Here is a 57671-nt window from a genome sequence, read left to right as displayed (position 1 = left end):
ATGTGAGATGTACTTTTTTTGACGCTTAGATGATGCTTTTACTGCATTTTTTTGGCAAACCTATGACAGTTTTGTGTCATAGGTTTATTTTTAAAGCGGATAAGTTATGATTATTTTTCTATAAAAAAAGTGCCCCAGCCATCAAAGTCCACCTTATGTTTAGTGGCAATCGCAAAAAGTTTATCAGTATCTTGATTGATCAAACTGGTATCCAACATACGCTCAACCACGGCATCAAAACAAAACACTTCTTCGCCATCTTCCAACTCTAATTCTTCGGCATCACCGACTTCGAAACCTGCTTTAAAGGCATCAACAGCGGCTTTTTCTAATATGTCAAAGTCAGCACTAGCAAAGTGATATTCAATGGTATGTGCTTTACTGGCATCGCTGCCATCTTCGATCAATGCTTCGATTGTTTCTTGATTAAACTCATACCATTCGGCTAGTTCAGATGTGTTTTGTGAATTCATAAAATGTTCCTTTGGCTTAATGGAGTTAACCGACTTTGTTGTCTAATTCTGCGTCTAAGTCTTTTATTTGTAGTTGCATTTTTTGATGAAAATATGCTGCGTTTTGTTTAATAGATTTGTTTTCATCCATAAACTCAGCCTCCGACAGTGCAATCAATAAAGTGCCGTTATCCCATCTGTTTAGTTTGATTTTTTGGTGTAATCTGCTGGCAGTCACCATCACTATAGGTTCGTTGGTTGCTTTGGCAATTCGAAATGCGCCTGTTTTAAAAGGTAACAATCCGCGGCCATTGCTACGAGTCCCTTCTGGGAAAAACCATACAGAGAGTCGCTTCTTTTGAATTTTTTGCACTGTATCTTGTAAAGTATCAAGAGCGCGACCTGAATTTTTACGGTCAATCATAATGTTACCTGTTAACCAATAAACTTGTCCAACCACAGGGAGCCATATAAGACTTTTTTTACCAACAGTTACCGTACCCTTTAACGCAGCAGCACATATAGTCAGTAAGTCATAACTATTCTGATGATTTGCAATAAATACGTAAGGACCGCCTTGTTTGACACTATCAGGTACACGGACTTCAAGTTTAAGCCCTAACAAAACCGAAATTGAACTATACAAGATACCCGCAGCATGCACATTATCCCGATGAAAAGGGCGCAGCAAACAAATCAAGATCAACACTATGTTTATCAGCAAAAAATAAAAGAATATCGTTACTATGCGAAAAAGCGCTAACAAGGCATACCCTCATCAAAGAAATGGGCGCTGAGTATACTCATTTTAGCAGTTAGCTAAAACACTTATACCCATGCCAACTCAAAATGTCGGATTATAAGGTGGTATGGGTATATGCTATTTGATTTAAAAGTCGAAAAATTTAATTGATTTTTTAATATCGTACAAATAAATGAATAAAATTCTTAATTAGCCGATACTTAATAAAGTAATAAAAATTTCAATGATTAAGGATATTCATTCTATGCAAATGTTTAAACATGAAGAACTCGATGAAGATATTCTCATCGACTTACTGGAAGAAATTAACGAACTTTATGAAGCCAGTGAACAAACCTTAATTGAATTGGAGTTAAAACCTGAAGATAACGAATTACAACGTTCATTATTTCGCTCAATCCACACCATCAAAGGCGACTTAGGCCTAGTTAACTTTTCGCCTCTTATCCCTCTTTTGCAGCATAGTGAAGACTTGCTTGATTACTTACGCAAAGGGCAAATTAAGTACACCTCTAATATGAGTGACTTAGTGCTGCTGATCATGGATAAAATTAAAGTATTCGTGCAAAACTGCATTCAAACTGGGCAAGCCGAATACGATGATGAACTGTTTAAACAGCTTGTTGCGGCCATTGTTCGTATAACACCAGAAAACGGCGTGCATCATGAACAGTTGTTAGCCAAAGCAATATTGTTACTTGATCCCAGTATTGAATTAAGCCAAGAGTTCCAACAAGAAATTGAAAATTCTCCATCTGAAGCCCCCATTAGTATGGCGACAACAGGTATACCTAAGTCAATTAGTAACATAGAACGTGAAGACCTAGTATTTTTCAGAGAATTGATGAAACCCATAGAAAAACGCTCTATGTATTGGGATGGAAGAGGCGACAGAATCGCAAAACTAGCCGGTTATATCAATAAAATTGCCGGTTCGCCAATCAATGAAGTGCAGCTTTCCGTAGCCTGCTATATGCATGATTTTGGCATGGCATTTATGCCAATTGCAGTGTTACACAAGAAGGAAAAACTCGAAGAGGTCGAATTTAACTTACTACGTTCCCATGTATATAAAAGTGCGCGTTTGTTAGAGCACCTTAGTCAATGGGACGAAGCCCGTAAAATTGTTATGCAACATCATGAACGCATTGATGGCAGCGGCTACCCGCTAGGGATCAAGGAAAACGATATTTGTGAAGGAGCAAAATTGTTGGCCATACTTGACACGTTTGACGCTATCACCCACGCACGGGCATATAACACACACCTGAAACGACCTAAGAAAAAAGCAGTCATCGAAATCAACCATATTTCTAAAGGGCAGTTTTCAACTAGATGGATGCAAGCTTTCAACACAGGCATGGCTGCATTATTGACCAACGAACGTGTCAAATAATCAGCTTTTAAAAACTATTAAATACGCTGTGCTAATCAAACGCGAACAAATACAGTTGCAGATAATACCAATCAGTATAACAAGCCAATTGCAAAACATCTGGCTTGTTATACTTTAGAAACCTCACCCTACATATCTAACTCTTTTAGTTTACGCGTCAGTGTGTTTCTCCCCCAACCTAGACGCTTAGCGGCATCTTGTTTATGACCGTGAGTGTAGTGTAATGCTCGTTCTAACAAAATACGCTCAAAGCTCATAATGGCATCATCGAGTATATTGTTATGGCCCGATTGCAACTGCGTATCAGCCCAACTAGCCAGTAGAGTTTGCCAATCTCCCGCCTGTACAGTCTTTTCCGTTGATACCGGTTGTTGGGTGATTTCTGGCGGTAGATCATGAGGCAGCACTTCTTGACCACTAGCCATAACTGTTAACCAACGGCACATATTTTCAAGCTGGCGAACATTACCTGGCCAAGGTAAATTGGCGAGAATTTTTTTAGTCTCTTTACTAAGAGATTTAACCTCAACAGCGAGTTCTAATGCGGCTTTTTGCAAAAAGTGGGCGGCCAAAATCGGGATATCTTCACGTCTCTCACTGAGCGTTGGAATATGAATACGTATCACATTTAATCTGTGATACAAATCCTCCCTAAATTTACCTTCGGCTACACGTTGTTCTAAATTTTGGTGGGTAGCAGCAATAATACGCACATCGACTGTCACGGGGTTATGGCCGCCGACACGGTAAAATTGCCCATCTGCTAACACTCGCAATAATCTGGTTTGAACGTCTAGGGGCATATCGCCTATTTCATCCAAAAATAAGGTGCCACCATTGGCTTGTTCGAAGCGCCCCTGCCTTGCTGCTTGGGCACCAGTGAATGCGCCTTTTTCATGGCCAAACAACTCTGATTCGATCAAGTCTTTAGGTATTGCTGCCATGTTTAGTGCAATAAAAGTATTCTTTGAGCGGGGGCTATGACGATGTAATGCATGGGCCACTAACTCTTTACCTGTGCCTGATTGACCATTAATCAACACACTGATACTCGAACGAGACAAACGCCCTACCGCTCTAAACACCTCTTGCATAGCTGGCGCTTCACCAATAATTTCGGTGGCTTTTATTAGTTCAGGTGCTTGGTTTTTACTAGACTGTTCGCGGGCATGGGTTAATGCTCGTTGTACTAAATTAACCGCTTCATCTATGTCAAAAGGTTTGGGAAGGTATTCAAATGCACCACTTTGATAAGCATTCACCGCACTGTCTAAATCAGAATGGGCGGTCATGATGATCACAGGGATATTTGCAAAACGTTTATGCACTTCGCCTAATAAAACCATGCCATCCATTTGCGGCATACGAATATCCGACACTATCACTTCAGGCGGTTGTCCAGTTTCTAACTGCAATAATAAATCTTCAGGGTTTTCAAAGCTGAAACAGGGGATATTCGCCGCTTGTAACGCTTTTTGTAATACCCAGCGAATCGAACTATCGTCATCGACTATCCATACGGGTTCTGCACTCATGTCTGGGGATCCTTTTTCTCAATGGGTAAATATAAAGTAAATTCTGTTCTGCCCGGCCAACTATCCACTTCAATTTTTCCACGGTGATGACCGATCAAAGTTTGAGAAATAGATAAGCCTAAACCGCTGCCCTCTTTTTTGCTGGTAACCATGGGGTAAAAAAGGGTATTTTTAAGTTCGGTAGGTATGCCCGGACCGTTGTCGATAATTTGGATTTTCACGCATAGTGGGAAACACGCACCATGAATAATGACTTGGCGTTCGATTCGGGTGACCACATGTATTTCGCCAACTGTTTCTGGGTTTTCTGATAATACTTGCACACTATTACGCACAATATTCAAAGTGGCTTGTTGCATCATATCTTGATCCAGATAGATGTCTGGAATACTCGGGTCGTAATCCCTCGTTATAGCAATATTATGACTGGGGTCAAGTCGCACCAAATTATAGACTTTGTCGAGCACTTTGTGCACATTGTGCCAATCAAAACTTGGCCGCAAGTTTGGGCCTAATAAACGGTCAACTAAATTAGTGAGCCTATCAGATTGTTCGATAATGACTTGGGTAAATTCTTGTAACTCTTCACTTGGTAGCTGTTTAGCTAACAGTTGCGCTGCCCCTCTTATGCCACCCAATGGATTTTTAATCTCGTGGGCTAAGCCACGCACCAACTCTCGAGCTGCCCGCTGTTGTGCCCATTGGTGATTTTCTTGGCTGATTTTTTTTTGTTGTTCTACTAATCTAATTTCGACTAATAGCCGTTTATCTTGGTTTTCCAATATGCTGGTAACAGAGACATCAGCTTGGGTATGGCGACCATCAATAAATTTAAAGGTGACTTCACTGTCAGAATAGACTTCTCCAAATTCCATAGAGTTCTGAAAGCGCTCAAAATCGAGGCTCGAAGTGGCGATAAACTGATTGAATGAACAACCAATTAATAAATTCAAACTGCGTTCAAATACAGATTGTGCTGCATGATTGGCATATTGGACAATCAATTCACCATCTAACACTATGACAGCAGTCGAAAGGTTATCTAGTAAATTTTCAGTAATGACAGATTCAGACATAAACTCAACATTTCATGCACACATATAGTGCAAAGTATTATTTAGCTGCTTTGATATAGATACTAGTTTTTATAAAATAAGCTTTTTACATTAGTTAGCATGGATCAAAGCAGAAGCTTTTTGCAGATAAAAGGTCTGCGGCTTTGATGATGCAAGGATCTTGCCTGAGTTGTCGAGAAAATTAACTTGAATGATGTGGGCGCCGCGATTGACAGATTCTAGTTGAAACTGACTCTTAGATTGAGTCTTAACTATTTGATTATCAAAGACTAATTGAAACTTACCGGATTTTTTTGGTAAAACCTCAGCATTAATGGTGACCGCTCCAGAATTATCACGCAATGTTTGTTCAGCCATAGGTGAGCGAATGGACACCACATATTCAACCTGTGGTTTAGATTTTTGAACAGGGTTATTGCGACTAGTTGTTTGGCTTGAAGCACTATTTAGAGCTGGCATCACAACAGTATTCATTGCAGATAAGTTAACAGGCACAGCGCCATCGCTAACAACATCACTGTAAACTACACTGCCGTCAGCCTTCACCGTTTTATATACCACCTGAGCTGGCACACTAATACAAAATAAAACCAAACAAAAAATATAAAATACTTGTGATTTGCTCATAACGCCCCCTTTATCAAAACATAGCTCGTAACTCAAAAAACCATAAACCACAGAGAACACAGAGCGCTTCGCTACACAGAGGTATAGATCGTTATGATTAAAATCTAGTTGTCTTTTCCTCTGTGATCTCTGTGTCCTCTGTGTCCTCTGTGGTTCAAAAAATCTTTTAGCTCGTAGCTCAGTGTAGCGTTATTTTAGCTAAAAAAAAGCCCGCAAAAGCGGGCTTGTTATTTATTTTAATAACTATCGAAAATAGTAATCTTAAACGCTGTAATACATATCAAACTCAACTGGGTGAGTTGACATGTTTAATAATTGTACTTCTTCGCTCTTAAGTGCGATATAAGCATCAATCGAATCGTCAGTCATAACGCCACCTGCTGTTAAGAACTCACGGTCATTGTTAAGTGCTTCCAATGCTTGCTCTAGTGAAGTACATACTTGTGGGATCGCCGCCGCTTCTTCAGGAGGCAAGTCATACAAGTCTTTGTCCATTGAATCACCAGGGTGGATCTTATTTTTGATCCCATCAAGACCAGCCATTAACAAGGCAGTGAATGCTAGATAAGGGTTACCTGTTGGGTCAGGGAAACGTACTTCAATACGACGAGCTCTCTCACTAGTCACAAAAGGAATACGGATAGAAGCAGAACGGTTACGTGCAGAATATGCCAACATAACAGGCGCTTCGAAACCAGGTACTAAACGTTTGTAGGAGTTAGTAGAAGCGTTAGTAAAAGCATTAATTGCACGAGCATGTTTAATGATACCGCCAATGTAGAACAAGGCTTCTTCAGACATACCAGCGTATTTATCACCAGCAAAGACATTTTTGCCGTCTTTAGCAATAGATATGTGAACATGCATACCTGAACCATTATCGCCAACAATAGGCTTAGGCATAAAGGTAGCCGTTTGTCCGTAAGCATGAGCTACGTTATGTACAACATACTTGTAGATTTGCACTTCATCAGCTTTCTTAACTAAGGTATTGAATAAGCACGCAATTTCGTTTTGACCAGCAGTCGCTACTTCATGGTGATGTGCTTCAACTGTTAAGCCCATTTCTTCCATAACCATACACATTGCAGCACGAGTATCATGAGCTGAATCGACTGGAGGAACTGGGAAATAACCGCCTTTAACGCCAGGACGGTGAGCCATATTGCCTTCTTCAAACTCAGAACCAGAATTCCATTTAGCTTCGCTAGAATCAATTTTGAAGAAAGAACCGGCCATATCGGTATGAAAACGAACATCGTCAAACAAGAAAAATTCTGGCTCAGGACCAACCAATACAGTGTCGCCAATACCAGTTGACTTCAAATATTCTTCTGCACGACGTGCAATAGAACGAGGATCTCGGTCATAACCTTGCATAGTCATAGGCTCTAAAATATCGCAACGGATATTAATTTGAGTCTCTTCAGCAAAAGGGTCAAGTACCGCTGTTTCGCCATCAGGCATCAAAATCATATCTGATTCGTTAATGCCCTTCCAACCAAGGATAGAAGAACCATCAAACATTTTGCCATCTTCGAAGAAGTCTTCAGTCACTTGATGAGTAGGGATAGAAACGTGTTGTTCCTTACCTTTAGTATCGGTAAAGCGTAAATCAACAAATTTAGCTTCAGTTTCTTTAATAAGGTCAAAGGCCTTTTGTGCTGACATGGTGTCCTCCAGATTAAAAGTATAAATGTGTTAGTAACCGCAATAATAAGCTAGAAACTAAAACGTTGCAGACATAAAGCGATAATCATGCCACATAGCTAAGTGATTGGAATGCCTTTTGTTTAGGTTTTTTTAGCATAGTGTAAACTAAAAAAATAGCATGCCATGCACCATACAAGTGCAATAACGCACCATCTTGATACTTGTGCACTTAAATAATTCATAAAATGGTCGAAATGTTAATACAAGGTTATTTAATTGAGGATCTTTTACCTATTAACAGCAATATGCATTTGAAGTTCGCTAAATGCTCGATAAAACTGTACAATCCGCGCCCATAAAATTTCAGTAAATTTAGCCGTGTATTACTTTAATAAGTAAATAGTCATATTCGACACAATATGTGGCCCTAAACAGAGAAAAGACAATGAGTTCATCTACCACCTCAATTGAAAATTTGAGGAATATAGCTATTATAGCCCACGTTGACCACGGCAAAACCACCCTAGTTGATAAGTTATTACAACAGTCGGGTACATTAGAAGAAAGTCGCGGCGAAGCCGAAGAACGTGTGATGGACTCAAACGATATTGAAAAAGAACGTGGTATTACCATTCTTGCGAAAAACACTGCAATCAAATGGAACGATTACCGCATCAATATAGTAGACACTCCTGGTCACGCCGATTTCGGTGGCGAAGTAGAGCGTGTTATGTCTATGGCCGATTCAGTATTGTTATTGGTTGATGCACAAGAAGGCCCTATGCCGCAAACTCGTTTTGTGACACAAAAAGCCTTCGCTCAAGGTTTAAAACCTATAGTTGTTATTAATAAAATCGATAAGCCTGGCGCTCGTCCTGATTGGGTTATGGATCAAGTATTTGATTTGTTCGACAACTTAGGTGCAACTGACGATCAATTAGATTTTCAAGTGGTTTATGCTTCAGCTATAAATGGTTGGGCTACCAACGACCTAGATGTAGAAAGCGATAGCATGACGCCTTTGTTTGAAACTATTATCAAACACGTTAAGCCACCAGCTGCCGATATTAACGGCCCATTACAAATGCAAATTTCTCAACTTGATTACAACTCTTATGTAGGTGTAATTGGGATTGGTCGTATTACTAGTGGTTCGGTTAAGCCTAACCAAGCAGTCACCATTATTGGTGCTGATGGTAAAACGCGTAACGGTAAAGTCGGACAAGTACAAGGTTACTTAGGTCTTCATCGCCATGAAGTGGAATCTGCTGACGCGGGTGACATTATTGCTATAACAGGTGTGGGCGAACTTAAAATCTCCGATACTGTTTGTGATCCAAGTGCAGTTGTCGCTTTACCACCACTTTCTGTTGATGAACCAACAGTAACCATGACTTTCCAAGTTAATAACTCTCCTTTTGCTGGCCAAGAAGGTAAATTTGTTACTTCACGTAATATTCTTGAGCGTTTGCAACACGAGTTGATCCACAACGTGGCACTTAAAGTTGAAGAAATACCAACTGATCCGGATAAATTCCGTGTATCAGGTCGTGGTGAACTTCACTTGGGTATCTTGATTGAAAATATGCGTCGTGAAGGTTTCGAATTAGCCGTTTCTCGTCCAGAAGTTATTCTAAAACAAGTAGATGGTGTAACTCACGAACCTTATGAGTCGGTTACCATAGATGTTGAAGAACAACATCAAGGTTCTGTTATGGAACAGCTTGGGACACGTAAAGGTGAATTAACCAATATGGCACCAGATGGTAAAGGCCGTATACGTATGGACTTCATGATCCCTAGCCGTGGTTTGATTGGTTTCCAAACTGACTTTATGACTATGACCTCTGGTTCTGGTTTGATGTACCACACATTTGATCATTACGGCCCTCATAAAGGCGGTGTAATCGGTCAGCGTAAAAACGGTGTATTGATTGCCAATGCAACTGGTAAAGCATTAACTAACGCATTGTTTAACTTACAAAGTCGCGGACGTTTATTTATCGGCCACGGTCTTGAAGTATACGAAGGTATGGTTATTGGTATTCACGCTCGTGAAAATGACTTAACTGTTAACGCCCTTAAAGGTAAGCAGTTAACTAACGTACGTTCATCTGGTACCGACGAAGCACAAAGCTTAGTTCCACCCATTGTTATGACGTTAGAGCAAGCGCTTGAATTTATCGATAACGATGAATTGGTTGAAGTAACACCTATCAGCACACGTATTCGTAAGAAGTTATTGACTGAAAACTTGCGCAAACAAGCTGGGCGTCCTGCTAAAGGATAAGCTTTCGAGCTTTTAAGAGTGTAAATTTGAAAACCGGCGAAAGCCGGTTTTTTATTGGCTACGGAAAATTAAGAATTAACATCAAAAGCATATGCTACACATACCGCCATCCATGGATGGCCTGAAAGGTAAAATACAGGACATATTTCATAAAAAATATCGTTCGAGTGTAAGTCGAAAGCCTCGACTTTAGCGACTAATATATTTAAATTGATTAACTTGGCTGCGCTTCACAAGCCAGCCCAAAAAGTATAAATCAATATATTCAAGATCCCGTGAACTTACGACGGCTAACCCTGTAACATTTTATTGTTGCTCATATGATGTTGTTTTTCAGCTCACCGTTTTACATCCAGCTTCCTTTAGACCAAGCCTTGCCATTCACTAATAGTTAACGTTTAATAACAATAAGTTACTTAAATGGCGGCCTCCGCTTTTATGTTCATGCCCATAATGGGCTTATACCATGCGTGCAAACAACCTATTCAAAGTTGGCTGCGTTTGTACCTCAATATTTTAATCAACTATTAACAGGCGCTTAATGCGTCAATAAAGTAGTGAAAAGGGTTCAAGTTATGTCATTTATATTCGCGCGATTCTATGACAAGTGTATGAAAGCAACAGAAGATGCATGCCTTATGGATTGGCGCAAAGAGCTGCTAAAAAATGTTGATGGAAAGTTACTGGAAGTAGGTGCAGGTACAGGTGCTAGTTTAGAGCTTTATCCTAAGAACTCGTCCTTAGAGATATTTCTTTGTGAACCAGATCAGAATATGCGATCTCAACTTATTGAAAAAGTGGAGGATCAAAACCTTACTAATGTTTCAGTTCTATCTTGTCCGGGGGAAAAAATAGCTAGTGAAGATGATTTTTATGATTATGTTTTTGTCTCCTTAGTATGTTGTTCAGTTAATGATATTGAAGCCTCTTTAAATGAAATTAAGAGAGTATTAAAAAGTGACGGTCATTTTATTTTCTTGGAGCACGTTGCGGCTATAAATGGGTCAAGTAGAAGAAAGTGGCAGGATCGTTTAAATTTCTTTTGGCGTAAACTTGCTGGGAATTGCCATTTGAATAGAGAAACTGAGCAGCATATAAAAAATGCAGGTTTTACTATTATTGAAATTAAACATGAGAGCATGCGTAAAGCATTCTCTCTAGTAAGGCCTACGATAAGAGGCTTAGCAAAATTAACTTAACACTATAATAAGGCCCTGCCATGACCGATGAAATTTCTACCCATCAGGCTGAATTGGATGAACGCAATACCACAGTATTGATCTACGTTAATGGCGATTTGGTCCCGCGAGGCCAAGCGGTTGTATCCGTATTTGATAGTGGTTTTATGCTAGGCGACGGTATTTGGGAAGGCATGCGGCTCTACAATGGCCATTGGTCATTTATTGACGAGCATATCGACCGACTGTTTGAAGGTGCGCTGGCATTGGACCTAGATATCGGCATGAGTAAACAGGCACTTATCAAAGAGATTGAAAAAACACGGGTTGCCAATCATATGGTCAACGATGTCCATTTAAGATTAATGGTTACTAGAGGTGTCAAAAGCAAACCTTTCCAGCATCCATCCCTCTCTCAAACTGGCCCCACCATTGTTATGATCATGGAGCATTCAATACCAAGCTTGCACCGAGGTATCCGTTTAGCGACTGTTCCACATATGCGCGGCTTACCTATGACTCAGGATCCGAAATTAAACTCGCACTCAAAGCTTAATTGTATTCTTGCCTGTATCGCTGCCGAGAAAGCAGGTGCCGATGAGGCGTTAATGCTGGATGTTCATGGTTTTGTGAACACAACAAACGCCTGCAATTTTTTTATCGTGCGCAAAGGCGCTGTTTGGACTTCCACTGGTGACTACTGTATGAACGGTATCACACGTCAGAAGGTTATCGATTTATGCCGTCAAAATGACATTCCAGTGTTTGAGAAAAATTTTTCACTAGTGGAAACCTATGGTGCCGACGAAGCCTTTCTTACCGGCACTTTTGGCGCCCAAACACCAGTTTTGTCCATAGACGGAAGACAGATTGGTAACGGTGAAATAGGCCCAATCACCCAGCAAATTCGCACTTTGTATAAATCGCTGATAGAGGAGCTATGCAAATGAACATGACTCATAATAAAGAAAAGAAAATTGCCATGTGGTCGGGCCCAAGAAACCTGTCTACGGCCATGATGTATTGTTTCGCGCAGCGCAGCGACACTAGCGTAGTGGATGAACCATTTTACGCTGCGTATTTAGCGACAACCGGAATTCAGCACGCTATGTATCAAGAGATCATCGACGCTGGGCAGACCAACCCAACAACAGTTGCCAACTACTGCGTTGATACAAATCCACAGCAAAAGCCGGTGTTTTATCAGAAGCAAATGACCAAACACATGCTCCCGAGTTTTAACCGTGAATGGATCTATCAGGTTTGCAACGTTTTTCTAATTCGTGATCCGGCACGGGTTATTGCAAGTTATCACGCCAAGCAAGAAGACCCACAACTTGCAGATATTGGGGTGAGAGAACAGTTAGAGCTATTTGAGATGATAAGTCAGAAAACCGGCTCGGCACCTGTAGTAATTGACAGTGCTGATATTCTAGAAAATCCAGAATTGATGTTGACAGCTTTATGTAAAGCTATAGACATTGAATTCCAACCGAGTATGCTGAAATGGACTGCGGGTCCAAAAGTTTATGATGGCGTATGGGCGCCTCACTGGTATAAAAGTGTTTGGCAAAGTACTGATTTTGCAGCACCAAACAATAAACCAGTTGAAATACCGCAGCACCTGCTTGGATTACTTGAGACCGCTAATTGCTATTATGAGCGACTTAAAGGTTACGCCATAGTCGCACCGCAAAATTAAGTAAACCAGTAGGGTCAGCTTTAAGTAATAAAGCTTCTAATTTATATATTGATAATATGATGTATGAGTCATTTGTAGGAAACTATAGTTCTATAAAATATTGTTTCAATTTTACATAAACAGCCATGATAATTTACCCTGAAGTTACTATGGGTGACTCTATAAAATTTTTTGTTTCTTTCGGTAAAATTTTTTATATCAATTAATGTTCAAATGACTTGACCCCTGTACTCTTTTAAACTGTATAATCCGCGCGCAAAATTTATGCAATTTAGCTACGTGTTACTTTAGCGAGTAATCAGTCTTAAGTGACACATATGTGGCCCTAACAGAGTAAAAACAATGAGTTCACCAAATACCTCAATCGAAAATTTGAGGAATATAGCTATTATAGCCCACGTTGACCACGGCAAAACCACCCTAGTTGATAAGTTATTACAACAGTCTGGCACCTTAGAAAGCCGCGGCGTTGCCGAAGAACGTGTGATGGACTCAAACGATATTGAAAAAGAACGTGGCATTACCATTCTTGCAAAAAACACCGCAATTAAATGGAACGAATACCGCATCAATATAGTGGATACTCCTGGTCACGCCGATTTCGGTGGCGAAGTAGAGCGTGTTATGTCTATGGCTGATTCAGTATTGTTATTGGTTGATGCACAAGAAGGCCCTATGCCACAAACTCGTTTTGTGACACAAAAAGCCTTCGCTCAAGGTCTAAAGCCTATTGTTGTTATTAATAAAATTGATAAGCCTGGCGCTCGTCCGGGTTGGGTAATAGATCAGGTTTTTGATTTGTTCGATAATTTAGGTGCAACTGACGACCAATTAGATTTTGAAGTGGTTTACGCATCGGCCATAAATGGTTGGGCAACTAACGATTTAGATGTACCTAGCGATAACATGACCCCTTTGTTTGAAACTATCATCAAACATGTTAAGCCTCCAGTTGCTGATATGCACGGCCCATTACAAATGCAAATTTCGCAACTTGATTACAACTCTTATGTGGGTGTAATTGGGATTGGTCGTATTACTAGTGGTTCGGTTAAGCCTAATCAACAAGTGACTATCATTGGTGCTAATGGTAAAACCCGTAACGCTAAAATTGGGCAGGTGCAAGGCTATTTAGGGCTACAGCGCCTCGAAGTAGATTCTGGTGACGCTGGTGACATTGTTGCGATAACAGGTGTAGGCGAACTTAAAATCTCCGATACTGTTTGTGATCCAAGTGCAGTTGTCGCTTTACCGCCACTTTCTGTTGATGAACCAACAGTAACCATGACTTTTCAAGTCAACAATTCACCATTCTGTGGTAAAGAAGGTAAATACGTCACATCACGTAACATCTATGAACGTTTGCAAACCGAATTGATCCACAACGTGGCACTTAAAGTTGAAGAAACCCAAGATCCGGACAAGTTCCGCGTATCTGGTCGTGGTGAGCTTCATTTAGGTATATTGATTGAAAATATGCGTCGTGAAGGTTATGAACTAGCTGTTTCTCGTCCAGAAGTTATTTTGAAACAGGTTGATGGTGTGACCCACGAACCTTTCGAAACAGTCACCATAGATGTTGAAGAAAAACATCAAGGTACTATTATGGAACAGATTGGTACTCGTAAAGGTGAGTTGACCAATATGTCGCCAGACGGCAAAGGTCGTGTGCGTATGGATTTCATGATCCCTAGCCGTGGTTTGATTGGATTCCAAACTGACTTCATGACTATGACCTCTGGTTCTGGTTTGATCTACCACACTTTTGATCATTACGGTCCACACAAAGGCGGCCAAATCGGTCAGCGTAAAAATGGTGTATTGATTGCCAACGCAACCGGTAAAGCCCTGACTAACGCCTTGTTTAACCTACAAAGTCGCGGACGTTTATTTATCGGCCATGGTGTTGAAGTATACGAAGGCATGGTGATAGGTATTCACGCTCGTGAAAATGACTTAACCGTTAACGCCCTTAAAGGTAAACAGTTAACTAACGTACGTGCATCTGGTACCGATGAAGCACAAAGCTTAGTGCCACCCATAGTGATGTCGTTAGAACAAGCACTTGAGTTCATCGATAATGATGAATTGGTTGAAGTGACTCCTTTAAGTACACGTATACGTAAGAAGTTGTTGACTGAGAACTTGCGGAAGCAGGCTGGACGTCCGGCTAAGGCGTAAGCTTCGAGCTTCGAGCTTCGAGCTTCGAGCTTTTAAGAGTATAAATTTGAAAACCGGCGCAAGCCGGTTTTTTATTGGCGGCGCTAAATCGAATAGTTTTTTGAGTGTTCACATATTTAACACTGACGGTTTTTCTTTTGCGCTAGCCGCGTATACTATTTATTCAATAACAATAAATACACAATATACATAACATGAAATCATTAACTTTTAATCAACTACAATTTCGTATATTCGTATTGCTATTTATATTGTTTATTAGCGTTTTGATTGGTTATCGATATTTTATCGAGTTACCTAAGCTTGAACGTGGTATTTCACTTATCGCAGAAAGAGAACTCGAGACTTTAACCTTCAGTATACAAAACATTCTGAATACCGTATCAAGAACAACTTCCGATTACGCTGTATGGACATCAACTTATAATTTTATGCTCGATAAAAACCAAGATTATATTGATTAAAATTTAGTCGATAACACTTTTAAAAGTCTAGAAATAGATGGCATCTTTTATATAGATGAAAATCTCGAACTGATTGCGGGTAGAGGTATAAAAAAATCGGCCGCAAGCGACCGAATTTTAAAACAGACCCAACTGCTTGGCGTTCTTTTCTTTACTATCCAGCTCGATTAGTTGGTTTTGAACATATTTCCTAATTGTCTCTTCATTGGCATTACCGATCGTTTCGACGAAATAGCTCTGTGTCCAAAGCTTACCACCCCAGAAGTATCATTTCTTAATCTCTGGATATAACTTAAAAAACTCTCTCGCCCCACCCAAAATCACCCACTGCTGCATACGTTACATTGAGCCTAGGTGCCACAATTGTACAACCAGCAGAGGTTGTCGATTTCTCTTTACATATAAATGAAATTATTAAAACGGCTGATAAGGCACTTTATCAAGCCAAAGATGGCGGTCGTAATAGTTTTGTTATTAATTTTTTCATCCATAAATAGAAATCCAAAAACATCATAATAAAACACTTACCCACAAATTATTCGGGTCAAAATGGTCTTTGCTAGACTGTTGTTTACTTACCAAGCTTAACCTCGTACGCTAATCTCTTAATGATGATATCAGCTCCCTTTATTGACCACCTGATACCAAGATGCTGAATTTGTAAGTTTTTAGGAAAAATCACTGCCCATTACTGGATCCAAGGTTATTATTTTAAGTACATCACTAAACAGGAACATGACTAGATGAAAAATATTTATAAATTGTTGAATTATAATCTAACCATTCTACTACTCTTATGTTCCTCACCTGTCATGGCCGATAGTTTTAGATGTCATAACAAAGTGGTTTTGGTTGGCTACAGTACCTTTGAAGTTAAAGATAAGTGTGGAACGCCCTCATATGAAGAAGATATTGGCTATGTCAAAGTCGACAATGAATACGTTAATGTTAAGCAATATATCTATGATTTTGGTAGAGGAAAACTATTGAAGACACTCGTATTTCACAATGGAAAACTTGTTCAAATTAATGATGGCCCAAGAACATAAACTTTAACTTAAGTTTCTTTTAAACACTTATTGTGTCTAATAATCAGTGCTAGTGTAATTATCTAGCACCCTGTTGCGGTCTTTTAATTACGACTAATATGGCAAAAACTACTGAATTTCTCTATAGTGCAGATTCCCCGTAGTGTAGATATAGTAGATATCAATTTATCTATACAACTCTGCCTTGCTTGTCTAATGCTTTCACTTATATCATGGGTTGTATAGAACTGACGATACAACCATTCATTCCCATATAATGCCCAAATATGACTTAGGACTTTCACTATGACAAAAAACTTTAGGTTCGGACTTCGGGCTAAAACGACCTTAGTATTGGGTGGACTGATTGCTATTGCGCTGCTTTTTATTAGCTATACCAGCAACTGGCAGTCTAGACATCTTGCCGAAACCAAAGTCCTTGAGCTAGAGCAAAGTAAGTCTTTTGTATTAAAACAGGCAATTGAAGTCGCCTTAGAAAATCATCATCAAAATCTACAATCATTGCGTGATACACCACCGATCCAGGCCATCATAAGAGCTCGCGCTAATAATGGCGTTGATCCGTTAAGCGGTAATACCTTAGAAGAGTGGCGTCAACGTCTGACTGTCATTTTGAGGGCATTTATAACTAACCATACTGAATACCAACAATTAAGATTTATCGATGAGATGGGTAATGAATTGGTCAGAGTTCAACGCAGTGTGAATGGCGAGATAAAGAATGTAGCAATAAATGATCTGCAAAATAAGGCAGATACATCTTACGTAATGGAAACGCTCAAGTTAAAACATGGAGAAACCTATTATTCTGATGTCAATTTGAACAGAGAATATGGTGCCATTCAGGTGCCGCACCTCCCAGTCTTGAGGATAGCGACCCCCGTTTTTACGGACGATGAAAAAACATCAGGCGTGATGGTCTTAAATTTATCAACCGAACAACTTTTTGCAGGAATTACTTCAGTACCTAATGGTATTCAACGCAGTATTGTTGATAACCACGGTTTTTACATTAAAAATGCCGATACATCTAAAACCTTCGGATTTGATCTGGGTGTCGACAACAAATTAAGTAAATATGAACCTCATATGGCTAAGACTATCCTCGGTCAGGATTCATTCATACGCTATGATCATGACGAAAAAGAACTGGAAGGATTTGAAAAAATATTTTTCTCACCCCAAGATAACAATAGTTACTGGGTGTTGACCTTCCATATTCCGGAAGACTTGGTTTTTTCAGACATCACCACATCCCTGCAAAAAATACTGATGTTCAGTTTACTCATTGGCATTTTATCCATTGTATTTATTATCTGGTTTGTTTCCCGAAAAATACTCACCCCAGTAGTGACTTTGGCCCAAGCGTGCGAACGTTATAAGGCTGGCGATTTGACTGTGCGCCTAGATACAACTTCAGTTAAAGATGAAATTTTTACCTTGTATCAAGGCATCAATACCTTTGTTGAAAATCAACAACAGGCTACGACCTTATTAAATAATGAGGTTAATGCTCAGACCAAGCGACTTTCTGCAGTTATTGATAATATTGTGGATGGCATAATTACCATTGATGAGCGCGGCATTATCGAATCATTTAACCCCGCTGCAATGAAAGTATTTGGTTATAACGAGCAAGAAGCAATTGGTCAGAATATTAAAATTCTGATGCTGGAGTCTTTTCATTCCGAACTTGATGGTTATCTGGAAAACCATATCAAAGCACATGAAAAAACTCAGGTAGAAATCGAGCGTGTATTTATTGGCCAGCGCAAAGATGGTTCAACCTTCCCCATGGAATTAGGCGTTAGTGAACTGATAATCGACAATTCCAGACATTTTGTCGGCATAATTCGAGACATTACTGAACGCCACCAAGCTAAAACCGCGTTGAAAAAAGCCAAAGATAGTGCCGAGCAAGCCAACCAGGCCAAGAGTGAATTTCTCGCCAATATGAGTCACGAAATCCGCACTCCGATGAACGGGGTAATAGGCATGACTAGCCTATTATTAGACACACCACTAAATCCCGAGCAACACAACTTCGCAAAAATAGTCAAAAGTAGTGCCAAATCATTACTTTCTATCATCAATGACATCCTCGATTTCTCCAAAGTAGAAGCGGGTATGTTAGAAATGGAGTCCATTGATTTTGACATGGATTTACTAATGAACGAGTTTGGTCGCAGCATTGCAGTTCGAGCTCACGAGAAAGGTCTGGAGTTAATCTGTCCCGCCAACCCAGTACAGCATAAATGTTACAGCGCAGATCCAGGACGTATTCGGCAAATTCTCAACAATTTAGTTGGCAACGCCATCAAGTTCACTGAACAAGGTGAAGTCGCAGTATATTATAAAGTACAGCAGCAGACTGATGCACGCACCAAAGTGCTTATTGAAGTGACAGATACCGGCATTGGTCTGAGCGCGGAACAACAAGCCGGACTTTTCGAACGCTTTAGTCAGGCTGATGGTTCTACCACCCGCAAACACGGCGGCACGGGTCTTGGGCTAGCTATCAGCAAACAATTAGTAGAACTAATGGGTGGAGAGATTGGTATTAAAAGTACCCATGGTAAAGGCTCAACGTTTTGGTTTACTCTGGATCTTGAAAACTCTGAGCATACAGCACCCACGTTTTCAGTAGCTGATCTGCGCGGACAGAAGATCTTAGTGGTAGATGACAATCTAACCAACCGCACCCTACTCGGACATTTATTGACTAACTGGCAAGTCGAACACACTTTGGTCGAAAGTGCCAAACAAGCACTTGAATGCCTGACACAAGCAGTGGCCGATAAACAAGCCTACAGCATCGCGATAATCGATATGCAAATGCCAGATATGGATGGTGCTCAATTGGGTACAGCAATCAAAAACGATACAACCATAACCAATACCCACCTGGTAATGCTTACATCTCAAGGGCAGCGTGGCGATACTCAAAAATTAAAGGCCGTTGGATTTGACGCTTATCTTAACAAACCGGTTGATCAAGCTATTCTGTATAACACCTTAATACAAGTAGCCAAGATAACCACAAATGACTCGCCAATACTCACAGAGTATAGTTCTCGCCATACACCACAGTTTAAGGCTCGAATTTTAGTGGTAGAGGATAATGTCATCAACCAGATGGTGGCTCAGTCAATGCTTGAACAGTATGGTATTCAGTCTGACGTTGCAGCCAACGGCGAGGAAGCCTTGAAAGCCTTAGAGAATTTTCCTTACGACTTGGTATTCATGGATTGTCAGATGCCGGTGATGGATGGTTTTGAGGCCACCCGCAGTATTCGCTCTCCAGAATCAAAAGTGCGCAACAAAGCCATTCCAATAATTGCTATGACTGCCAATACCATGCAGGGAGACCGCGAAAAATGTATTGCGGCAGGCATGAATGATTTTATCTCAAAGCCGGTTGAAACACTTAAATTTCAACAATCACTAGAGCTTTGGTTGCCTGCGTGTAAAGTGGATGGTTAACCTGAAATCGGAAAAAGGCATAATCTGCAAACTGCAATTACGTCACACCCGCGCCTTCAAAAATTTGTCCATATAAGGTTTAATTAGCGTATCCAGTTCAGTAGTTTTATCCAAATCGGTCTCCTCAACAACATCAATCAAAGCCAATGTAATGAGTACTTGTCTTGCGATATCTTCTCGCAATAACCCCCTTGAATAAATGGATAGCTGTTTACTAGCAGCTGAATATTCTACAGGTTTGGCTAACTTAGTTTTCTTAAATATTTTTGAGCTCAGCACCACACTGGATACTTGATTTACCCATTCGCTAGGTACAAGTTTAAATAACAAACTTATTTCTTTTTTTGACAAAGCATGAAAAGGTTCATGACTAAATTTTCCAATCACAATTTTCATATCTACTCCTTTGGTCTGACACCTGACTAGCTTAAACTAAAAGCCTCAATTTGACTTCACTTCAATCCCTTAGGTGAATAAATCGAGTTAGACAATTTAATTAATTTAGATAAATTGAAATCTAAAAAAATTTTGAAATAAAACTCTCTACAAATGAACCTGCGACCCATGACAGTGGGATAGACATCGAGATAAGCACTCCTTTAATACTTTGTGGTAAATCAATTGGCCATTCAGATGCAACTGATATCTCTTGTTTAGCACTGATCAAAGAGCTTAGTTTGCGGAGTCTTTGTGCATCATCAGTTAACCTTCGAGATACTCCTAGCTTGCTTTCAAACAGGGTTTGAAACTGGGTATTAATGCGCATGATAGCCAATCTTTTTTTACGTGAAATAATTTTTTGTACTTTGAGAACCGGCCAGAAAAGATAACCCGACATTAAAATAAAAACAGCTGTAACAATAATTTTATCAATTGTCGGAACAGTTCTACCGATCCAAAACAAAGGAATAAGGGCCAAACCAAAAGTGGAAATAATGGTATTAGTGATCACCAAATCCGAAATGGGTAAAAGTTTTTGAATGCCAAAAAGGTCTATTTTTTCATTGTCCAAAAAGTGTTTAATCACATACTGAGTGATAAAAAATAACTGCAATAAAACCAAGCTATTAAAAAACCAAAAAAGTAGAGTATATATATTCAATAGAAACAGAGCGGGGCTTAAATCTGTTGCAATTAAATCTTCGTGATACAAATAGGTACAAGTAAACAAAATACCTAATGCGACAGACCAAATTATATTTTTTTTAAGTCTGCTTTCGATATCTTGTTCAAAATTAACGTAAGTTAGATCGTGTACACTATTTTGGGTAAACTGATTTAAGCACGCAATAGCACGGCGTTTCATCACCAGAACGGCAATCCAAACGTAAACCACAAAAATAGGCATTGCCAATGCTCCATTAAAAATCCTCAGTGAAGCTTCGCCATTGGGCGGCGCAAATGCTCCCGTCAAGTAGCAGAACATAAACATGACAACCCCCGTCACCACAGGAATTGTCCAAAATGGTAGCGCTTTAAATAACAACAAGACTTGCCCGTTAGCTATATTAGAGTCTTTCATGCCAGCAACACTTTAAGAGACTGACTAACCACACCCGCCCCCATCCAAGATAATATTGGTAACATAAGTATTAATATTATTTTGACCGTAAATGGCACACTCATTGGCCAAAGAGGTGCTTGATTGACTTCTTTTCTAACAATCAGTAAATCCGAGATAAACTGTAGACGTGTTTCATCATCAACCAATCGCCGGTATGAGTTACCGTTTGTATTCATTAACATTTGCTCATTAAGTGAATTGTTTATTCGTTCTAGCATAATTTCCTTGCGGTTTTTCAACACTTTTTGCACTAAGAAAATTGGCGAAAACAAGAAGAAAGCTAAAACCGAACAACTAAAAAAGAGAATGTAAATATCAACATCCGGTAGCACAAAAAATATTCCGTTGATGGTGTAAGTGGTTACCGCTAGAAAAGAGATAAGAAAATACACAACGACCACATTGCATAATGGGCTCAACTCCTCAATTTCAAATAATCTAACTCGAAGATATTTAGTGATATAAATTTTTGATATTTGAAAAACCACAACTAAGGATACAAAAAAATTGATAATACAAAACCAAAAAGGTAAGGCTTGTAATAGCAAAACATACCGATATTGGCTTTGCTGCTCTTGGTTTTCGATTGGTGCAAACACTCCTTCCCAATACAGATAGCTAAAAGCTATCAAACAGGCACAAACAAATATTATCAGCCTGAACTTTTTAAGGTTAGTGTAAATAATATGTTCGAATGTTTTCGCCAGTTTAGTTATGTTTCGGCTGCGACGGTGGCTAGCGACATAACTAAGCGCCTTAACAGCAAAAGAAGTGGAAACTAGTTTTCCCCACCACAACAATGCTGTTAAAAGGGGTAATACAACAGCCGAACCGGCGTCTCTAGCAAGGGAGCTCTGCTTGGGATATTCTAAAGACATAAAGCCGAATAAATAATTAACAGCCCAAGCACCAAAAAGATAAATTAGTGGAAAGAGTGCCGAGCTGGGGTTCAAAGCCATCCTGAAATACACGTGATATCCATAGTCTATTTTTTAATCAGATTAATGAAAATATATCGATAATTCAATAGTTAACCTGAACTATGATTGAGATGCCCCACGTCCCTATAAGTAATTGTAATAAAAACAATATGTTATACCAATCCCATTGAAGAAGTGACCTCTCAGCCAGATTTAAAGTAGCTTAATCAAGATAAGTGAATACAGCAATAGATGCGTTATTGTCAGCAATTTCAGCGAAGATAGGCGCAATAATCGCAATATTAGAGGTACTGGATGGTATGGTTTATCTCGATATCAGGTTAGTTAAAAAGATATTTTAAAATGCAGAAGGCAAAGGCGTTTAAAGAAAACACAAAAGTTTAGCCGACTTGTATGAGTTCATGTAATCCTAGTTTAGTATTAGCCATTTATGCTATTAAAAAATAGGAGTTTCGCCCATCAATATCAAGGTAACTTTTCGCTTGTTGAATTTAGATAAATTCCAAGCAATCACCCTAACCAGAGAAGTGTCTGAGGCGACATACGAGCAGCATCCAGAAAATGCCTGTTTTGTTGGTTCTGTCTGTTTGAATGAAAATCTAGATAATTTAGACGACCTAAATATTTTTTGTGTACGCCAGCAAATACCGCTAACAGAATGCGATATTCATATTTCTGTTGCATCAACAACTGGCCCAAAGACAATCTCAACGCCAATGTTTGTCAATAAAGTCCTCAAACATATTGACTGTCAACTCACCTTTTCTTTTCAACTTATATAACAACGGACACCTTATGACTATAAACGAATTACTCACACAGTTGCGCAAAGCCCCAGACAGTATTGAATTTACAGAGGTTATGCTGGTGATCAGTCAATTTTACACTTACACAGCAACGGATTTCAGCAATGGAACATTGTTGAACATAGCAGGCACTAATGAAGGTTCCTGCAAGATTTTTTACTTTGCTCAATTACATCAGTTAAGTGAATCCGAAACACTGAGTTTATTTGGGACTTATTATCGTAAAGACGTATTGGAAAACACTAGCGGTACAGATCACGGCAACATCCGCAACTTCATGATTACAGGCTGGGCAGGGATAAAATTTGCAGATTCGCCATTAACGAACATTATTAAACAAACACTATAGAATTGTCTCGCGCTGACCCACAAGACTAAGCCGCTATCAGATTAAAGCACTTCCCCAAAATAATTGACCACAACTTCATCCGCCAACATACTCAGGTTTAGCAAGGTTAACCTTCACTCGATATATAAAGTGAAGGTTATTTACGCTTTTCGTCCATCCAAACACTTAATAGATGGGCAATGCGTTTACTGTCATTTTCTGCATAGGTAAGTAATAAGTTAGCCATGCCTTTTTTGGCTTTTACTTTTGGCTGCTGGCGAGCAAACAACTTGCTTAATGGTGATTGATAAACACTTGGTTTAACACCGTTAGCCATCAGTTCATATGTCCTTGGGGTCAGTCTTTTTATCCTTAGCAAACAACAATAAAAACACTCCCAGCATAATGGCCATGTCAGCAACGTTAAATATGCCTGTTCTTAAAGATCCAATACCCAGATTTAAAAAGTCGATCACGGCGCCATTGTTGATCGCCCTGTCGTAAAAATTACTGATGCCACCTGAAAAAATTAGAATTAAAGAACTTAATCCGTATGCTGTATGTGTCTTTGTTTTTAGGACATAGATGAATAGAGCAGAGAGAATAAATCCTACCGCACACACAAATATCCAAAACTTTGCTGAGTCAGACATACCGCTACCTAAACCTAAAAATGCGCCGGTATTTTCGGTGTAGCCAATACGTAACATATCGTTCCAGTAACTGGTCATTTCAAACTTGGGTAAGTACTCAGAAGCATACCATTTGGTACCTTGATCAATTCCGATACTGATTAAACAAATAACTAATATCATTTGAATGCGTTTTAGTATGCTCATCTATTTTTATTTACCCTTTATCATGTGACTTTATTATCATTGCGATTATTTCACGTACCTTAGTGACAGTCTATCTCGAGCAAACATTTCATTATCGCAAAGCATTGGTTTACCCTAGATTGATAGTCTGAGAAAATATCTTCGGTCAAGAAAAGTCGAAACATGAAAAAACACTTACAAAAATTGCAGCATCAACTAAAAACGATTCCGTTAGTGATCCGCTATGGGCTGCTGTTGGCTTTAGCGCTGGTTTGTATAAAAACATTGGAATACCAAGTATTTTCATTTCGTTTGAATCAACAGCTGTACATTGGAATTATTGCTAGTTTTTTCTTATTTTTAGGTGTGGGGGCGGCATATTTGTGGTTTCGCTTTAGGGATAATCCTGTGGTTGAAAAAATGATGCCAATATTGACCATTAAAGAGCTCAATCTGTTACGAGGTTTGGCGCAAGGTTTAACCAATCAACAATTAGCCGATGCGAGCTTCCTGTCAGTCAATACTATAAAAACCCACCTAAAATCAGTCTATCGTAAACTGTTGGTGAAAAATCGTAGCGAAGCGGTTGCCAAAGCGAAAGACTTAAATCTATTAGAATTGTAACCCCTTCGACATAACACCTAAATGTTAAGTTGGTGTTAACCAAATATACTTAATTATCATATTTAGTTCTAAAGACGGCTCTCACCTGCTCCACTTGCTTCTGTAATATATGCAAACTCACTACAGTCTGGAGCATGTGAAATTGAAAAAGATAGAAGCCATAATTAAACCTTTTAAACTTGAAGATGTGCGAGAAGCACTTACTGAGGCCGGTATTTCAGGATTAACCGTAACTGAAGTAAAAGGTTATGGACGTCAAAAAGGTCATACTGAAACCTATCGTGGTGCTGAATACAAAGTAGACTTTTTACCCAAAATTAAGCTTGAAATTGTACTAACTAATGATCAAGTTGAACGTTGTATCGAAGTCATCACCTCCAAAGCCAATACCGGTAAAATTGGGGATGGCAAAATTTTTGTGTTTGAAGTTGAACGCGCCATACGTATCCGCACATCTGAAGAAGGTGATGACGCGGTATAGAAAATACAGCCAGTCTTTTTGCCCATAGACTGCCTGAGCATATTATTCTAATTATAAACTGAGAGCCCACATGCAAGATATTAACAGCGCCGTTGAAACACTGGTGCATAGTTCCAATACTTACTTTTTACTCATAGGTGCGATCATGGTGTTTGCCATGCACGCAGGGTTTGCCTTTTTAGAAGTCGGCACCGTCAGGCACAAAAACCAAGTGAATGCTTTGGTGAAAATCATTACTGACTTTGCAGTTTCTTGTATTGCCTACTTTTTTATTGGATATTGGATAGCCTACGACGTCACATTCTTTAGTAATGCTAAGGAGCTTGCGGCTAACAGTGGATATGACTTAGTTAAATTTTTCTTTCTGATGACCTTCGCCGCGGCTATTCCTGCGATCATTTCAGGCGGCATTGCTGAAAGAGCCAAGTTTTATCCATTTTTAATTGCCTCGGCCCTAATTGTTGCAGTGGTATACCCATTTTTTGAAGGAATGATTTGGAACGGTAACTACGGTTTCCAAGCTTGGTTACAACAAACCACAGGAGCTAGTTTTCACGATTTTGCGGGTTCAGTTGTGGTACACGGAATGGGCGGTTGGTTAGCCTTAGTGGGCGTATATTTTTTGGGTTTACGTAAAGGTCGTTTAAAAGACAACAGACTGATTGCTTTTGCTCCGTCGAATATTCCATTTTTAGCTCTTGGCACATGGGTATTATGTACTGGATGGTTTGGGTTTAATGTGATGTCAGCACAAAGCATGGACGGCATCAGTGGTTTAGTCGCAATGAATTCTTTGATGGCTATGGTTGGCGGTATTTTGGCGGCCTTGTGGTTCGGTAAAAAAGACCCTGGTTTTATTCATAACGGCCCCTTAGCAGGTTTAGTTGCAGTATGTGCAGGTTCCGATGTCATGCATCCAATAGGTTCATTATTTGTAGGACTAATTGCGGGCTGGATTTTTGTGAAACTATTTACCATCATGCAACAAACTAAAAAAATTGATGACGTATTAGGGGTATGGCCGTTGCATGGTGTCTGCGGTGCTTGGGGTGGCATTGCTGCTGGCATATTTGGCCTTGAGTCATTAGGAGGACTAGGTGGTGTTTCTTTCACTGCACAAGTTATAGGCACAGTTGCAGGAATAATTGTTGCTCTAGTGGGTGGCTTAGCTGTTTATGGGCTTATGAATAAAATCACAACCATAAGGCTTACTGAAGAAGAAGAATTTAAAGGAGCCGATTTGAGCATTCACAGTATTGGTTCGATTAATCACGACTAATATTTAAAGGGACTTCAAGGATGAAGTCTCGCCACCACTAATGAGTGCCCACAACAGTATTCTCACCCATTTTTCACCCCATAAAAACTTTATTTTCCACATAAATAACATACAGTTAGATTTCTAAAAACAGTGTAGGCAGCAGCAAAATGTATTCAATTATTCGCTTTGGCTTAATATATGGCTTGGCGCTAGGTATCGGTTTTTACGTATCCCATTTAGTCTTAGGTACAAATGCTGACAATTTCACTAAAGGCGAAATTGTTGGTTACAGCGTGATGATCATAAGTTCGTTAGCTGTAGTAATGGGAATAAAAGAATACAAACAAAAACGAGCTCCCGCCCCTTTAGGTTTTATGGGTGCATTAGGAGTTGGCTTAGGTATCAGCCTCATCGCTGCAAATATGTTTGCATTATATAACTGGCTTTATTTAGAATTTATCAACCCAACATTTACTGCCACTTACATACAATATTCCGAGCAGCAAATTCTCTCAAGTGGCCTAGAGCCAATCGTGATAGAGCAACAGCTAGAAGAATTAGCCCATTACGCTGATTTGATGAGTAATAACTTTACTCAGTCAATGTTAATGTTTGCTACAGTATTTATTATTGGTTTGCTGTTTTCACTAGTCAGCGCTTTAGCTCTGCGTACACCTCGAAAATAACCACTTCATTAAAATAGGGGAGCAACATGGAATTAGGTCAATTTTCGGTCAGTCTTACCGTCAAAGATATTGCTAAATCAAAAGCATTTTATGAAACTCTAGGGTTTAATGCCCACCCAGAATGCGGCTCAATCGCAGATAAATGGCTTATCCTACAAAAAGACACCACAGTTATTGGTTTATTTGAGGGTATGTTCGAGTCCAACATCCTAACCTTTAACCCAACTGATGTCAGAGCTATAGAGAAACACTTGCAAGATAATGGCATTGCCATTGATTCCCCTACTAAAGGTGATGCAGGCCCGACCCATTGTGTATTGAAAGATCCTGATGGTAACTCTATTATGTTTGACCAGTTTTAAAGGTCGCTGTTTTTATGTCTAATGAATTTGTCTGTTGGAAATGTGGTGAGGATCTAATCAATGTTATCTTGCCAATGTCACGCCGTGAAGAGTGTGACAAATGCAAAGCTGATCAGCATGTTTGTGAAATGTGCTTGTACTTTGTCAGAGGTCGCTGTGACGAAGAAAGAGCTGAGCATATAAGCGATACTGAACGGGCAAATTTTTGCGATTATTTCAAGCCAAACAACAAGGTAGTCAAAGCTGGCGACAAACAAAAAGCCGATAACGCCAAGGCTGAATTAGCGGCTCTTTTTGGTGATCAACTCCCCGAAAAAAGTCTAGTTGATGAGTCTTTATCCCCGGCTGAACTGGCTGATAAGAAATTACGAGAGATGTTGAACGGTTTTTAATTTACCTGAAATTCGTATGTGAGTTCAGCAATTGTTACCCGTAATTTGAATAATCTGGCTCCAGCTTAACTACAGATTTGATTCCTACCATTCTGTTTACCTTGGTACAAGGCGTCATCTGCCCGTTTAAATAAGGTATCAAAGGTATCATCTTGGTTTACCAAAGCTACCCCGCCCGTCACCGACACCTCTACACCTATGGGTTGACCAATAGGTTTGGCACAAATTGCATTTTTAAGTTTATTGGAGATAGCTAATGCTCCTTGCAAATCAGTGTTGGGTAACAGCACAAGAAACTCTTCGCCTCCCCAACGGGCTAATTTATCTTGTTCGCGAATTCCGGCTTTAATTAAGTCGGCACCCGTCAGTAACACAATGTCGCCCACATCGTGCCCATAAGTATCATTAATGTCTTTAAAATGATCGAAATCAATCAGTACGATACAAAATAATTCTTGGGAACGACGATAACGCTCAAATGCTGCTTGAATAAACTGTTGTAAACCATGTCGATTGAAAACATTGGTTAGCGGATCGTTATTAGCCAAAGCTTTTAGTTCAATATTGGCTAATTTGAGCTGCCGGGTACGTTGTTCAACTTTTGTTTCTAGTAGCTCACCCAAAAGCTCTAAATCTGCGTTACGCTCTTTAAGCTTGTCAGTCAGTATATCGTTATTACTAATTAAATGATTAAATCGAGTATTTGTCACAAAACTCTGACTCATGATAAAACCAACAATACCCAAACTAAAAAATCTACCAGTAGTAATCACACCACTCACATTTAAAATATCGTTCACAGCAAAAGCAAAAGCGATTACCGAGCCAATCAACATGACTCCAGCGCCCTTTTGGCCATTTTTCATTGCTACCCACATTCTTTGCAAGATATAGAACATCACGATCACTGCAATAACTTCGAACATAACCAGTGAGATGCCGAAATAACGTGTAGGGAAAAATAAAACAAAGGCCGAAAAAATGACACAAAGTATATAAACAAAAGAACAATATTTGCGGTGAAACTCTTGATAATAACTTAAATGAAAGAAATACAAGGCAGTGGGAATACCAGCATAAAAACTAAAGAAATTTAATTTTGTGATCAATACAAAGCCGCCAGATAGGGCTGATAATGCAAAGGTCATATGTTCAATCGTAAATTCTCGAAGAAACAAAAGTAGGCATAAACAGGCAAATACCAGTGGAATATTATCTGTAGGCCGCAAGAAAAATTGGATTAATGAATGGATGGCAGTAATGAGTAGCGCCCCCATAATAAACAGGCTTAATGCTACTTTATCTCGTTGCAGGGTATGCAGAGAATCAGCATCTCCTAATACTATAGGTTCCCATAACCCGCCCCAACTCGAATGATAATTTGAGACTTGGATCGTAATAGAAAATGCTTTTAAGCCATCAGGTATTCTAACAATAGCAGTATTATATCCCGGCTTTCCCGCTGATAAATAGTCTGTCACTAAACCACCTGACGCCATAAGCTCAGTATCTATATATAGCCTGTAAGCACTTTCAATTTGAGGAATGCGGATCGCCAAATTGCTTGCTGCTTGTTGCAAAGCGACATCCAGATGATAGGTAGCAAAACCAATAGCGTCATAATTTAAATCGTGTTTGCCTGATTGCCAGCCGCCACTACCTTTTATTAAAGTCGACTTTTTTGTAGTGCCACTAATTTGCTCTGGTTCAAGTAGTTGCTGCCAAAAGAAAGACCAGTCTCCATCTAAAGCGAGTCCTTTTCCTTGAGAGAAATCTGACGTTTGAATTGTAACTTGGCCATCAAAGGCCTGTTTGGTAGCTGGTTGCAAAGCTATGCCAAAATGATAAATAAGTGGCAGAAATAACAACATTGTCACAAAAAACAAAGCTATTGATAACGCCTTTGACCAGATAGCCATATGAAATTTTCTTAACACAGCCATATTTTCCTTAACTTAAGCTGAAGGGAAGGTTTAGCAACAAGTTGTTGCTTGTGCATAATACTAGCAATTTCGACTTCTAAATGTCCTTAATATTCGGGTTGTTTTTTATACTTAGTATTTAATTCAATACCTTTTTCATATCGCGCATTCATTTTTTTATCGGAACCATTAAAGTAATAACGCCACTTCATATATTGGTTCTCAAGTGCCTGGCGATAAATCCCATTAGTTTCAAATCGAACCGCTGAAGTTTGGCTAATGTAAGGCAACCGAATGGGTTTGGCTTTTCCATTAAGTTTTAAACAAATATCCGTATCTTCGAAAATATCGATATCTGGAAAAAGCCCTACATCAAATAATAATTGTTTTTGAGCAAATAGGCAGTGATCCAAATAATACACTCCACGTTTATCACCGCGAATTCGGTTTGAATACCAAGAAGTGAAGTTTAACAATGGATGCTGAATATCAAACTGATGAGTAAAAGCTCCCCAACGGATCTCTGAGCTATGATTTGCTAAAGCATTAATACCATCAATATCCAGCAAACTGCGTGGGTGATGAAGCAGCACCATGTCGAATTTGGCTTGTTTGATACCGGCATTTAAGCGCCCCGCTCTCGAGCCAATATTAGTGGCTATTAGCCTGGCATTAGACTGATTTATCAACGAAACTGTATCGTCTGTACTGCCGCCATCCACACAAATGATCTCGATATCTGCTAAGTCACTATAGGCAGCAAGGATCTTGCTCAGATAACCAGTTTTAATTTCATTTAACGTAGGTACAACAATACTAAGCAAGGTAATAGGCTCTTTTTGATTTTCACTAGGCTAACTTAAAGTAAACTGTCAGTGAATATAATATTATTAATATATAAATGTCAGGGTAGTGTGCTGGCATATGTACTCTATACACATTTTCTTTTATGCTAAAGTTTAAGGTTCATTCGATGTACTAACTTTGTTTATATTTAAGGAATAACGTTTATGAAAAAATTAATAGGTGTTTTTGCTGTCGCTTTATTTTTAAGTGGTTGTGCGCCAGAAATCGGTAGCGAAGAGTGGTGCGCTGATATGAAAGAAAAGCCTAAAGCAGATTGGACCGCATCAGAAGGTACAGATTTTGCCAAACATTGCATTTTTTAGGTTAAAAAAACTGCGGTAACAAACTTTATTTAAGAGTCGTTAAAATGCCTGAAATAAGCCTGAGTTGCGCTTGCGGAAAAATAATCGGCTTTACCAAAAATGTTAACGCACAATCTGGCAACCGGATTGTGTGTTGTTGTATTGACTGCCAAAAATTTGCCATATTTTTACAGCAAGAAAATCAAGTACTAGATCAATATAATGGCACCGACATTTTTCAAATGCCCATATCCTATGTAAAAATCACTGAGGGCAATGAACATATAGCTTGTGTAAAATTTTCTCAAAAAGGTTTACATCGCTGGTATGCAAAGTGTTGCAACACACCTATTGGCAATACCCTTGGTCACAAAGCTCCTTTTATTGGAGTGATCCACAATTTTATGAATAACCAAGCCACGCGAGATAGCGATTTAGGTGCTTCTTTGGGTATTGCCCACTGGCAATCGGCCAAGATATCAGTACCTGAAGAACATAAAATGTCATTATTTAAAATATCGATGCGTGTTCTGGGTAAATTAATCATGTGGAAAATTAGAGGCCTAGAGCAGCCATCTGTCTTTTTCAATCCAGATGGTAGTACTGTGTCTAAACCTGAAGTGCTAAAAAATAAAAAAAGAGAGGGGTGAGTTGCAAGACAAGTTAAGAGTAAAAATTATTGATGTGTGCGATAAGAAGATAGCCGCCAAAGGATCCTCAGTGGGCCTATCATTCTACGCATTTTTTGCTAATAAAAACGACGACCCTACATTATTAATGGAAGTGGCCACTTGGTGGATTAAAACCCATCAACTAGATCATTTCGAAAAAGCACTGAAAATAAAAAGCATGGTGTTAAACAATCTGTAAATGTCACAATTAACTGACTTTTAGAAATTATTACAACAAGTTGAATTAATTTAAGAAGATACTTCAGCTGTAACCACTTGATTTTTACCTAGCGATTTTGCTTGATAAAGTGCGTCATCTGCCAACTTTAATAACTGGGTAGTATTCTCGACTTGGTTATAAATCAATTCCGCTATGCCAAAACTTGCAGTCAGTACAATTGTACCTTCATCAGCATGCAATTCTATCTGACTCAATCCATCACATATTCTTTGGCTGATTTCTTCGGCACCTTTGATATCAGTATTGGTTAAAACAATAACCATTTCCTCACCGCCATACCTGGCGACAAAGTCATCTTTACGCAAATTAGATTGCCGTAAGAATTCAGCCACGGTTTTTAAACATTCATCCCCAACTTGATGTCCATAACTGTCATTAATTTTCTTAAAGTTGTCTATATCCAACATCACTAAAGCCAATTTTTCTGCTTTTTGAACAGCCTGATAAAATTTTAAATCTAAATGACTATCAAACGTTTGGCGATTATACAAACCAGTAAGATGATCGGTTTCAGATAACTCTTTTATCTGATCATGCTGAATTTTCAAATAGTCCGCTTTGTCCTCAAGTTCGAGGTTACGAATAGATAACTCTTTAGTTTTTTCAGCCACTTCATGTTGCAAGTTGTTGGTTAAGTGTTCTGCAGTATCCAGAGCTGATACAAACCTTAAAGAATGGAACTGGGTTTGCGCAAACAAAAACAAGAACAAAGTATATTCTGCGATAAAAAGGTTATAGGAACTAGATTGAGCAGCAATAACGTCATTCACGACCCCTAAAAACAGAAAAAGCCCACTGATTATCATTGTTCTAGAACGATAAGATTTAACTATCATCGAATTAATGATTAACCATAAAGCGTAAAGCGTAAATATCACTAAAATCACTTGGTAATAAAGTAAATGTTCAAGGACCTGTTTAAGAGGTGCCAAGACGGTGTACATGATAACTATTGGGACAATTATATAGCCAATTTTAACAACTTGACTGGATCGTTTAGTGGGAAATAAACATGAGAAAAAATGCACTGCTGCAACAGGGGGCCATACAATTGTAATATATTCCAGTTTCAACAAAAAACCATACATAGCAGGGTTCCCGAAGAAGTAATAAACATATTCAGCAGATGCGGTTGCTCTTAATAACGTAGAGAACGCAAGTATTCCCAACAAGAGTAATACACGCTCTTTGGGTCGAAATATATAAAACAAAATATTTTGAAAGACCACAAGTAAACCAATGGCAATGAGTACCGAGCGACTGGCCAAATCAGAAAGTAGAAATTTATTGGCCGACTCAAATTCCTGTACATCGAATTCACCATACATACCGCCACGTTTGTATAAGTGCGCCGAAAGGTAAACCACTAAAGTGCCTGAATGTACGTTTTGAGGTAATTGTAATATATGCGTTTTAAAACTAACTTCTTGTGCTTTATAATTTTTGGCAATCTTACCCGATTCGCCTAAAAACTGGGATTGCCCTGACTCATCTATCCACCAGGCCTGCCAAGCATCATTGACGTTACGCATGCGTATTACTGGCTTTTGAAAAGCATCACTCAAATTATTCAATTTGAGTGTATAAGTACCAAATCTATGGGTATTTAGTGTCTTTTCATCAACTATGGAACTAACAAAATTAGGTAATAATACAACTTTAAAATTAGCTTTGGACGCGGCAATGTCAGCCAATGGCGTCCACTCCCCCCAACTTAACGCCCATTGCCCAGCAAGACTCGTTTTACCATCAATTAGTTCTTTTTGGACATCAATAGTAGGAATGGTCTGAGACGACAAGAGTGAAGTACTATAAGTGCAAATAAAAAAAACGAATACTAATAATTTATTTAACGCCAACATACCCCCCTTTTTTTTATTTCAGACAGAAAATAATTCACTTGTTAGCTGAAACACATAAGACCAGTTCATTATGATACTACTAAAGTGACTAGATCTGGAAACAATAGATTAATACTTAAAATATGCATAATTACCAACTCAATTCAATGCAACTAGCAGTTAAAACAGTGACACCAACATTTGTCTAAACCAGCTTAATGCTTCGTCATCTTCAGTATTTTTGTGCCAGTATAAGTGTGTCTCAATATTAGTTAGATGAACAGGCATAGCAGCTTGTGACAAACCATCAGCTTGCCCTACACTACCCATTAACTCCTGACCCAATAGATAAGGTACAGTTAATAGTAAATCAGACTCCACCAACATGGTTTTTGCAGCATAATAATTTTGGCACCTGAAACTAATTTGTCGTGACAGGCCTTGTTGTTGAAATAAAATATCCTCAGCTGCAGCGCCACTTGGACGGTTTGATACTCCAATATGTTTAGCTACAAAGTATGTTTGTAGAGTCAAGTTATTCTCAATGGGATGCCCTTTACGCATTAATACACAAAACTCATCATCGAAAAGCTTTGAGTGCAATACAGGTGGCTTAATAGGCAGAGCCACATCAAACGCCATATCAACACGGCCTGCACCTAATTCTCGGGTTAGGTTTTCTCTATCTACTTTGACACTGGCAAAAGTGGTATTAGGTGCAAATTCAGCGAGCTTTTTAGCCAGCTTTGGCAAGATAAAAGGCTCAAATGCATAGTGAATACCCAAACGAAAATGATGTTGGCTGGTAAGCGCTTGAAACTCCCCCCAATGCTGTAATATTTGCCTTAAACGGGTGAGATTATCAATAATCTGCGGTGCCATACGCTGACAAGCGGGAGTGGGCAACATACGATTATTGCTACGCTGAAATAAAGGATCGCCTAAATAGTCGCGCAATCGTTTTAAGGCGTGACTTACTGCTGAAGGCGTAATATGCAAAGCCTCTGCTGTGCGCGACATATTCTGCTCTTGATAAATACTTTCAAAGATTTTGAGCAAATTAAGGTCAAGTTGTTGGATCCTAGTTACGTCTGTCATCAAATCACCATCATGAATGAAATTCATAGTAACCATAAAGTATTTTTCATTTCATTCAATTAAAAAAAGAGACTATTCTTAGCTTAATTTCTGCTTATGCAACTTTGGGAGTTACTATTATGGATTTTAACCACAGCCAAAAAACACTAGGTTATATCGAACGTGTAAAAGCCTTTATGGATGAACATATTTATCCAGTTGAAGAACAAATTTATGCTGAAACTCATAAATTAAACCCCGGTGGTGATTGGAAAAATTGGCAAGTCCATCCATTAATAGAGCCCCTTAAGAAAAAAGCCCAAGACGCTGGGTTATGGAATCTATTTTTACCTGACACTAAATTAGGCAAAGGTTTAACTACATTAGAATATGCGCCGCTAGCCGAACAAATGGGCAGAGTGTTATTTGCCTCTGAAATATTTAACTGTAACGCACCTGACACCGGCAATATGGAAGTGCTTTATCACTTTGGAAACGAATTCCAACAAAAAAAATGGCTTAAACCACTATTAGCCGGTGAAATACGTTCAGTGTTTGGTATGACCGAGCCCGATGTTGCTTCGTCAGATGCCACCAATATGCAAGCAACCGTTGAATTAGACGGCAATGAGTTAGTGCTTAACGGCAAAAAATGGTGGTCTACAGGTTTAGGCCACCCCAACGCCAAAATCACTATTTTTATGGCCCTATCGAATCCAGAAAATGACAAACACAGCCAGCACAGCATGGTAGTGGTGCCACTAGATACTCCGGGCATTGAAATTAAACGTATGTTACAAGCATTCGGGGATTATGACGCTCCTTCTGGTCATGGCGAAATGCATCTTACTAATGTGCGCGTCCCTAAAGAAAACTTGTTAGTTGGCATGGGTAAAGGCTTTGCCATTGCCCAAGGTCGCCTTGGCCCAGGCCGAATTCATCATTGTATGCGTTCAATCGGCTGTGCTGAAAAAGCTTTAGAACTTGCTATGCAGCGCGGCATGTCACGTAGCGCATTTGGTAAACCTCTGATGATGTTAGGTGGCAACCGAGAACGTGTTGCCGAAGCTCGTATAGCTATTGAACAAGCCCGTTTATTAACCTTACAAGCCGCTTGGAAAATTGACAATCTGGGTGTTAAAAATGCCATGGTAGATATTTCTGCGATTAAAGTAGCTGTGCCCAAAATGCTTGAAGAAGTGGTTGATATGGCGATCCAAATTCATGGTGGTGCAGGTATGTGTGACGACTTCCCACTCGCCCGTTTTGCTGCTGGTGCTAGAGCCTTACGTTTGGCTGATGGACCTGATGAAGTACATAAAGGCATGGTTGCCCGTTTAGAGTTGAAAAAATACCAATGAACAAGAATGTATTAATAACCGGAGGCGCTTCAGGTTTAGGTGAAGCGCTGGCACTACATTATGCTAAACAAAACTTTGAAGTGTGTATAGCCGACTTAAATTCAGAGCGCGCACATAAAGTGGTTGATAGCATCACTAAGTCAGGTGGCAAAGCCTTCTTTTTGCCTTGTGATATCACCAACGAAGCTGATATTGAAACACTGCAACAACAGCTTCAATCTCGTTGGAGCACACTCGATGTGCTAGTCAACAATGCAGGGGTTGCCACTGGCGGCGCCTTGGAATTTGAAGACATTGAGCAGTGGGAGTGGGTATTAAATATCAATGTATTAGGCATGGTACGAATGTGCCGCACCTTTGTACCTATGATGAAACAGCAAAGTGCTGGAAAAATCGTGAATATTGCATCACAAGCGGGGATCACACCCGCTCCTCTTATGGGCAGCTACAATGCCAGTAAAGCTGCTGTGGTCAGCTTTTCAGAAACCATGCACCTTGAGCTCGCTGACGATAATATTCATGTCAGTGTTGCTTGTCCGGGGTTCTTTTCCACAAACCTAGACGAATCAATGCGCAGTAAGCAGCCTGGCGTGGCAAAACTTGTGAGTAAAATGCTGCATAATTCATCCGACATCACCGCTGCTCAAGTAGCCGAAGCAATCTACCAAGACAGTGAAAATCTCAAGTTTATGACCATCACCCATAAAGACGGACGCACCGCCTTTCGCATGAAACGCTGGTTAGCGCCGATGCGTTATTTAGCTATGATGAAAAAACAACTAAAAAACTTTAAGCCTAGAGCTTAATACCTTGAGTAGCACCAATAACCCAACCTTTAAACATATTTGGTTTTTTGTGCATTATTTGCTTTGGCAATGCCGTAAAGCCATAAAAGGCAAACACTAAAATGACCGCTATTTATTTAATTAGACATGGCCAAGCATCTTTTGGCAAAGCCGAATATGATTGTTTATCTGAACTTGGCGAACAACAAGCCGTGCATATAGGCGATAGTTTTAGAGCCAGAATCGGAAACTTTGACAAAGTAGTACGAGGTAGCATGCAGCGACATCAGCAAACTACAAACGGCTGCTTATCTGCCATGGGACAAACAGATATAGAACCTACAATAGATGCCGCATGGAACGAATACGATCATCAAGATATCCTCGCTCAATTTAACTCTGAACTTGCCACTGCACAAGGCGTAAAAACCTATATGAGTAAACAAGATAATCCTCATAAATCCTTGGAAAAAGTCATTGCTCAAGCCTTTAGCCGCTGGATCAGCAGCCAACATAATGATGACTATATTGAGTCTTGGCCTGATTATCAGCACAGAATACAGACCGCCTTGGCAAACTTGATTAGTGGCCTTGATGGTGAAAAGCGTGTAGCAGTGTTCAGTTCAGGTGGACCCATAGCATTATTGTCCCAAGCCATATTAGGTGTACCCGCAGAAAATCTAATGAACCTTAACTGGACCTTGGTTAACTGCGGTATCACCAAACTTATCAGCACCCAAAAAGGGATTATTTTATCGTCACTCAACGAACACAGCACATTCGAAGGCAACAACAAACACCTGTTAACTTACAAATAAACGTCAAGAAAAAAATTGAACCACGGGGGAAAAGGAGAACACAGAGAACAGATATAAAAAGTTAAGAAAACCAGGTTTTACTTTCGTTTGTGATGAATAATTTTTTAGCAAATTTAAAGGTAAACACAATAACTTACTGACTTTTAAATAGCCCCAAGAAAAGATTTAAACCATGAAAGAACAAAAGAACACAGAAAATGAAAATGAAAATGAAGAAAACCAGATTTTACTTTCCTCTGTGCCCTCCTTTTCCCTGTGGTGAATAATTTTTTAGCCTTTAAGTAGCTAGTTAATCAAACAATAATAAGAGAATACACAATATGACCAGACAAAATATTTTAATTACTGGTGCTAGTTCAGGCTTGGGTAAAGGCATGGCTATCGAGTTCGCTAAGATGGGTCGTAACTTAGCTTTATGTGCCCGTAGAATGGATAACTTAGAGTCACTTAAACAAGAATTATTGACCATTAACCCCGATATTAAAGTGTTTATTCGTTCATTAGATGTTAACGACCACGACCAAGTGTTTGAAGTAATCAAAGCCTTTGCTGAAGACTTAGGCAGTCTTGACCGCGTCATAGTTAATGCAGGAATGGGCAAAGGGGCTTCACTTGGCACTGGATATTTTAAAGCCAATAAACAGACCGCAGTGACCAACTTTGTTTCAGCGTTAGCTCAGTGTGAAGCCGCTATGGAAATATTTCGTAGCCAAAACGCAGGGCATTTAGTCACTATTTCCTCTGTTAGTGCCGTGCGCGGAGCACGTCGAGCCATGACAGTTTATGCTGCCACTAAAGCGGCGTTAACATCCCTCAGCGAAGGCATTCGTATCGATGTGCGCAACACACCTATAAAAGCCACGACTATTCATCCAGGCTTTATTCGTACTGAAATCAATGCAAAAGTGAAAACAGTCCCCTTTATTGTGGACTTAGAAACAGGTTGCAAAGCCATAGTTAAAGACATCGAAAAAGAAGTGGCCAATAGTTTTGTACCCAAATGGCCTTGGGCTTTATTCAGATACCTCGCCCGTATCGCACCATTGAGTATGTTAGCTAAAATGAGTTAAACAAAACGACAGCTACGAGTAGCGAGCTTATGGCTACGAGCTAAAAACAGAAAAAAGTAGTGAAATAAGGAACAACTAACAGTTGGATATAGAACATGTGGCTGAATAACCCAGCCACAAAATTCTAATTTTAAGGTACTTAACTTACACGTTTCATGGCACAGATTTTATTGCCTGAAGGATCTCGAAGATAAGCTAAATATAACTTCATAGTACCACCATCACGCACACCAGGAGGATCTTCACAAGCTGTACCACCGTTGGCTAAACCAGCTTCATGCCAAGCAAGCCCCTGTTCTTCATTTTCAATAGCAAAACCCAAAGTACTGCCATTGCCGTGACTGGCAGGCTCACCGTCAATGGGCGCACTCAAACCAAAAACACCGGTTTTAGTGAAATAGAAACAACGACCCTTAGGATCAATAGTTCCCTCTTCGTAGCCCAAAGCACCTAAAATAGCATCGTAAAACTTCTTCGATGCTTGTATATCATTAGCACCTAACATCACGTGACTAAACATTTAACTCTCCTAAAATTTAATTGAAATTTAACTTAATAGCAGTGTACCCACTAATTAATAAAAGTAGAATTTTTCATAATTATAAACTGTTGTAAGTTTTGTGAAGTTATATATAAATTGAATTAAAAACAAGGCGCGAAGTTTCAACATTCTTTTTTAAATTCGACAACCAGAAGACTAGATGACTCCCTTGACTTTAACTTTCCAGACTCCTAGGGTTTGAACATTCTATTGACGGAGCTGATCATGATAAAAGCCAACATACTCAACATTGCCAAGGTTTTGTTGTTTTGGATTTTATTTGAAATTTTGATGAATGGCATAGGGACATTGATCCCTAACTCTGTGAATTGGCTATACGGAGCTAGCATAGGCGGCAGTGTCAGCATTGGCTTGCTGGGTGTAACCTTTTTATTCCTAAAATATGACAAGCTAAACTTTGTGGATATGGGGTTGAACTTTAATGCAGGCTCACTGATTCGCTTGATCCTTAGCCTAGTGACAGGAATGACGTTTTTTGGTTGTTTTTATCTTGTATATCTTTGGCTGACGCCTGTGATTATTGTCGACATACATGTTAAATCTGTTATCAATATTATCCTGCTATCTTTGCTATCCTTGCTTATGCTTGCGGCCATGGAGGAAATTGCCTTTAGAGGTTATGCCCTTAAAAAATTGGAAACAATCATTGGCCCAAGAGGCGCTATTTATCTAACCTCACTAGCTTTTGGTCTTTATCATGGATTTGCCTTTGATAGCATCACAGGACCAGCCGTTTGGGGTCTTTTGTATGCAGTCTTAGCCTATTGGTCAAAAGGCCTGGCTGTGCCAATAGGCTTTCATGCAGGTGCCAATTTAATTCAGGCTTTATTCGGAGAAAAATCTAGATATGCTGATGGAATTTGGGCATTTGATCTGGCTGACAAAATCACACCGTTTACTGTCGATCAAATAACACCATTCCTTAAGATATTTTTGTTTGTTTTGGGCGTTTTATTGGTTGAAATCTATCTATATCAAAGAAAAAAGTCTGCCTCCTAAACGGTGATTTAGCTGGATGCAGCTAACAATCACAACGACCTTTAACACTCTGTAGTCTGCTTATTATTTCTCTTGGCAACAAACTCTATTATTTTCCCATTTACTAGCTCCGCTTGATCCACACTAATAAAGTGCCCACTGTTGGAAATGATTTCAGCTTGAACGCAGGGCATGATTTTTATCGCTCGGTCGACACTATCCTGATTATTAAACATATCATTATCACCGGCTAGGAATAACACAGGCATAGTAAGTGCTGACAATTGTTCGTCGTCAAAGGGTTTCATATCCATTAGCAAAGGAGAGGTGGATGCGGTTGTGATAGTTCTGAAAAACTGATCAATATACATTTGCTCAATGCCGTCTACATTGCTCGACAGAGTGGCTAAGTTATTCCGTAACCCTTCACGTTGTGGATTTAATGAAAATAATAAGTTGGACAATATATCAACACTAGGTTCTAACCAAGTAAGTGTTTGAGCCGGACTTAGCAGTATCAATTTGTTAAACCTTTGGGGTCTAGCCAGTGCCAAATTGGTGGCGATCCAACCACCTTGTGAAGCGCCGGCAAGGATAGGTTTTTCCAGTTTAAGGGCGTCAAATATTTCAAAATACCAGGAGATCACCATTTCCAGTGAATCATCGTCATGATCCAGTTTTGATTTTCCCGGTCCCAAAATGTCATCGATGGCGTAAACCCTGTAGTTTTGTGATAACGCCTTAACATTGGGATACCACATGGTGGAGTCCACGTTCATGCCATGCAGTAATATGAGTACTTCACCATCAGCAGGCCCAGATACAATGATATGGGTAGTGCCGTTGGAAGTGGGCAGCTTTAACTCTCGGTAGGGAGTGTCCCATAAAGTGAGTACACGATTATAGAGTTCATATTTGTTAAGGCTTTCAGGCTCGCGGGTTATCAGGTCTTGATATTCTGAACTGTTATCGGGCAGGCCATAGGCCTTGGTAATGTCGTCATTAAAACGCCCTTGCTCGCAGCCTGCTAACAGGCAAACAACAAACAATAATGGAATGCAGTTTTTCAATGTGAATTTTGTTGCTTAGCTTGCTGCCATTGTTCCAACGAAAAAGTGAAACCTTTGTTAATTAGCCATTGCTCGGCATCCTCGGGCTTTTGAGTATACAACTGATGCTCTGTATCGTAGTTAGATACATCTCCAATAATATTTTTCTGCACCTCAAAGCGGCACAAAGTGACTTCGTGTGTTTGGTTGTTGGCAGCACACCAATCATATATAGCCTGAAAGCCTGCAAAAGCTTCTAAGGTTGGCATGATCCACTTACGAATATCAACTACTGCAGCCCATGGTTGATGTTTAATACCATCGACCAGTTCTTGGGTATCTTCTAGTACTTTTTTAACCGTACCTTTTGACCACACACTATTCATTTCTACGCACAATACATTACCAACCAAATGTAATTGATATAGGCGCTGTTTTGAATTTGTGGACACTATATTGAATTCCTAATGGTATCGAACTGGCTCATTAATAACACAACAGAATATTAATAATCCTAACTGGTATTACAGCTTAAAACAATGACACATCACAGCCTATTTTGCTAACGCTTTACTGGATATTTTCTTGTTTATTTGTCCCACACATCCTGCCACCACTGGGTTTCTAATCACAAAATACACAGGTAGTCATATTAACAAATTGGACTTGATATTAAAATTCGGGTTACAAGTTAAAAGAATTTTCCTAAATTTGTGGGTCCATTGACGGAGCAACGCTATATACGTATTCTGATATCAAGCCAGATAAGGGATGAAAGCAGAGTAATCACCACCATTGTCATGAGCACAGGTATAAGTGGAAAAAGAAAAGACTGACAACCTTTAATGAGTCAGCCAAATATTACAATACCTAAAGTATATTTAGATATGGAGGAAATAATATCTATACAACCAACGACCTAGGCACAGCGTGTCCCGATAGTTTTAAATTTAACGGCGTAGATACTTTGCAGTTGCACTGTTATCAGTGGCTTCCTGCAGGTGATACCAAAGCGGTTATCCAAATCGCCCATGGTATGGCAGAACATGCAGCTAGGTATGCACCTTTGGCGGCTTATTTAAATGCCGAGGGTTTTGCCGTGTATGCTAATGATCACCGGGGTCATGGGAGGTCCATAGTATCAGGTCAGCAACTTGGTCATATGGCTGATGAAGATAGCTGGAATAAAGCCGTTGATGATCTTGATTTATTAAATGCTGAAATTCGCAAGCGACATGCAAACACGCCCATCATCTTGCTTGGCCATTCTATGGGTTCATTTCTGACCCAATCTTACCTTCGAAAATACGGTGATAATATCACTGCTGCAGCTTTATCAGCCAGCAATGGACCGCCTGGTGCATTAGGTAAGATAGCCCAACTAATCATCCGACTGGAAAAATTACGGCTAGGTAAAAAAGGTCACAGTGCGCTTATGGCCGCCATGACCTTTAAAGCGTTCAACAAGGCATTTAAGCCCAATCGCACTGAGTTTGACTGGTTAAGCAGAGATCAAGGTGAAGTGGATAAATATATTGCTGATCCACTCTGTGGTTATGAATGCTCAGTTGCAAGCTGGCAAGGCATGTTAGATGCTTTGACTATCATTGCCTCGGATGAGGCGCTTGAAGAAATGGATAAAACCAAAGCCATTTATGTAATCAGTGGTACAGACGATCCGGTTGGCGAAAATAGTAAAGGCGTGCAACGTCTTCTGGCGGCATACCAAAAACACGGTTTCGAAAAAATCACGCAAAAATTCTATCTAGAAGCGCGTCATGAACTCTTTAACGAAACGAATCGAGATGAAGTCACCAATGACTTCATTGCTTGGATAAAAACCACTTTGTCACTGTAATAATCCAATCTGTCGGCACTGTTCTGAATGGCATTGCCGATGGTTATTATTTAACCTGAATTCGGGATAAGCCATACCGTCCAGCACCGCTATTATTGCGCCTATCTTCGTTGAACTTGCTCTCAATAGCTGGCTATTGCTTCACAAGCTCGCCTTGATAAACACAATAATATCGGCACTGGATGCATTAAATAAGCTACCAAATAAATAGTAACCTTCTAACCTATTGTTTTTATTATAGTTACTTTAGAAGATGCGGCACGTCTTAACCCGAGTTCAAGTTATTTACCTCAATTAAACCAATACTTTACCCCTCCAGTTATTTTCATTTTAAGTATTTGTAATAACATGTTAAATTTTGTATACATTTTTTAATTTGAATACAAAAATGAAACACAAGACGTTTATTTCTGACTTAAGTTTCTCAGCCATCAGCGCAGGTTTTATCGCAGTGTTGGTAGGTTATGCCAGTGCTTGGGCGATTGTCTATCAAGCCGCAATTGCCGCTGGTGCTAGCCAAGAGATGATTGATTCTTGGATATGGGCCTTGGGAATAAGTATGGGTTTGGGCTGTTTAGGCTTATCGTTATATTACAAACGCCCTATTATCATTGCTTGGTCGACACCGGGCGCTGCATTACTGGCCACTACACTCAGTGGTAATAGTATTGGCGAAGCCATAGGTATTTTTGTATTTGTTGGGGTGTTAACCCTGCTAACAGGATTGTCTGGTTGGTTCGACGCTTTAACTAAACGTATCCCTTTGCCAATAGCGTCGGCCATGTTGGCTGGCATATTAGTGCAATTTGGCTTGAATATTTTTACTTCACTACAAAGTGATCCGCTTATGGTGGGGATCATGCTTGTGACTTTTCTATTCGCCAAAAGGTGGTTACCCCGTTATGCAATAGTTGCGGTGCTAATTGCAGGGTTTATATGTGCCTACAGCTTTGATCTAATCAATCTACAGCAAGTCAGGTGGTCGCTCGCGATGCCAGTGTGGACATGGCCAGAGTTTAATTTGAGCTTATTAGTAGGTGTAGGTTTACCGTTATTTATTGTAACCATGACGTCACAAAATGTGCCTGGCATAGCGATTTTGCGCTCTACTGGTCATAACCAAGCGCCAGTATCCCCCATACTAAGTTGGACTGGTGGCTTAAACGTTTTGTTCGCGCCTTTTGGGGCTTTCACTTTAAACTTAGCAGCCATCACAGCGGCTATATGTGCCAGCGAAGAAGCCCACCCTGATCCAGATAAGCGATATATTGCCGGTGTGTTCGCCGGTGTCTTTAATATATTAGCGGGCATTTGTGGCGCAGCTGTGGTGAGTTTATTCGCGGCTTTCCCTGTTGCTATGATCTCTGCATTAGCAGGTTTGGCATTATTGGGCATTATTGGTGCTAGCCTACAATCGACCTTTGAGCACCCAGACTATCGTGATGCCGCCTTGCTCACCTTTTTAGTCACTGCCTCTGGGGTATCTTTTTTTGGTATCGCTTCTGCATTTTGGGGCATCACCATTGGGCTTGGCACGCTTGCCATCAGCCGTATTGCAAGAGCATAATTTATGACAGACAAACAACCTTCAGAAGCCTTATATCAACAGTTAAAACAAGATATCCGTGATAATAAGTTGCCATTATCGAGTCCGATAAAACAACAACAACTCGCTTCTAACTATGGTGTCAGCCGTATTCCAATTCGTGATGTACTGCAACGATTAAAAAATGAAGGTTGGCTAATGCAAAGTGGAAAATGTGGCGTGATGGTGCATCCATTAAGCGCCACCGAGGCAGAAGATTTATACATAATGCGTATGTATCTAGAGCCTCTAATCCTTAGTCATGCTATGCCAAAACTTAATCACCAAATTTTGGGGCAAGCGACTGATATATTAGAACAACTCGACCAGCCAAAGTTAAGCATTGCCCAACATGGCGATTTAAATTGGCAGTTCCATGCATGTTTGTATCAAGCAGCCAAAAGGCCGACTCTTTTCAACAATATAGCCAATTTACATCAACTATGTTCACGCTATATTGGCTTTCATTCAGTTGAGCTTAACTATGAAAAAACCAGCCAGCAAGAACATTATCAACTACTCGACGCGATAAAAGCCAAACAACTAGGTAGGGCTAAAGGTATTTTAAAACAACATATTTCAAAAGCAGGTGAGGTGTTAGTCGCTTACCTGCAGAAAAATATGCCTGTTTAGCTTTTACAAATATTGCGTCAAATCTGATCCACAAAACCGTGGCGATCTAATGAACCTTCTAATGCGGCCATGCCTGCTGGTAAATCGAGTTTTTGGCCAAGTAAGTTAAAACTGGCACCAAAGGCATGTAAAGTACGAAACAAGTTGTGGGCTCGACATTGCTCTCCCATTTGGCCAATTCGTACTATGTTGGCACCAAAGGAACCGGATATTTCGACTTTATAACGATTAGACATAGTGCTTAGCAACTGCTTACCTTCAACCCCATCAGGCAAATTAATACCCACAACAGAATTTAACCGGGCAGCGGGCTTAACGTGCAGAGTTAGCCCCATAGCGTCAATCCCTGCTTGCAACGCTTTGGAACTGCGCAAGTGCCGGTCAAACCTCACTTTAAGGGTTTCGGTACAGACTAATCTTAGGGCTTCATGGATAGCCAAAATGCCAGAGACAGGCGCAGTATAATGATAAGACTTTTTATACCAGAATTGATCGGCCAACTTAGCGTCTAAGCACCAATGCCGCAGTTGATCTGAGCGTGATTGAATATGTTCCCAAGCTTTACTGGAAAAACCAATTAAGGACACCCCAGGTATACAAGACAATCCCTTTTGTCCACCTGTAATTACCGCATCTATACCCCACTCGTCCATATCAAATTCCATGGTACTTAAAGTACAAACAGCATCAACAATCACTAAACAGTTATGGGCTTTTGCAGCGGCGGCGATAGCGGCTAATTCATTATTACAAACGGTACTAGAGGTTTCACCTTGCACTATGGTTAATACTTGCGGTTTATGTTGGGCAATATATTCGGTTACCACAGCAGGATCGGCACTTTGGCCTTCTTCAACCACCAAGCGCACAACATTGGCTTCAACACGTTCAGCCATTTCGGCCAATCGGTTACTGAAAAAGCCGTTACATACACTGAGTACTTTGCTGCCCGGTACGACCAAATTTGCCACGGCCATTTCCATCGCAGCAGAGCCTGGCCCTGCCACACCTAAAATATGCCCAGTTTCGGTCTGAAATACATAGCGCGACATCAGCTTAACTTGTTCAATAATTTGCGCCATGGTATCGCCCAAATGGTTGATAACTATACCATTGGCAGCTGCCACTCTGGCAGGAATAGGTACTGGCCCCGCCCCCATCATCAACAGAGGTTCTTCGGGTAAAATACTGTCTAAAGACAAAATACCTTGGGGCGACTTAATACGCACGTTTATTCCTTACTTTCAATTACTTAGGTTACAAAAAAACCATACAACCCTGAGTATACTGAAAACCTACAAGGACCTAGCGTTTTTTCTGACTCATTATCTGATATTAAATACCCAAACTGAATATCAACGAAATATTAACGTAAGAGATGCAGAAAATGTTGATGTTTATGATACTGATCAATCACATCATTGATGACTGCCTGTTTCGTCCAACCCATAATATCGTAATCTTGGCCACCTTCGGCAAGGTGCACCTCTGCCCGATAATAGGTATGTTCGTCGGCACTCTCATGAGATTCTTCGTTATCTGGAGAATAACTAGGTTGGCGATATTTTTCACACTTTATCCCATATACAAAAGAATACTCACTGCCGTGTTGTACATTCAAACTTAACATCTCTTTTTTATTAACAATCTCTGACTCAACGTGATTATTGGCCAATTCTTTGCTAACACTCTCTAACGCTGAAAGCACTGCCGAATCAATAAATAGTTTTACCGCTGTTTTGTTAGGGAATTGAATAATAGTCGAAAGTCGTTGTTCCCAACCACTATCGATTGTAGACGGATGAGGGTGCAAGTTCATCGCTAAACTGGCTTTTTTATGGATTTCGACACGTAATGCCTTTATCAGCCCGACTAAAGAAATCAACAATATAATAGCAAAGGGCAAAGCCGTCGCTATGGTCATGGTTTGTAACGCATTTAACCCCCCTGCAGTTAGCAAAATAGCGGATACAAGCCCCACTCCTACAGCCCAATAAATACGTTGCCAAATGGGTGTGTCGTTTCTTCCGTGAGAACAGAGCATATCCACTACCATAGCGCCAGAGTCACAAGAAGTAACAAAAAACACCACTACCATCAAGGTTGCAATACCACTTAAGAACTGTTGGAAAGGAAAGTTTTCTAAAAAGACAAATAATGCTACTGGTGCATTAGTACTGACCATGTCTCCCAATTTATCGACACCTTGAGTATAAATCAGATCTATCGCTGAGTTACCAAACACTGTCATCCAGAATAACGTGAAGGCAGTAGGGATCACTAACACCCCAATCACAAACTCGCGAATGGTGCGACCTCGTGAAATTCGCGCAATAAAAAGCCCAACAAAAGGTGCCCATGCTAACCACCAGCCCCAATAAAAAATTGTCCAACCACCAATCCAGTCAGTTTTGTCGTAGGCAAATAAATTAAAGGTATTACGCACAATATCAGACAGGTATGCGCCAGTGTTTTGCACATACGCGGCAAGTAAAAACACTGTGGGTCCCAAAATTAGAATGAACAACAGTAAGGCAATAGCCAGTATCATATTCAATTCTGACAAACGGCGAATGCCCTTATCTAAACCAGTCGCTACTGAGACAATTGCTACTGCGATAATGCCAATCATCAAATAGATTTGCATAGGCACAGACTCTTCCATGCCAAATAGGTAGTTTAGTCCTGAGTTAATCTGTGCAGCACCTAAACCAAGAGAAGTAGCGATACCAAAAACAGTACTCACAACAGCAAGAATATCCACTGTATGACCTGCCCAGCCGTAAATACGATCACCGATCATTGGGTATAAAGCTGAGCGTAATGTGAGAGGCAAATTTAGTCTAAAACTAAAATAGGCCAATATTAGTCCAACTACCGCATAGATTGCCCAAGCATGTAAGCCCCAATGAAAAAAGGTCATTTTCATGGCTTCGCGCACGGCTTCGGTTGTACCTGGGGTCGCTGTTGGGGGGGATAAAAAATGCATCACAGGTTCGGCGACACCAAAAAACATCAGTCCAATTCCCATTCCCGCTGCAAATAACATTGAGAGCCAACTAGGCAAAGAATAGTCAGGTTTACAGTGATCGGGGCCAAGGCGTATTTCACCAAAACTGGAGAAGCCAACGTACAAAACGGTTAGCAGTATGACTCCCACTGTCACCACGTAAAACCAACTACCATTTTCAACTATGGTGCTTTGTAATTCAGTGAAATAGACATCGGCTGTTTGTGGCGCTATCAGTGCAAATAACACTAAGACAAGAATGGATAATGAAGAAAGGTAAAAAACGGGGCGGTTTAGGTGTTGGTCTATTCGAGTTAAAGCCACTAAGGTAAGCCTGTATATCTGTTTATTGAGCCGCAATATAACCTATCCCGTGATTATTTCAAACTCACAATATAAGTAGAATGCTACTTATAAAAAATAAGTGAACTTTTTAACAGCGCTGGGAATGACTTTAGAAATCGGGGCTTGAGTCTGGTATACTCCCAAATGCCACGTAAATAAAAATTTGTATTGAAATTAAATATTGTATGTATTGGGTCTAATCAAAAGTCACTTCCCAAGGCAGTGCATGCAAAAGCCAAAAAGGTTCTTATTACATGAACAGAACAAAAATTTACATGAACAGAACAAAAATTAGTTGTGCCATTGTCACAGCACTTGCAATTAATCCTGCAATAGCACAACAAGAAACAGCAAAAGCAAAAGCACAAATAGAAACCATTCAAGTTACCGCCACCAAAAGAACTGAATCGATACAAGATGTACCTTTGTCTGTTTCAGCTTTAAACGGCGAAGCGTTGGAAAATTTAGGCGTTGAAAGCTTTAACGATTACGTTGAGTTTCTACCAAACGTTGTTTTCCAAGGTACAGGCCCTGGGCAAAATGAGATCTATATCCGAGGTGCAGCAACCACGCAAACCAATATTTCAGTATCTTCGGTACAGGCATTACAGCCGTCTGTTGCATTTTATCTCGATGAACAACCCGTTTCCATGCAAGGCCGAAACTTAGACGTTTATGCTGCAGATATACAACGTATCGAAGTGCTGCCTGGTCCACAAGGTACCTTGTTTGGTGCTAGTTCACAGTCAGGCACAGTGCGAATGATCAGTAAAAAACCTGATCACACTGGTTTTGCTGCTGGCATGGATGTGAATATTGGTAGCACTAAAGGCGGAGAAATGAGTAATTCCGTTGAAGCCTTTATGAACTTTACGCCCACCGATGATCTGGCACTTCGCGTAGTAGCATATAACGACAAGCAAGGTGGATGGATTGACAATATCCTCAATAAACCTGGTGGAGGTGGCTACACTGGCAGCGCTGTTGTTATTGATAGAATATCAGGTGGCGTACTGAACGACCCACAAAATACTCCAGTTATATCACCTGAAAATGGTGGCTTAGTAGAAGATGATACTAACGATGCAATTTATGCAGGTGTTAGATTAGGTATGTCCTACTTAATCAACAATGATTGGTCATTGTTGCTACAACACACCGCTCAGTCACTAGAAACCGAAGGGGTGTTTTCTTACGATCCTAACCTTGAAGGTGAAAGCTCTGTTAACCGTTTTATCCCTGAAGACAACGATGATGAATTCGGACTCACAACCTGGACTTTAAAAGGTCGTTTAGACAAGCTTGATATAGTGTACACAGGTGGTTATTTAGACCGTGAAATCAGCTCTACTATCGATTACACAGGTTATACTAATGGCGGTTTGTTCTCAGCCTATTATGTATGCCAGTACGGCGGTTCTGTTGCTGCAGAAGATGAACGTTGCTTAGATCCCACTAAGTACTACAAAGAACAAACAGATACTTCGCGTATTACCCACGAGCTGCGTTTTAATACAGATGTAGATAAAGCTTGGCGCGTGACTGCTGGTCTTTTCTATGATGACCAAGAACTTGCAACCGTTGGTCAATTCAATATTGCCAGTACAGAAAAGTTCCCTGATCTTGCTAGAACACTTCCAGGTAGTGAAGGCATTAATTCTGACGGCGGACCGTTCGAGTCAGGCATTAGTTTTGTTAACGATGTGACCCACACCATCGAACAAGTGGCAGTGTTTGGTCAGGTTGAATACGATCTTACCGATAAGCTAACCGCTACTTTGGGCGCACGTTGGTATCAAATTGATGACACCTTTAAAGGTTCAACAACCAGCACCGATGTGAGCCGCAGAATTCGTGCTTTTGGTACTCAAGATCCTGCAGAATTAGACTTAGCAACGGGTGGTGATGGCCCAGGGGTACTTCAAGCAGCCATCGAAAGTGGTCAGTTAGACGTAAGCTTATTAGACGATAGCGGCACATTAACAGTCGATGATACTATCTTTAAAGCCTCGTTAGATTACAAATTAAATGACGACGTACTGCTATTTACTACCTATTCAGAAGGATTTAGACCTCCGGTTACCAACCGTCAAGGTGGTGATCTTGCGAGTAATCAAAGTGGTGCATTTGAAGGTTTCAGGATCCCAGTTTACTCTACTACCGATAGTCTGGATAATTTTGAATTAGGCATGAAAGGTGACTTTTTGGACGGAATTTTACGGGTAAATGCTACGGCTTTTTATTCTGAAATTACCGACTTACAAACTTCACGTTATGACCCAACCAACATCAGCTTTTTAGTATTTACCGATAATGTCGGTGATGCAGAAATAAAAGGACTAGATGCCGATATTACCTGGTTAGCTTCAGACAACTTGGTGATAAATGCAGCCTTTAGTTTACTGGATACTGAATTAACCAGTGTTAATGCTGAACTTGCAGGTATTGCTCCAGGAGTAGGCGCACAACTACCTTACTCAGCTGAGTTTTCGGGTAATATTCGTGCCCGTTATTATTTTGAACTTGATGATGGTTACAATGGTTATTTGAATGCATCGGTAAGCTACACGGGTGACCGTTTAGCCGGAATGTCTATGGATGCCTATGTAACGGAAGACGCAACACGATTGATCTACGGTACAGGTTCTGGTTTACCGATTCAAAATGAAGCAGCAACTTATGATGGCACTTCATTTAAAGACTCGAATGGCGATGTTTTCCAAGGCGGACGCTACATTCAAGAGAGCTACGCGATTGCCAATGTATCTGTTGGCATCACCAAAGACGACTGGAAAGCTGAGCTTTATATCGATAACCTCACGGACGAAAGCGCTGTACTTTATATAGATACACAGCAATTTACGCCAAAAGTAGTGACTAACCGTCCTCGTACATTAGGATTGAGACTGTCTTACGATTTCTATTAAGATAGTATTTTAGGGTGTATAGCTCTACTAATAAAGGCAAGCGTTTAGCTTGCCTTTATTTTTTATCTAGTGAAAAATCCCTCAGACAACTCTCGTCTGAGTAAAACAAAGAATTTAATCCTCTGGAGGAAACGCGTGGTAACAAACGTTGGCGAACACAGCAGTAAAAATCACGTTAAGATTGACGATATCAAACGTGCGCTACAATCAGGCGAGACTGACAAGGCCATAGCACTTTCCCAGATAGCATTAGAGAACCAAGAAGATACTCAAGAAAAAATCGAAGTATTATATATTCTAGCCGTTGCCCAGCGCACCAAAGGCTTGATTAATGAAGCAACTGAAACAATTAAAAAACTCATTTCTAGCGATCCAAATCACGCACGGGCCCACCAAGAAAATGGTTATCTATACCTAAGTACAGGCAATAAACCCAGCGCAGCAACAGCCTTTGCCAGAGCCACTCGGCTTAATCCCGCATTATTATCCAGTTGGAAAAAGTTAGCCCCTTTATATGCTGAACTTAACCATAGCGAAGCACAAAAATTTGCAACCCAACGGATCAGCTACCTCACTCAATTACCTGTGGAAATTCGTGGCGCTCGGGATTTGATGTATGAAGGGCGATTGGCTGTAGCCGATACTGTATGTCGACGTTTTTTGCAAAATCACAAACACCACGCTGAAGCCATGTTGCTACTGGCTGAGATAGGCATCAAATTAAAACTTTATCACGAAGCAGAGTTCCTATTAGAAAGCTGCGTTGAGATCCATTCAACCCATGAAGCTGCGAGAGCAGAATTTGTGCAATTATTATCTAAATTAGGTAAATTTGAGCAAGCCAAACAACAGGCCGAGCGGTTACTAAACGAACACCCTAATAATCACCAATATCTCGCAGCAAAAGCCAATGCTATGGTCGGAATTGGTGAAGTTGAACCAGCCATCGACCTTTATCAACAAATCTTAGGCGATCACCACAATTTACCAGGTATACAACTGCTACTTGGACATGCGTACAAAGCAAACGGCAACATTGAACAAGCAGTAGCGGCTTATCAACAAGCTTACACAATTCGCCCTGACTTTGGTGATGCCTATTGGAGTTTGGCCAATACCAAGACTTATCGATTTACCGATAACGAACTATCCCTGATGCAAGAGCAACTGAATGCTGTCGATATTGAACAAGACGACAAGGCCCATCTTGAGTTTGCCCTAGCTAAAGCCTATGAAGATCGCAAACAATTCGATACTGCTTTTAGTTATTACCAAAATGGTAATGCTTCAAAAAATCGGCGTAATCATTACTCGCAGGCCAAAGTGAGCGAACAAATTGAGGCGCAAAAATCAGTTTTCACTGCAGACTTTTTTAAAGCTCATCAAGATTTAGGTGATCCAAGTCCAGATCCCATTTTTATTGTTGGGCTTCCTAGAGCTGGCTCGACCTTGCTTGAACAAATATTGGCCTCACATTCCCAAGTGGATGGCACCATGGAGCTACACAATGTGCTGGGGCTGGCTTCGAGATTAAGCGGAAGTAAAAGTGGTTACCCTAAGGTTGTTGCTGAAATCGACAATGAATACTTCCCTCGTTTTGGCAAAAAATTTATTGAAGACACTCAATGTTATCGCCAAGGTGCGGCATTTTTTATAGACAAAATGCCAAATAACTTTATGCATATTGGCCTGATAAAGTCCATATTACCCAATGCCAAAATAATTGACGCTAGACGTGACCCTATCGCTTGTTGTTTCAGTGGTTACAAACAGCTATTTGCTGAAGGCCAAGAGTTTTCATACGGTCTAGACAACCTCATCCATTATTACCAATCCTATCTGTCCTTAATGGCGCACTGGGATTCAGTGTTACCTGGTTTTGTATTAAAAGTGCAGCACGAAGACGTGATAGATGATCTGGAGACTCAAGTCAGGCGCATATTAGATTTTTGCAACTTACCTTTTGAAGCATCATGTTTGCATTTTTACAATACTAAACGCACCATTAAAACCCCAAGTTCAGAGCAGGTTCGTCAGCCAATAAATTCTACTGCAAGAGAGCAATGGAAACACTTTGAGGCTCATTTAAAGCCATTAATTGAAGCCTTTAGCTCAGAGTAAAACCTTTGGTTCAGAGTAAAAGTTGCAAGACTGATAATGTTAGTACTTATGATCCTATATTCGATTAATGCAGCATTTTGTGTCAATCTAACAATCAAACACTATTTTGGTGTTTAATTATCAAAATATAGAGATAAATATGAATAACAAACTGCTTGGTATTGTACTTATTGTTGGAGGTTTGGCTTTAGCCATTTGGGGTTACAACGTGTTTGACTCAGCTAGCGCTCAGTTCAGCAGAGCTTTCAGTGGTGATACACCTATTGAAGCTTGGTTAGGCATGGTAGGTGGCGTAATTTGTATCGCAGTGGGCATTGGAAAAATACGATAAATAAAGTCTTGGGCAGTAGCTGTAGCATTGTAAAGTAAACAACCTGCCCTATAAATTTTCCTAAAGCGTATTCACTTATAGCTGCCAATAGCTAATTTTCAGACGTTCATCCCTTATCCAAGATCCCTGCCCCATCCACACTTTTAGTCTCTCGCAAAACATGCAATTATCACAGCAATTAAGATCCCGTATTAAATGATGATAAATATGAAAAAACTAACAAGCTACCTAATACTTTTCGCCTGCTCTTTGGGCATAGTGAACAATTTATTGGCCCAAGAAACCGATAATAAACCTAACTTTGAGGTCAAATATCAAAAGTTTGTTTTAGACAATGGCTTAGAAGTGGTATTTCACATTGACCGCTCTGATCCGGTTGTGGCGGTCAACTTAACCGCTCACGTAGGTTCAGCTCGTGAAGTCTCAGGTCGCACTGGTTTTGCGCATCTGTTTGAACATTTGCTGTTTCTTGAATCAGAAAACTTAGGCAAAGGGGGTTTAGATAAACTCTCGGCAAAAATTGGTGGCTCAGGGGCTAACGGCTCCACCTCAAGAGATAGAACCAATTATCTACAAACAGTGCCAAAAGATGCTCTAGAAAAAATGATTTGGGCCGAAGCTGATAAGTTAGGTTGGTTTATTAATACCGTCACAGCAGCTGTGTTGGAAAAAGAAAAACAGGTCGTCAAAAATGAAAAACGCCAAAGCAGCGATAACGCTCCTTATGGGCACAACTGGCTTGTCATCGACCAAAACCTTTATCCACAAGACCATCCTTACCATTGGCAGGTAATAGGCTCCCTTGCCGATTTACAAGCTGCCACTTTAGATGATGTAAAACAATTCTTTCAACGTTGGTATGTACCAAATAATGTCACATTAACCCTTGCGGGAGACTTTGATCCTGCACAGGCCAAAAAATGGGTAGAAAAGTACTTCTCTGAAATTAAAGCGAGTGAAAAAATCACGCCTCTTAAGAAGCGCGCTGCGAAATTAAACAAAACGATTAAACGTTACCATGAAGATAACTTTGCCAACCTACCGCAAATTACTCGCACCTACCCCACAGTAGAGCAGTATCATGCCGACTCATATGCATTAAACGTATTGTTTGAATACTTAGCCAATGGTAAATCAGCGCCACTTTATATAGTGCTAGTTGAAGACCAAAAGTTAGTTCCAAATGCCAATATGTTTCATCAAACCAGTGAGCTAGCAGGTCAAGTCTATTTAATAGCCAAAGCTTATTCGGATATTGATTTAGACGAAGTAAACAAAGGCATTGATCAAGCTTTTGAGCAGTTTGAAAAAGACGGAATCTCTGAACAGGATCTTAAACGTATTCTCGCCACCCAAGAAACCAACTTTTATAATCAACTTTCTAGTGTGCTCGGCAAAGGCGCACAGTTGGCGTATTACAATATATACACAGGCGATCCTGGTTATGCTGAAAAAGAAATTGCGGCGATTTTAAGCGTCACCACTGCAGACGTAAAACGTGTGTATAACCAATATATCAAAAACCAAAATTACGTAGTGACAAGCTTTGTACCCAAAGGCAAAGTTAACTTAGCAGTACAAGGCTCAACTAAAGCCAGAGTGACCGAAGAACAAGTCGTTCAGGGCGCTGAAAAACAAGTCGCCCCTAACCTGGCAACAACCTATGCAAAAACACCTTCAACATTCGATCGTTCAAAGGAGCCACCCTATGGAGGATCAGCGGAAGCGATTGTGCCTAATATTTGGCAAGCTCAACTTGATACTATTCAGATACTTGGAATTGAGGTAGATGAAGTCCCCCTTGTTGATGTGGAAATTGTGATAGACGGCGGGCAACTGCTGGAACAAATGGATAAAGTGGGCATGACCAATATCCTTGCGCAAATGCTTACTAGTGGCACCAAAAATAAAACCCCTGAAGAACTTGAAAACGCCATCAAACAAATTGGTGCCTCAATTGAAGTTGAAGCTAACAAAGAAGACATCAGTGTAAGGGTCAACACACTCGCTAAAAACTATGCTCAAGCCATGGATTTAGTCGCAGAAATACTTTTAGAACCCCGTTGGGACAAAAAAGAATTTGCCTTAATTAAACAGCAAACTATCTCGCAGATACTTCAGCAAGAAGCCAATCCAAGGAGTGTTGCCGATAATAAATTTAATGAACTGATATATGGCGAAAATAATATTCGCGCAAAAAACGTATTAGGAAGCGAAGATTCTGTCGAATCAATTTCGTTAGCTGATTTAAAAACATTTTATCAAAAATATATATCGCCCAACCAAACCCGAGTACATATTGTTGGTGCTCTTAATAAAAAGTCAGCATTAGCGTCTTTGTCAGAGTTAAAAGCAAACTGGCCATCATCTAAAGTAACTCAACCCAAGTTAGTAACGCCAAGCAAACCACAACAATCCAAGGTGTATTTTTACGATATACCTAACGCTAAACAAACCGTGGTGAACATTGGTTATGCTGCACTGGCTGCAATTGACAAAGACTACTATCCGGCCACTATCATGAATTACATTCTTGGCGGTGGTAGCTTTGCCTCACAGTTAACTCAAAGCTTGCGTGAAGGCAAAGGTTATACTTATGGCATTTATTCCCGTTTCACTGGCACCAAAGACCCCGGCACCTTCAGAATTTTTAGCCAAGTACGTTCAAACGTTACTTTAGAATCTGCCGAATTAATCAAAGAAATTCTCGAGAATTATGGGAAAGAATACTCACAACAAGATTTAGCCACCAGCAAAAGCTTTTTAATAAAAAGTAACGCCAGAGCATTCGAAACAGCCAATGCAAAACTGGGATTATTAGATAACATCAGCAAATACAACTGGCCTAAAGATTACGTTAAGCAACGTGAGCAAACTGTTAAAAACATCACAGTAAAAGATGTGAAAGTTTTAGCAGACAAGTATTTAAACCCCAATCAAATGATCTGGTTTTTTGTGGGTGATGCCAACACCCAATTACCTCGTTTGAAAGCCCTAGGATACGGCGAGCCGATATTGTTGAATCCGCCGAAAGCCGAGTAGTACCTTGCTTAGAAGGTTAAGTGGTAGTTAAAAGCAAAAAAAAATTGAACCACAGGGGGCACAGAGATCACGGAGGAAAAGAGCTAGGTCCATTACTGCCCGTCAGATTTATTAAGCCACATCAGAGTGCTAAATAAATCTTTTTAGCGAATCCGTAATTTTCTTTTCTCTGTGTCCTCTGTGC

At 40.0% G+C, this 57671-nt stretch carries 53 protein-coding genes and 1 pseudogene; 33 read left to right on the top strand and 21 right to left on the bottom strand.

Going from position 1 to position 57671, the window contains the following annotated elements; all coding sequences use genetic code 11:
- Window positions 1-110: 110 nt before the first annotated feature.
- Both rraB and GARC_RS02245 read right to left on the bottom strand, forming a co-directional pair.
- Window positions 111-473 carry a ribonuclease E inhibitor RraB gene (gene rraB, locus GARC_RS02250; RefSeq protein ID WP_007616267.1) on the bottom strand — a complete coding sequence of 121 codons (363 nt, stop codon included), beginning with the start codon at window positions 471-473 and terminating at the stop codon, window positions 111-113.
- A gap of 25 nt (window positions 474-498) precedes the next feature.
- Window positions 499-1218, bottom strand: a complete 720-nt coding sequence (locus tag GARC_RS02245; protein ID WP_007616264.1) for a 1-acylglycerol-3-phosphate O-acyltransferase — start codon at window positions 1216-1218, stop codon at window positions 499-501.
- A 241-nt stretch (window positions 1219-1459) separates the two neighbouring features.
- Here GARC_RS02245 and GARC_RS02240 point away from each other — a divergent pair, with 241 nt between their 5' ends.
- Window positions 1460-2611, top strand: coding sequence for an HD domain-containing phosphohydrolase (locus GARC_RS02240; RefSeq protein ID WP_007616253.1), 1152 nt, complete (start codon window positions 1460-1462; stop codon window positions 2609-2611).
- Window positions 2612-2739: 128 nt separating this feature from the next.
- Here the strand turns inward: GARC_RS02240 and glnG are convergent, their stop codons facing one another.
- The 4 genes from glnG to glnA all read right to left on the bottom strand — a co-directional run bounded on the left by glnG (window position 2740) and on the right by glnA (window position 7520).
- Complete coding sequence (gene glnG, locus GARC_RS02235; protein ID WP_007616251.1) at window positions 2740-4146, bottom strand: nitrogen regulation protein NR(I); 1407 nt, start codon at window positions 4144-4146, stop codon at window positions 2740-2742.
- A complete protein-coding gene (gene glnL / locus GARC_RS02230; protein WP_007616244.1) occupies window positions 4143-5222 on the bottom strand; it encodes a nitrogen regulation protein NR(II) in 1080 nt (359 codons plus the stop codon). The genes glnG and glnL overlap by 4 nt, the downstream gene beginning before the upstream one ends.
- A gap of 90 nt (window positions 5223-5312) precedes the next feature.
- On the bottom strand, window positions 5313-5849 hold the full coding sequence (locus tag GARC_RS02225) for a DUF4124 domain-containing protein (protein ID WP_039988447.1): 537 nt from the start codon (window positions 5847-5849) through the stop codon (window positions 5313-5315).
- Window positions 5850-6110: 261 nt separating this feature from the next.
- Entirely contained in the window at window positions 6111-7520 is a 1410-nt protein-coding gene (gene glnA / locus GARC_RS02220) for a glutamate--ammonia ligase (RefSeq protein ID WP_007616236.1), read from the bottom strand.
- A gap of 427 nt (window positions 7521-7947) precedes the next feature.
- On the opposite strand from glnA, the gene typA (GARC_RS02215) reads away from it, so the two are divergent.
- The 6 genes from typA (GARC_RS02215) (at window position 7948) to GARC_RS02190 (ending at window position 15317) form a co-directional block, all read left to right on the top strand.
- Window positions 7948-9792: a translational GTPase TypA gene (gene typA, locus GARC_RS02215; RefSeq protein ID WP_007616233.1), complete on the top strand. Its 1845-nt coding sequence runs from the start codon at window positions 7948-7950 to the stop codon at window positions 9790-9792.
- 611 nt (window positions 9793-10403) lie between these two features.
- On the top strand, window positions 10404-10991 hold the full coding sequence (locus tag GARC_RS02210; protein ID WP_226989047.1) for a class I SAM-dependent methyltransferase: 588 nt from the start codon (window positions 10404-10406) through the stop codon (window positions 10989-10991).
- 20 nt (window positions 10992-11011) lie between these two features.
- On the top strand, window positions 11012-11920 hold the full coding sequence (locus GARC_RS02205; protein ID WP_007616229.1) for a D-amino acid aminotransferase: 909 nt from the start codon (window positions 11012-11014) through the stop codon (window positions 11918-11920).
- On the top strand, window positions 11917-12672 hold the full coding sequence (locus GARC_RS02200) for a sulfotransferase-like domain-containing protein (protein WP_007616228.1): 756 nt from the start codon (window positions 11917-11919) through the stop codon (window positions 12670-12672). The genes GARC_RS02205 and GARC_RS02200 overlap by 4 nt, the downstream gene beginning before the upstream one ends.
- A 342-nt stretch (window positions 12673-13014) precedes the next feature.
- On the top strand, window positions 13015-14853 hold the full coding sequence (gene typA, locus GARC_RS02195) for a translational GTPase TypA (RefSeq protein WP_007616226.1): 1839 nt from the start codon (window positions 13015-13017) through the stop codon (window positions 14851-14853).
- A 194-nt stretch (window positions 14854-15047) separates the two neighbouring features.
- Window positions 15048-15317 carry a CHASE4 domain-containing protein gene (locus GARC_RS02190; RefSeq protein ID WP_039988445.1) on the top strand — a complete coding sequence of 90 codons (270 nt, stop codon included), beginning with the start codon at window positions 15048-15050 and terminating at the stop codon, window positions 15315-15317.
- 117 nt (window positions 15318-15434) lie between these two features.
- Here the strand turns inward: GARC_RS02190 and GARC_RS26590 are convergent.
- Window positions 15435-15539 (bottom strand): annotated as a pseudogene (locus GARC_RS26590) (hypothetical protein); the annotation flags it as partial.
- Window positions 15540-15661: 122 nt separating this feature from the next.
- Between GARC_RS26590 and GARC_RS26175 the strand changes: the two are divergent.
- The 3 genes from GARC_RS26175 (at window position 15662) to GARC_RS25780 (ending at window position 19849) form a co-directional block, all read left to right on the top strand.
- Complete coding sequence (locus GARC_RS26175; RefSeq protein WP_007616220.1) at window positions 15662-15814, top strand: nucleotidyl cyclase domain-containing protein; 153 nt, start codon at window positions 15662-15664, stop codon at window positions 15812-15814.
- Between the two features lie 246 nt (window positions 15815-16060).
- Window positions 16061-16366 (top strand): DUF2845 domain-containing protein, encoded by a 306-nt coding sequence (locus tag GARC_RS02185; RefSeq protein ID WP_039988444.1) that lies wholly within the window; start codon window positions 16061-16063, stop codon window positions 16364-16366.
- A gap of 285 nt (window positions 16367-16651) precedes the next feature.
- Window positions 16652-19849: a response regulator gene (locus GARC_RS25780; RefSeq protein WP_007616216.1), complete on the top strand. Its 3198-nt coding sequence runs from the start codon at window positions 16652-16654 to the stop codon at window positions 19847-19849.
- 42 nt (window positions 19850-19891) lie between these two features.
- Here the strand turns inward: GARC_RS25780 and GARC_RS02175 are convergent, their stop codons facing one another.
- The 3 genes from GARC_RS02175 to GARC_RS02165 form a co-directional block, all read right to left on the bottom strand.
- Window positions 19892-20245 (bottom strand): hypothetical protein, encoded by a 354-nt coding sequence (locus GARC_RS02175; RefSeq protein ID WP_007616214.1) that lies wholly within the window; start codon window positions 20243-20245, stop codon window positions 19892-19894.
- Between the two features lie 121 nt (window positions 20246-20366).
- Window positions 20367-21371 carry a hypothetical protein gene (locus GARC_RS02170; protein WP_007616212.1) on the bottom strand — a complete coding sequence of 335 codons (1005 nt, stop codon included), beginning with the start codon at window positions 21369-21371 and terminating at the stop codon, window positions 20367-20369.
- Window positions 21368-22366: a hypothetical protein gene (locus GARC_RS02165; protein ID WP_153810842.1), complete on the bottom strand. Its 999-nt coding sequence runs from the start codon at window positions 22364-22366 to the stop codon at window positions 21368-21370. The genes GARC_RS02170 and GARC_RS02165 overlap by 4 nt, the downstream gene beginning before the upstream one ends.
- A gap of 470 nt (window positions 22367-22836) precedes the next feature.
- Between GARC_RS02165 and GARC_RS02160 the strand changes: the two genes are divergently transcribed.
- Window positions 22837-23136: a hypothetical protein gene (locus GARC_RS02160; protein ID WP_007616207.1), complete on the top strand. Its 300-nt coding sequence runs from the start codon at window positions 22837-22839 to the stop codon at window positions 23134-23136.
- A gap of 13 nt (window positions 23137-23149) precedes the next feature.
- The gene (locus GARC_RS02155; protein ID WP_007616206.1) at window positions 23150-23509 is read left to right on the top strand and encodes a HopJ type III effector protein; all 360 of its coding nucleotides are present in this window, start codon (window positions 23150-23152) and stop codon (window positions 23507-23509) included.
- Between the two features lie 136 nt (window positions 23510-23645).
- Here the strand turns inward: GARC_RS02155 and GARC_RS02150 are convergent, their stop codons facing one another.
- Window positions 23646-23825, bottom strand: a complete 180-nt coding sequence (locus GARC_RS02150; RefSeq protein WP_007616205.1) for a hypothetical protein — start codon at window positions 23823-23825, stop codon at window positions 23646-23648.
- Window positions 23826-23829: 4 nt separating this feature from the next.
- Entirely contained in the window at window positions 23830-24327 is a 498-nt protein-coding gene (lspA, locus tag GARC_RS02145) for a signal peptidase II (protein WP_007616204.1), read from the bottom strand.
- Window positions 24328-24489: 162 nt separating this feature from the next.
- On the opposite strand from lspA, the gene GARC_RS25775 reads away from it, so the two are divergent.
- From GARC_RS25775 to GARC_RS02115, 6 genes are all read left to right on the top strand, one after another.
- On the top strand, window positions 24490-24930 hold the full coding sequence (locus GARC_RS25775) for a response regulator transcription factor (protein ID WP_007616202.1): 441 nt from the start codon (window positions 24490-24492) through the stop codon (window positions 24928-24930).
- Between the two features lie 142 nt (window positions 24931-25072).
- On the top strand, window positions 25073-25411 hold the full coding sequence (locus GARC_RS02135; RefSeq protein ID WP_007616200.1) for a P-II family nitrogen regulator: 339 nt from the start codon (window positions 25073-25075) through the stop codon (window positions 25409-25411).
- 70 nt (window positions 25412-25481) lie between these two features.
- The gene (locus GARC_RS02130; RefSeq protein ID WP_007616198.1) at window positions 25482-26690 is read left to right on the top strand and encodes an ammonium transporter; all 1209 of its coding nucleotides are present in this window, start codon (window positions 25482-25484) and stop codon (window positions 26688-26690) included.
- A 149-nt stretch (window positions 26691-26839) separates the two neighbouring features.
- Window positions 26840-27358 carry a DUF4199 domain-containing protein gene (locus tag GARC_RS02125; RefSeq protein ID WP_007616196.1) on the top strand — a complete coding sequence of 173 codons (519 nt, stop codon included), beginning with the start codon at window positions 26840-26842 and terminating at the stop codon, window positions 27356-27358.
- A gap of 26 nt (window positions 27359-27384) precedes the next feature.
- Window positions 27385-27720 (top strand): VOC family protein, encoded by a 336-nt coding sequence (locus GARC_RS02120; RefSeq protein WP_007616194.1) that lies wholly within the window; start codon window positions 27385-27387, stop codon window positions 27718-27720.
- A gap of 14 nt (window positions 27721-27734) precedes the next feature.
- Window positions 27735-28112 carry a hypothetical protein gene (locus GARC_RS02115; RefSeq protein ID WP_039988439.1) on the top strand — a complete coding sequence of 126 codons (378 nt, stop codon included), beginning with the start codon at window positions 27735-27737 and terminating at the stop codon, window positions 28110-28112.
- Between the two features lie 65 nt (window positions 28113-28177).
- On the opposite strand, the gene GARC_RS26645 is transcribed toward GARC_RS02115, so the two are convergent.
- Both GARC_RS26645 and GARC_RS02100 read right to left on the bottom strand, forming a co-directional pair.
- Window positions 28178-30049, bottom strand: a complete 1872-nt coding sequence (locus GARC_RS26645) for a sensor domain-containing diguanylate cyclase (RefSeq protein ID WP_226989046.1) — start codon at window positions 30047-30049, stop codon at window positions 28178-28180.
- 92 nt (window positions 30050-30141) lie between these two features.
- Window positions 30142-30858 (bottom strand): glycosyltransferase, encoded by a 717-nt coding sequence (locus GARC_RS02100; RefSeq protein ID WP_007616185.1) that lies wholly within the window; start codon window positions 30856-30858, stop codon window positions 30142-30144.
- A gap of 186 nt (window positions 30859-31044) precedes the next feature.
- On the opposite strand from GARC_RS02100, the gene GARC_RS26165 reads away from it, so the two are divergent.
- The 3 genes from GARC_RS26165 to GARC_RS02090 are packed head-to-tail and all read left to right on the top strand — an operon-like array spanning window position 31045 to window position 32052.
- Window positions 31045-31203: a DUF3012 domain-containing protein gene (locus GARC_RS26165; protein WP_007616184.1), complete on the top strand. Its 159-nt coding sequence runs from the start codon at window positions 31045-31047 to the stop codon at window positions 31201-31203.
- 44 nt (window positions 31204-31247) lie between these two features.
- On the top strand, window positions 31248-31832 hold the full coding sequence (locus GARC_RS02095) for a DUF6151 family protein (RefSeq protein WP_007616183.1): 585 nt from the start codon (window positions 31248-31250) through the stop codon (window positions 31830-31832).
- 1 nt (window position 31833) lies between these two features.
- The gene (locus GARC_RS02090) at window positions 31834-32052 is read left to right on the top strand and encodes a DUF6500 family protein (RefSeq protein ID WP_039988437.1); all 219 of its coding nucleotides are present in this window, start codon (window positions 31834-31836) and stop codon (window positions 32050-32052) included.
- 50 nt (window positions 32053-32102) lie between these two features.
- Here the strand turns inward: GARC_RS02090 and GARC_RS02085 are convergent, their stop codons facing one another.
- Window positions 32103-33893 (bottom strand): sensor domain-containing diguanylate cyclase, encoded by a 1791-nt coding sequence (locus GARC_RS02085; protein ID WP_007616181.1) that lies wholly within the window; start codon window positions 33891-33893, stop codon window positions 32103-32105.
- A gap of 222 nt (window positions 33894-34115) precedes the next feature.
- A complete protein-coding gene (locus tag GARC_RS02080; RefSeq protein ID WP_039988433.1) occupies window positions 34116-35033 on the bottom strand; it encodes a LysR family transcriptional regulator in 918 nt (305 codons plus the stop codon).
- A 119-nt stretch (window positions 35034-35152) separates the two neighbouring features.
- Here GARC_RS02080 and GARC_RS02075 point away from each other — a divergent pair, with 119 nt between their 5' ends.
- The 4 genes from GARC_RS02075 to GARC_RS02060 all read left to right on the top strand — a co-directional run bounded on the left by GARC_RS02075 (window position 35153) and on the right by GARC_RS02060 (window position 39046).
- Window positions 35153-36373, top strand: coding sequence for an acyl-CoA dehydrogenase family protein (locus tag GARC_RS02075; protein ID WP_007616179.1), 1221 nt, complete (start codon window positions 35153-35155; stop codon window positions 36371-36373).
- On the top strand, window positions 36370-37179 hold the full coding sequence (locus tag GARC_RS02070; protein WP_007616178.1) for an SDR family oxidoreductase: 810 nt from the start codon (window positions 36370-36372) through the stop codon (window positions 37177-37179). The genes GARC_RS02075 and GARC_RS02070 overlap by 4 nt, the downstream gene beginning before the upstream one ends.
- Before the next feature lie 101 nt (window positions 37180-37280).
- Window positions 37281-37976 carry a histidine phosphatase family protein gene (locus GARC_RS02065; protein WP_007616177.1) on the top strand — a complete coding sequence of 232 codons (696 nt, stop codon included), beginning with the start codon at window positions 37281-37283 and terminating at the stop codon, window positions 37974-37976.
- 320 nt (window positions 37977-38296) lie between these two features.
- Complete coding sequence (locus GARC_RS02060) at window positions 38297-39046, top strand: SDR family oxidoreductase (protein ID WP_007616176.1); 750 nt, start codon at window positions 38297-38299, stop codon at window positions 39044-39046.
- Window positions 39047-39185: 139 nt separating this feature from the next.
- Here the strand turns inward: GARC_RS02060 and GARC_RS02055 are convergent, their stop codons facing one another.
- The gene (locus GARC_RS02055) at window positions 39186-39566 is read right to left on the bottom strand and encodes a VOC family protein (protein ID WP_007616175.1); all 381 of its coding nucleotides are present in this window, start codon (window positions 39564-39566) and stop codon (window positions 39186-39188) included.
- A gap of 285 nt (window positions 39567-39851) precedes the next feature.
- On the opposite strand from GARC_RS02055, the gene GARC_RS02050 reads away from it, so the two are divergent.
- Window positions 39852-40607, top strand: coding sequence for a CPBP family intramembrane glutamic endopeptidase (locus GARC_RS02050; RefSeq protein WP_161603924.1), 756 nt, complete (start codon window positions 39852-39854; stop codon window positions 40605-40607).
- Window positions 40608-40648: 41 nt separating this feature from the next.
- Here GARC_RS02050 and GARC_RS02045 read toward each other — a convergent pair whose 3' ends face one another.
- Complete coding sequence (locus GARC_RS02045) at window positions 40649-41656, bottom strand: alpha/beta fold hydrolase (RefSeq protein ID WP_007616173.1); 1008 nt, start codon at window positions 41654-41656, stop codon at window positions 40649-40651.
- Window positions 41653-42087 carry a hypothetical protein gene (locus tag GARC_RS02040; protein WP_007616172.1) on the bottom strand — a complete coding sequence of 145 codons (435 nt, stop codon included), beginning with the start codon at window positions 42085-42087 and terminating at the stop codon, window positions 41653-41655. The genes GARC_RS02045 and GARC_RS02040 overlap by 4 nt, the downstream gene beginning before the upstream one ends.
- A 515-nt stretch (window positions 42088-42602) precedes the next feature.
- Between GARC_RS02040 and GARC_RS02035 the strand changes: the two genes are divergently transcribed.
- The 3 genes from GARC_RS02035 (at window position 42603) to GARC_RS02025 (ending at window position 45711) form a co-directional block, all read left to right on the top strand.
- Complete coding sequence (locus GARC_RS02035) at window positions 42603-43493, top strand: alpha/beta hydrolase (RefSeq protein WP_007616171.1); 891 nt, start codon at window positions 42603-42605, stop codon at window positions 43491-43493.
- A 388-nt stretch (window positions 43494-43881) separates the two neighbouring features.
- On the top strand, window positions 43882-45060 hold the full coding sequence (locus GARC_RS02030) for a benzoate/H(+) symporter BenE family transporter (protein WP_007616170.1): 1179 nt from the start codon (window positions 43882-43884) through the stop codon (window positions 45058-45060).
- 3 nt (window positions 45061-45063) lie between these two features.
- Window positions 45064-45711, top strand: a complete 648-nt coding sequence (locus tag GARC_RS02025) for a GntR family transcriptional regulator (protein WP_007616169.1) — start codon at window positions 45064-45066, stop codon at window positions 45709-45711.
- 17 nt (window positions 45712-45728) lie between these two features.
- Here the strand turns inward: GARC_RS02025 and GARC_RS02020 are convergent, their stop codons facing one another.
- Together GARC_RS02020 and GARC_RS02015 are read right to left on the bottom strand one after the other, a co-directional pair.
- Window positions 45729-46940 carry a pyridoxal-phosphate-dependent aminotransferase family protein gene (locus tag GARC_RS02020; RefSeq protein ID WP_007616168.1) on the bottom strand — a complete coding sequence of 404 codons (1212 nt, stop codon included), beginning with the start codon at window positions 46938-46940 and terminating at the stop codon, window positions 45729-45731.
- Between the two features lie 137 nt (window positions 46941-47077).
- Window positions 47078-49045: a BCCT family transporter gene (locus GARC_RS02015; RefSeq protein ID WP_007616167.1), complete on the bottom strand. Its 1968-nt coding sequence runs from the start codon at window positions 49043-49045 to the stop codon at window positions 47078-47080.
- A 296-nt stretch (window positions 49046-49341) separates the two neighbouring features.
- Here GARC_RS02015 and GARC_RS02010 point away from each other — a divergent pair, with 296 nt between their 5' ends.
- The 4 genes from GARC_RS02010 to GARC_RS01995 all read left to right on the top strand — a co-directional run bounded on the left by GARC_RS02010 (window position 49342) and on the right by GARC_RS01995 (window position 57487).
- Window positions 49342-51993, top strand: a complete 2652-nt coding sequence (locus GARC_RS02010; RefSeq protein ID WP_039988482.1) for a TonB-dependent receptor — start codon at window positions 49342-49344, stop codon at window positions 51991-51993.
- A gap of 135 nt (window positions 51994-52128) precedes the next feature.
- Window positions 52129-54114, top strand: a complete 1986-nt coding sequence (locus GARC_RS02005; RefSeq protein ID WP_007616165.1) for a tetratricopeptide repeat-containing sulfotransferase family protein — start codon at window positions 52129-52131, stop codon at window positions 54112-54114.
- A gap of 139 nt (window positions 54115-54253) precedes the next feature.
- Window positions 54254-54445: a DUF3185 family protein gene (locus tag GARC_RS02000; protein ID WP_007616164.1), complete on the top strand. Its 192-nt coding sequence runs from the start codon at window positions 54254-54256 to the stop codon at window positions 54443-54445.
- A 207-nt stretch (window positions 54446-54652) separates the two neighbouring features.
- Entirely contained in the window at window positions 54653-57487 is a 2835-nt protein-coding gene (locus GARC_RS01995; RefSeq protein ID WP_039988479.1) for a M16 family metallopeptidase, read from the top strand.
- Window positions 57488-57671 lie beyond the last annotated feature (184 nt).

Source organism: Paraglaciecola arctica BSs20135 (assembly GCF_000314995.1).
In the GTDB taxonomy this organism is placed as follows: domain Bacteria; phylum Pseudomonadota; class Gammaproteobacteria; order Enterobacterales; family Alteromonadaceae; genus Paraglaciecola; species Paraglaciecola arctica.
The sequence above is the reverse complement of the archived record's forward strand: the minus strand, read 5'-3'. Positions and strand labels throughout refer to the sequence as shown.

Excerpts from the sequence above, each read along its gene's own strand:
- rraB (WP_007616267.1), bottom strand. The coding sequence starts at position 473 with ATGAATTCACAAAACACATCTGAACTAGCCGAATGGTATGAGTTTAAT.
- GARC_RS02240 (WP_007616253.1), top strand. The coding sequence starts at position 1,460 with ATGCAAATGTTTAAACATGAAGAACTCGATGAAGATATTCTCATCGAC.
- glnG (WP_007616251.1), bottom strand. The coding sequence starts at position 4,146 with ATGAGTGCAGAACCCGTATGGATAGTCGATGACGATAGTTCGATTCGC.
- glnL (WP_007616244.1), bottom strand. The coding sequence starts at position 5,222 with ATGTCTGAATCTGTCATTACTGAAAATTTACTAGATAACCTTTCGACT.
- GARC_RS02225 (WP_039988447.1), bottom strand. The coding sequence starts at position 5,849 with ATGAGCAAATCACAAGTATTTTATATTTTTTGTTTGGTTTTATTTTGT.
- glnA (WP_007616236.1), bottom strand. The coding sequence starts at position 7,520 with ATGTCAGCACAAAAGGCCTTTGACCTTATTAAAGAAACTGAAGCTAAA.
- typA (WP_007616233.1), top strand. The coding sequence starts at position 7,948 with ATGAGTTCATCTACCACCTCAATTGAAAATTTGAGGAATATAGCTATT.
- GARC_RS02210 (WP_226989047.1), top strand. The coding sequence starts at position 10,404 with ATGAAAGCAACAGAAGATGCATGCCTTATGGATTGGCGCAAAGAGCTG.
- GARC_RS02205 (WP_007616229.1), top strand. The coding sequence starts at position 11,012 with ATGACCGATGAAATTTCTACCCATCAGGCTGAATTGGATGAACGCAAT.
- GARC_RS02200 (WP_007616228.1), top strand. The coding sequence starts at position 11,917 with ATGAACATGACTCATAATAAAGAAAAGAAAATTGCCATGTGGTCGGGC.
- typA (WP_007616226.1), top strand. The coding sequence starts at position 13,015 with ATGAGTTCACCAAATACCTCAATCGAAAATTTGAGGAATATAGCTATT.
- GARC_RS02190 (WP_039988445.1), top strand. The coding sequence starts at position 15,048 with ATGAAATCATTAACTTTTAATCAACTACAATTTCGTATATTCGTATTG.
- GARC_RS02185 (WP_039988444.1), top strand. The coding sequence starts at position 16,061 with ATGAAAAATATTTATAAATTGTTGAATTATAATCTAACCATTCTACTA.
- GARC_RS25780 (WP_007616216.1), top strand. The coding sequence starts at position 16,652 with ATGACAAAAAACTTTAGGTTCGGACTTCGGGCTAAAACGACCTTAGTA.
- GARC_RS02175 (WP_007616214.1), bottom strand. The coding sequence starts at position 20,245 with ATGAAAATTGTGATTGGAAAATTTAGTCATGAACCTTTTCATGCTTTG.
- GARC_RS02170 (WP_007616212.1), bottom strand. The coding sequence starts at position 21,371 with ATGAAAGACTCTAATATAGCTAACGGGCAAGTCTTGTTGTTATTTAAA.
- GARC_RS02155 (WP_007616206.1), top strand. The coding sequence starts at position 23,150 with ATGACTATAAACGAATTACTCACACAGTTGCGCAAAGCCCCAGACAGT.
- GARC_RS02150 (WP_007616205.1), bottom strand. The coding sequence starts at position 23,825 with ATGGCTAACGGTGTTAAACCAAGTGTTTATCAATCACCATTAAGCAAG.
- lspA (WP_007616204.1), bottom strand. The coding sequence starts at position 24,327 with ATGAGCATACTAAAACGCATTCAAATGATATTAGTTATTTGTTTAATC.
- GARC_RS25775 (WP_007616202.1), top strand. The coding sequence starts at position 24,490 with ATGAAAAAACACTTACAAAAATTGCAGCATCAACTAAAAACGATTCCG.
- GARC_RS02130 (WP_007616198.1), top strand. The coding sequence starts at position 25,482 with ATGCAAGATATTAACAGCGCCGTTGAAACACTGGTGCATAGTTCCAAT.
- GARC_RS02125 (WP_007616196.1), top strand. The coding sequence starts at position 26,840 with ATGTATTCAATTATTCGCTTTGGCTTAATATATGGCTTGGCGCTAGGT.
- GARC_RS02120 (WP_007616194.1), top strand. The coding sequence starts at position 27,385 with ATGGAATTAGGTCAATTTTCGGTCAGTCTTACCGTCAAAGATATTGCT.
- GARC_RS02115 (WP_039988439.1), top strand. The coding sequence starts at position 27,735 with ATGTCTAATGAATTTGTCTGTTGGAAATGTGGTGAGGATCTAATCAAT.
- GARC_RS26165 (WP_007616184.1), top strand. The coding sequence starts at position 31,045 with ATGAAAAAATTAATAGGTGTTTTTGCTGTCGCTTTATTTTTAAGTGGT.
- GARC_RS02095 (WP_007616183.1), top strand. The coding sequence starts at position 31,248 with ATGCCTGAAATAAGCCTGAGTTGCGCTTGCGGAAAAATAATCGGCTTT.
- GARC_RS02080 (WP_039988433.1), bottom strand. The coding sequence starts at position 35,033 with ATGACAGACGTAACTAGGATCCAACAACTTGACCTTAATTTGCTCAAA.
- GARC_RS02075 (WP_007616179.1), top strand. The coding sequence starts at position 35,153 with ATGGATTTTAACCACAGCCAAAAAACACTAGGTTATATCGAACGTGTA.
- GARC_RS02070 (WP_007616178.1), top strand. The coding sequence starts at position 36,370 with ATGAACAAGAATGTATTAATAACCGGAGGCGCTTCAGGTTTAGGTGAA.
- GARC_RS02065 (WP_007616177.1), top strand. The coding sequence starts at position 37,281 with ATGACCGCTATTTATTTAATTAGACATGGCCAAGCATCTTTTGGCAAA.
- GARC_RS02060 (WP_007616176.1), top strand. The coding sequence starts at position 38,297 with ATGACCAGACAAAATATTTTAATTACTGGTGCTAGTTCAGGCTTGGGT.
- GARC_RS02055 (WP_007616175.1), bottom strand. The coding sequence starts at position 39,566 with ATGTTTAGTCACGTGATGTTAGGTGCTAATGATATACAAGCATCGAAG.
- GARC_RS02030 (WP_007616170.1), top strand. The coding sequence starts at position 43,882 with ATGAAACACAAGACGTTTATTTCTGACTTAAGTTTCTCAGCCATCAGC.
- GARC_RS02025 (WP_007616169.1), top strand. The coding sequence starts at position 45,064 with ATGACAGACAAACAACCTTCAGAAGCCTTATATCAACAGTTAAAACAA.
- GARC_RS02010 (WP_039988482.1), top strand. The coding sequence starts at position 49,342 with ATGAACAGAACAAAAATTAGTTGTGCCATTGTCACAGCACTTGCAATT.
- GARC_RS02000 (WP_007616164.1), top strand. The coding sequence starts at position 54,254 with ATGAATAACAAACTGCTTGGTATTGTACTTATTGTTGGAGGTTTGGCT.
- GARC_RS01995 (WP_039988479.1), top strand. The coding sequence starts at position 54,653 with ATGAAAAAACTAACAAGCTACCTAATACTTTTCGCCTGCTCTTTGGGC.